This is a genomic window from Pseudomonas sp. 14A, from assembly GCF_018132745.1.
Classification (GTDB): domain Bacteria; phylum Pseudomonadota; class Gammaproteobacteria; order Pseudomonadales; family Pseudomonadaceae; genus Aquipseudomonas; species Aquipseudomonas mercuritolerans.
In genome coordinates, this window is record NZ_JAGRQJ010000018.1 from 1 (window position 1) to 57,159 (window position 57,159).

Annotated in this window: 53 protein-coding genes (1 of these 53 only partly in view); 27 read left to right on the forward strand and 26 right to left on the reverse strand. The window is 59.9% G+C overall.

Annotated elements, in window-relative coordinates:
- Positions 1–30: 30 nt before the first annotated feature.
- Both PS14A_RS22595 and tyrS read right to left on the reverse strand, forming a co-directional pair.
- Complete coding sequence (locus tag PS14A_RS22595; RefSeq protein ID WP_212617261.1) at positions 31–210, reverse strand: hypothetical protein; 180 nt, start codon at positions 208–210, stop codon at positions 31–33.
- A gap of 80 nt (positions 211–290) precedes the next feature.
- Complete coding sequence (gene tyrS, locus PS14A_RS22600) at positions 291–1,490, reverse strand: tyrosine--tRNA ligase (RefSeq protein WP_212617262.1); 1,200 nt, start codon at positions 1,488–1,490, stop codon at positions 291–293.
- A 212-nt stretch (positions 1,491–1,702) separates the two neighbouring features.
- On the opposite strand from tyrS, the gene PS14A_RS22605 reads away from it, so the two are divergent.
- Both PS14A_RS22605 and PS14A_RS22610 read left to right on the forward strand, forming a co-directional pair.
- On the forward strand, positions 1,703–3,127 hold the full coding sequence (locus PS14A_RS22605; protein ID WP_212617263.1) for a peptidoglycan DD-metalloendopeptidase family protein: 1,425 nt from the start codon (positions 1,703–1,705) through the stop codon (positions 3,125–3,127).
- Between the two features lie 3 nt (positions 3,128–3,130).
- The gene (locus PS14A_RS22610) at positions 3,131–4,222 is read left to right on the forward strand and encodes an anhydro-N-acetylmuramic acid kinase (protein ID WP_212617264.1); all 1,092 of its coding nucleotides are present in this window, start codon (positions 3,131–3,133) and stop codon (positions 4,220–4,222) included.
- Between the two features lie 69 nt (positions 4,223–4,291).
- On the opposite strand, the gene erpA is transcribed toward PS14A_RS22610, so the two are convergent.
- Both erpA and argC read right to left on the reverse strand, forming a co-directional pair.
- On the reverse strand, positions 4,292–4,642 hold the full coding sequence (gene erpA / locus PS14A_RS22615; protein WP_007918905.1) for an iron-sulfur cluster insertion protein ErpA: 351 nt from the start codon (positions 4,640–4,642) through the stop codon (positions 4,292–4,294).
- 168 nt (positions 4,643–4,810) lie between these two features.
- Positions 4,811–5,845: an N-acetyl-gamma-glutamyl-phosphate reductase gene (gene argC, locus PS14A_RS22620; RefSeq protein WP_130911503.1), complete on the reverse strand. Its 1,035-nt coding sequence runs from the start codon at positions 5,843–5,845 to the stop codon at positions 4,811–4,813.
- A gap of 134 nt (positions 5,846–5,979) precedes the next feature.
- Between argC and hemJ the strand changes: the two genes are divergently transcribed.
- From hemJ to coq7, 6 genes are all read left to right on the forward strand, one after another.
- Positions 5,980–6,408: a protoporphyrinogen oxidase HemJ gene (hemJ, locus tag PS14A_RS22625; RefSeq protein WP_039757756.1), complete on the forward strand. Its 429-nt coding sequence runs from the start codon at positions 5,980–5,982 to the stop codon at positions 6,406–6,408.
- A 32-nt stretch (positions 6,409–6,440) separates the two neighbouring features.
- Positions 6,441–7,409: a nitronate monooxygenase family protein gene (locus PS14A_RS22630; protein ID WP_212617265.1), complete on the forward strand. Its 969-nt coding sequence runs from the start codon at positions 6,441–6,443 to the stop codon at positions 7,407–7,409.
- Positions 7,410–7,475: 66 nt separating this feature from the next.
- Positions 7,476–8,423 carry a DUF805 domain-containing protein gene (locus PS14A_RS22635; protein ID WP_212617266.1) on the forward strand — a complete coding sequence of 316 codons (948 nt, stop codon included), beginning with the start codon at positions 7,476–7,478 and terminating at the stop codon, positions 8,421–8,423.
- 61 nt (positions 8,424–8,484) lie between these two features.
- Positions 8,485–9,273 (forward strand): SDR family oxidoreductase, encoded by a 789-nt coding sequence (locus tag PS14A_RS22640; protein WP_056786709.1) that lies wholly within the window; start codon positions 8,485–8,487, stop codon positions 9,271–9,273.
- Positions 9,274–9,329: 56 nt separating this feature from the next.
- Positions 9,330–9,668 carry a histidine triad nucleotide-binding protein gene (locus tag PS14A_RS22645; RefSeq protein ID WP_016772924.1) on the forward strand — a complete coding sequence of 113 codons (339 nt, stop codon included), beginning with the start codon at positions 9,330–9,332 and terminating at the stop codon, positions 9,666–9,668.
- A gap of 196 nt (positions 9,669–9,864) precedes the next feature.
- Positions 9,865–10,512 carry a 2-polyprenyl-3-methyl-6-methoxy-1,4-benzoquinone monooxygenase gene (gene coq7 / locus PS14A_RS22650; protein ID WP_041476678.1) on the forward strand — a complete coding sequence of 216 codons (648 nt, stop codon included), beginning with the start codon at positions 9,865–9,867 and terminating at the stop codon, positions 10,510–10,512.
- Positions 10,513–10,622: 110 nt separating this feature from the next.
- Here the strand turns inward: coq7 and speD are convergent, their stop codons facing one another.
- On the reverse strand, positions 10,623–11,417 hold the full coding sequence (gene speD, locus PS14A_RS22655) for an adenosylmethionine decarboxylase (RefSeq protein WP_024014530.1): 795 nt from the start codon (positions 11,415–11,417) through the stop codon (positions 10,623–10,625).
- A gap of 237 nt (positions 11,418–11,654) precedes the next feature.
- Positions 11,655–12,077, reverse strand: coding sequence for an OsmC family protein (locus PS14A_RS22660; RefSeq protein ID WP_016772921.1), 423 nt, complete (start codon positions 12,075–12,077; stop codon positions 11,655–11,657).
- Positions 12,078–12,312: 235 nt separating this feature from the next.
- On the opposite strand from PS14A_RS22660, the gene crp reads away from it, so the two are divergent.
- The gene (crp, locus tag PS14A_RS22665; RefSeq protein WP_016772920.1) at positions 12,313–12,957 is read left to right on the forward strand and encodes a cAMP-activated global transcriptional regulator CRP; all 645 of its coding nucleotides are present in this window, start codon (positions 12,313–12,315) and stop codon (positions 12,955–12,957) included.
- Positions 12,958–12,966: 9 nt separating this feature from the next.
- On the opposite strand, the gene PS14A_RS22670 is transcribed toward crp, so the two are convergent.
- The 4 genes from PS14A_RS22670 to PS14A_RS22685 all read right to left on the reverse strand — a co-directional run bounded on the left by PS14A_RS22670 (position 12,967) and on the right by PS14A_RS22685 (position 16,278).
- Positions 12,967–13,668 carry a lipoate--protein ligase family protein gene (locus PS14A_RS22670; RefSeq protein ID WP_212617267.1) on the reverse strand — a complete coding sequence of 234 codons (702 nt, stop codon included), beginning with the start codon at positions 13,666–13,668 and terminating at the stop codon, positions 12,967–12,969.
- 124 nt (positions 13,669–13,792) lie between these two features.
- Positions 13,793–14,629 (reverse strand): indole-3-glycerol phosphate synthase TrpC, encoded by an 837-nt coding sequence (gene trpC, locus PS14A_RS22675; protein ID WP_123443849.1) that lies wholly within the window; start codon positions 14,627–14,629, stop codon positions 13,793–13,795.
- Positions 14,626–15,675, reverse strand: a complete 1,050-nt coding sequence (gene trpD, locus PS14A_RS22680) for an anthranilate phosphoribosyltransferase (protein WP_016772917.1) — start codon at positions 15,673–15,675, stop codon at positions 14,626–14,628. The genes trpC and trpD overlap by 4 nt, the downstream gene beginning before the upstream one ends.
- 9 nt (positions 15,676–15,684) lie before the next feature.
- Positions 15,685–16,278: an aminodeoxychorismate/anthranilate synthase component II gene (locus PS14A_RS22685; RefSeq protein WP_041476683.1), complete on the reverse strand. Its 594-nt coding sequence runs from the start codon at positions 16,276–16,278 to the stop codon at positions 15,685–15,687.
- A gap of 407 nt (positions 16,279–16,685) precedes the next feature.
- Here PS14A_RS22685 and estP point away from each other — a divergent pair, with 407 nt between their 5' ends.
- Complete coding sequence (estP, locus tag PS14A_RS22690) at positions 16,686–18,593, forward strand: esterase EstP (protein WP_016772913.1); 1,908 nt, start codon at positions 16,686–16,688, stop codon at positions 18,591–18,593.
- A gap of 173 nt (positions 18,594–18,766) precedes the next feature.
- Here estP and trpE read toward each other — a convergent pair whose 3' ends face one another.
- The 10 genes from trpE to PS14A_RS22740 form a co-directional block, all read right to left on the reverse strand.
- Positions 18,767–20,248 carry an anthranilate synthase component I gene (gene trpE / locus PS14A_RS22695; RefSeq protein ID WP_122612453.1) on the reverse strand — a complete coding sequence of 494 codons (1,482 nt, stop codon included), beginning with the start codon at positions 20,246–20,248 and terminating at the stop codon, positions 18,767–18,769.
- A gap of 70 nt (positions 20,249–20,318) precedes the next feature.
- Positions 20,319–21,137 carry a phosphoglycolate phosphatase gene (locus PS14A_RS22700; RefSeq protein WP_122612452.1) on the reverse strand — a complete coding sequence of 273 codons (819 nt, stop codon included), beginning with the start codon at positions 21,135–21,137 and terminating at the stop codon, positions 20,319–20,321.
- Positions 21,134–21,808, reverse strand: a complete 675-nt coding sequence (rpe, locus tag PS14A_RS22705; RefSeq protein ID WP_212617268.1) for a ribulose-phosphate 3-epimerase — start codon at positions 21,806–21,808, stop codon at positions 21,134–21,136. The genes PS14A_RS22700 and rpe overlap by 4 nt, the downstream gene beginning before the upstream one ends.
- Before the next feature lie 114 nt (positions 21,809–21,922).
- Positions 21,923–23,071 carry an iron-containing alcohol dehydrogenase gene (locus PS14A_RS22710; protein WP_212617269.1) on the reverse strand — a complete coding sequence of 383 codons (1,149 nt, stop codon included), beginning with the start codon at positions 23,069–23,071 and terminating at the stop codon, positions 21,923–21,925.
- 278 nt (positions 23,072–23,349) lie between these two features.
- Positions 23,350–24,174 (reverse strand): ABC transporter permease, encoded by an 825-nt coding sequence (locus tag PS14A_RS22715; protein WP_093097808.1) that lies wholly within the window; start codon positions 24,172–24,174, stop codon positions 23,350–23,352.
- Between the two features lie 12 nt (positions 24,175–24,186).
- Positions 24,187–25,434, reverse strand: coding sequence for an ABC transporter permease (locus tag PS14A_RS22720; protein WP_016772908.1), 1,248 nt, complete (start codon positions 25,432–25,434; stop codon positions 24,187–24,189).
- 277 nt (positions 25,435–25,711) lie between these two features.
- The gene (locus tag PS14A_RS22725) at positions 25,712–26,755 is read right to left on the reverse strand and encodes an ABC transporter substrate-binding protein (protein WP_016772907.1); all 1,044 of its coding nucleotides are present in this window, start codon (positions 26,753–26,755) and stop codon (positions 25,712–25,714) included.
- 48 nt (positions 26,756–26,803) lie between these two features.
- Positions 26,804–27,928: an ABC transporter ATP-binding protein gene (locus PS14A_RS22730; protein ID WP_130911379.1), complete on the reverse strand. Its 1,125-nt coding sequence runs from the start codon at positions 27,926–27,928 to the stop codon at positions 26,804–26,806.
- Positions 27,929–28,265: 337 nt separating this feature from the next.
- A complete protein-coding gene (locus tag PS14A_RS22735) occupies positions 28,266–28,895 on the reverse strand; it encodes a response regulator transcription factor (protein WP_130911380.1) in 630 nt (209 codons plus the stop codon).
- Between the two features lie 114 nt (positions 28,896–29,009).
- Positions 29,010–31,406: a sensor histidine kinase gene (locus tag PS14A_RS22740; RefSeq protein WP_212617270.1), complete on the reverse strand. Its 2,397-nt coding sequence runs from the start codon at positions 31,404–31,406 to the stop codon at positions 29,010–29,012.
- Positions 31,407–31,480: 74 nt separating this feature from the next.
- Here PS14A_RS22740 and PS14A_RS22745 point away from each other — a divergent pair, with 74 nt between their 5' ends.
- Positions 31,481–32,467, forward strand: a complete 987-nt coding sequence (locus PS14A_RS22745; protein ID WP_130911382.1) for an alpha/beta hydrolase family protein — start codon at positions 31,481–31,483, stop codon at positions 32,465–32,467.
- Between the two features lie 122 nt (positions 32,468–32,589).
- Here the strand turns inward: PS14A_RS22745 and PS14A_RS22750 are convergent, their stop codons facing one another.
- The 3 genes from PS14A_RS22750 to PS14A_RS22760 are packed head-to-tail and all read right to left on the reverse strand — an operon-like array spanning position 32,590 to position 35,046.
- Positions 32,590–33,357: a TerB family tellurite resistance protein gene (locus tag PS14A_RS22750; RefSeq protein WP_130911383.1), complete on the reverse strand. Its 768-nt coding sequence runs from the start codon at positions 33,355–33,357 to the stop codon at positions 32,590–32,592.
- Position 33,358: 1 nt separating this feature from the next.
- Positions 33,359–34,030, reverse strand: coding sequence for an N-acetylmuramate alpha-1-phosphate uridylyltransferase MurU (gene murU, locus PS14A_RS22755; protein WP_130911384.1), 672 nt, complete (start codon positions 34,028–34,030; stop codon positions 33,359–33,361).
- Positions 34,027–35,046 (reverse strand): phosphotransferase, encoded by a 1,020-nt coding sequence (locus PS14A_RS22760; RefSeq protein ID WP_212617271.1) that lies wholly within the window; start codon positions 35,044–35,046, stop codon positions 34,027–34,029. The genes murU and PS14A_RS22760 overlap by 4 nt, the downstream gene beginning before the upstream one ends.
- 130 nt (positions 35,047–35,176) lie before the next feature.
- Between PS14A_RS22760 and PS14A_RS22765 the strand changes: the two genes are divergently transcribed.
- The 11 genes from PS14A_RS22765 to PS14A_RS22815 all read left to right on the forward strand — a co-directional run bounded on the left by PS14A_RS22765 (position 35,177) and on the right by PS14A_RS22815 (position 49,273).
- Entirely contained in the window at positions 35,177–37,975 is a 2,799-nt protein-coding gene (locus PS14A_RS22765) for an LPS-assembly protein LptD (RefSeq protein ID WP_212617272.1), read from the forward strand.
- Entirely contained in the window at positions 37,950–39,272 is a 1,323-nt protein-coding gene (gene surA / locus PS14A_RS22770; protein WP_178083694.1) for a peptidylprolyl isomerase SurA, read from the forward strand. Before PS14A_RS22765 ends, surA begins: the two co-directional genes overlap by 26 nt.
- Positions 39,269–40,258 (forward strand): 4-hydroxythreonine-4-phosphate dehydrogenase PdxA, encoded by a 990-nt coding sequence (gene pdxA, locus PS14A_RS22775; protein WP_137214206.1) that lies wholly within the window; start codon positions 39,269–39,271, stop codon positions 40,256–40,258. Before surA ends, pdxA begins: the two co-directional genes overlap by 4 nt.
- Entirely contained in the window at positions 40,255–41,073 is an 819-nt protein-coding gene (gene rsmA, locus PS14A_RS22780) for a 16S rRNA (adenine(1518)-N(6)/adenine(1519)-N(6))-dimethyltransferase RsmA (RefSeq protein ID WP_212617273.1), read from the forward strand. The genes pdxA and rsmA overlap by 4 nt, the downstream gene beginning before the upstream one ends.
- A 113-nt stretch (positions 41,074–41,186) precedes the next feature.
- Positions 41,187–41,567, forward strand: coding sequence for a Co2+/Mg2+ efflux protein ApaG (gene apaG / locus PS14A_RS22785; protein ID WP_016772895.1), 381 nt, complete (start codon positions 41,187–41,189; stop codon positions 41,565–41,567).
- The gene (locus tag PS14A_RS22790) at positions 41,567–42,448 is read left to right on the forward strand and encodes a symmetrical bis(5'-nucleosyl)-tetraphosphatase (RefSeq protein WP_212617274.1); all 882 of its coding nucleotides are present in this window, start codon (positions 41,567–41,569) and stop codon (positions 42,446–42,448) included. The genes apaG and PS14A_RS22790 overlap by 1 nt, the downstream gene beginning before the upstream one ends.
- Before the next feature lie 33 nt (positions 42,449–42,481).
- Positions 42,482–42,811 (forward strand): thiosulfate sulfurtransferase GlpE, encoded by a 330-nt coding sequence (gene glpE, locus PS14A_RS22795; RefSeq protein WP_016772893.1) that lies wholly within the window; start codon positions 42,482–42,484, stop codon positions 42,809–42,811.
- 296 nt (positions 42,812–43,107) lie between these two features.
- Positions 43,108–45,030, forward strand: coding sequence for a PrkA family serine protein kinase (locus PS14A_RS22800; RefSeq protein ID WP_016772892.1), 1,923 nt, complete (start codon positions 43,108–43,110; stop codon positions 45,028–45,030).
- 119 nt (positions 45,031–45,149) lie between these two features.
- Positions 45,150–46,421 (forward strand): YeaH/YhbH family protein, encoded by a 1,272-nt coding sequence (locus PS14A_RS22805; protein ID WP_056786661.1) that lies wholly within the window; start codon positions 45,150–45,152, stop codon positions 46,419–46,421.
- Complete coding sequence (locus PS14A_RS22810) at positions 46,418–47,980, forward strand: SpoVR family protein (RefSeq protein ID WP_024014545.1); 1,563 nt, start codon at positions 46,418–46,420, stop codon at positions 47,978–47,980. The genes PS14A_RS22805 and PS14A_RS22810 overlap by 4 nt, the downstream gene beginning before the upstream one ends.
- A 63-nt stretch (positions 47,981–48,043) precedes the next feature.
- Positions 48,044–49,273, forward strand: a complete 1,230-nt coding sequence (locus tag PS14A_RS22815) for a multifunctional CCA addition/repair protein (protein ID WP_130911390.1) — start codon at positions 48,044–48,046, stop codon at positions 49,271–49,273.
- 85 nt (positions 49,274–49,358) lie between these two features.
- Here PS14A_RS22815 and folK read toward each other — a convergent pair whose 3' ends face one another.
- Together folK and folB are read right to left on the reverse strand one after the other, a co-directional pair.
- Positions 49,359–49,877 carry a 2-amino-4-hydroxy-6-hydroxymethyldihydropteridine diphosphokinase gene (gene folK, locus PS14A_RS22820; protein ID WP_130911391.1) on the reverse strand — a complete coding sequence of 173 codons (519 nt, stop codon included), beginning with the start codon at positions 49,875–49,877 and terminating at the stop codon, positions 49,359–49,361.
- Positions 49,868–50,224: a dihydroneopterin aldolase gene (gene folB / locus PS14A_RS22825; protein ID WP_016772885.1), complete on the reverse strand. Its 357-nt coding sequence runs from the start codon at positions 50,222–50,224 to the stop codon at positions 49,868–49,870. Before folB ends, folK begins: the two co-directional genes overlap by 10 nt.
- A 74-nt stretch (positions 50,225–50,298) precedes the next feature.
- Here folB and plsY point away from each other — a divergent pair, with 74 nt between their 5' ends.
- Positions 50,299–50,868, forward strand: coding sequence for a glycerol-3-phosphate 1-O-acyltransferase PlsY (gene plsY, locus PS14A_RS22830; RefSeq protein ID WP_024014548.1), 570 nt, complete (start codon positions 50,299–50,301; stop codon positions 50,866–50,868).
- Positions 50,869–50,891: 23 nt separating this feature from the next.
- On the opposite strand, the gene tsaD is transcribed toward plsY, so the two are convergent.
- Positions 50,892–51,917, reverse strand: a complete 1,026-nt coding sequence (gene tsaD, locus PS14A_RS22835; protein WP_039757706.1) for a tRNA (adenosine(37)-N6)-threonylcarbamoyltransferase complex transferase subunit TsaD — start codon at positions 51,915–51,917, stop codon at positions 50,892–50,894.
- A gap of 199 nt (positions 51,918–52,116) precedes the next feature.
- Between tsaD and rpsU the strand changes: the two genes are divergently transcribed.
- The 4 genes from rpsU to PS14A_RS22855 form a co-directional block, all read left to right on the forward strand.
- Positions 52,117–52,332, forward strand: a complete 216-nt coding sequence (gene rpsU, locus PS14A_RS22840) for a 30S ribosomal protein S21 (RefSeq protein WP_002551877.1) — start codon at positions 52,117–52,119, stop codon at positions 52,330–52,332.
- A gap of 486 nt (positions 52,333–52,818) precedes the next feature.
- Positions 52,819–54,783, forward strand: coding sequence for a DNA primase (gene dnaG / locus PS14A_RS22845; RefSeq protein WP_024014549.1), 1,965 nt, complete (start codon positions 52,819–52,821; stop codon positions 54,781–54,783).
- Positions 54,784–54,850: 67 nt separating this feature from the next.
- Positions 54,851–56,698, forward strand: a complete 1,848-nt coding sequence (gene rpoD / locus PS14A_RS22850; RefSeq protein ID WP_039757703.1) for an RNA polymerase sigma factor RpoD — start codon at positions 54,851–54,853, stop codon at positions 56,696–56,698.
- A gap of 125 nt (positions 56,699–56,823) precedes the next feature.
- Positions 56,824–57,159: the 5' portion of a bifunctional diguanylate cyclase/phosphodiesterase gene (locus PS14A_RS22855; protein WP_212617275.1), read on the forward strand. Its footprint extends 3,411 nt past the window's final position; the window shows 336 of its 3,747 coding nt (coding positions 1–336); it begins with the start codon at positions 56,824–56,826; its stop codon lies off the right edge, out of view.

The following is a 57,159-nucleotide window of genomic DNA, read 5'->3' on the forward strand; positions in this document are numbered from 1 at the left end:
ACTTCAACCACTTGCGCTTCCGATCTCTCGTTAGCGGGAGGCGAATTCTACAGCGTTAATCGCTGCTGTCAACACCTCTTTTTCTCCGCTTTCGACCGAGAAGACCGAACCGTTAAAAGAGCCAAGCATCACCGCCCTTTCAACTCCTTCCAGGCTTCGATGATCTGAAGCAAGCCACTGTCGAAAACTGCGCAACTCTTTGAATCTCAAGGAGTTTTCCGTTTCGACTGCGCCGGAAGTGGGGCGAATTATAGACTTCTAAAATTCGCCGTCAACCCCTAATTCCAACTTTATTCAGGTTTCAGCGTAATACGTGCGAAAGCCTTCTTGCCGGCCTGGCAAACGTGAGTCGCGCCCAATGCATATATAAAGGAGCGATCTACCACTTCACCATCAACACGCACGCCGCCAGCTGCCAACAGATCGCGAGCTGCTGCCGAATTCTTCACCAAGCCTGCCTTATTAAGAACAGCAGCGATCGGCATATCTTCAGCCGAAGCCAGTTCGACCTCGGGCAAGTCATCCGGAAGCTCGCCATCCTTCATGCGATTACCCGCACCACGGTGAGCATTCGCCGCCGCTTCTTCGCCATGGAATCGTGCAACGATCTCTTCAGCCAGCTTGATCTTGATATCACGCGGGTTCGCGCCAGCCTCAACGTCAGCTCGGAAGGCGTTGATTTCATCCATCGAACGGAAGCTGAGCAACTCGAAGTAACGCCACATCAGCGCATCCGGGATGGAGACCAGCTTGCTGTACATGACGCCCGGCGCTTCCTGGATACCGACATAGTTGCCCAGCGACTTGGACATCTTCTTCACGCCATCCAGACCTTCCAGCAATGGCATGGTCAGAATGCACTGGGCTTCCTGGCCATAACCACGCTGCAACTCGCGCCCCATCAGCAGGTTGAATTTCTGATCGGTACCGCCCAGCTCGACATCCGCGCGCAGCGCGACCGAGTCATAACCCTGAACCAGCGGATAGAGGAACTCGTGAATAGCGATTGGCTGGTTGGTGGTGTAGCGCTTGTCGAAGTCATCGCGCTCAAGCATGCGAGCGACGGTGTATTGCGAAGTCAGGCGAATAAAATCCGCCGGCCCCATCTTGTCCATCCAGGTGGAGTTGAAGGCAACTTCGGTTTTCGCCGGATCAAGGATTTTGAAAACCTGAGTCTTGTAGGTCTCGGCATTCTCCAGAACCTGCTCACGCGTCAGTGGCGGACGCGTGGCGCTCTTGCCACTCGGATCACCGATCATCCCGGTGAAGTCACCTATAAGGAAGATCACCTGGTGCCCCAGTTCCTGGAACTGACGCAGCTTATTAATAAGCACGGTATGACCAAGATGCAGATCCGGAGCGGTCGGGTCGAAACCAGCCTTGATACGCAGCGGTTGGCCGCGCTTGAGCTTCTCGACCAGCTCGGACTCGACCAACAGTTCTTCCGCACCACGTTTAATCAGCGCTAGCTGCTCTTCAACCGACTTCATAACAGACCCGCAAGGCTCAGATTCAAAGGGAACCAACCATACAAGAACGCGCACCAATTACAAGTTTTGCCCGGCGCACGGACACCAATCCACAGACCCGAGGTCTGTAGACTTGCTTCAGCGATGATTTGGTTATATTTTATACAGTTATTTCATCTTCATCATGTCATTCATCTTTTCCAATTCATCTATTTCAAAGTCAAAAATTACCTATGACCACAGAACCGTCTAAAGCGCCCCCGCTTTACCCGAAGACCCACCTGCTTGCCGCAAGTGGAATTGCCGCCCTTCTCAGCCTGGCGCTGCTGGTATTCCCCTCCAGCGATGTTGAAGCCAAAAAGACGACTCTGAGTCTTGAACTGGAAAGTCCTGCTGAACAACTGACACAAGATCAAGACGCTGCCGACGCGGCTCAAGCCACAAACGAACCGGCAGCTTCGCCGTTCGCACAAATCGAAAACAGCGACGAAAACGCCGCGCAAACCGCTGAAACCGCGCCTGCACCTGTAGCGCCAGCGGAGAAACCAAAAGAGCCTGGCCACCGCGAAGTCGTGGTTTCCAAAGGCGACACGCTGTCCACCCTGTTTGAAAAAGTCGGTCTGCCAGCAGCCTCCGTGCATGAAGTGCTGGCTAGCGACAAGCAGGCCAAACAGTTCAGCCAGCTCAAGCGTGGTCAGAAACTCGAATTCGAACTGAATCCGGAAGGCCAGTTGACCAGCCTGCACAGCAAGGTCAGCGACGTTGAAACCATTACTCTGACCAAGAACGACAAGGGCTATTCATTCAACCGAGTTACCGCTAAACCAACGGTTCGCACAGCCTACGTTCACGGCGTGATAAATAGCTCGTTGTCGCAGTCCGCTGCCCGCGCCGGGCTTTCCCACAGCCTGACGATGGATATGGCCAGCGTGTTCGGCTACGACGTCGACTTCGCCCAGGATATTCGTCAGGGCGACGAATTCGATGTGATCTACGAGCAGAAAATCATCAACGGCAAGGCAGTCGGCACCGGCCCGATCCTGTCTGCGCGCTTCACCAACCGCGGCAAGACCTACACCGCTGTGCGCTACACCAACAAACAAGGCAACAGCAGCTATTACACTGCCGATGGCAACAGCATGCGCAAGGCTTTCATCCGGACGCCGGTTGACTTCGCCCGCATCAGCTCGAAGTTCTCCATGGGCCGCAAGCACCCGATCCTCAACAAGATCCGCGCCCACAAAGGCGTCGATTACGCAGCGCCGCGAGGCACGCCGATCAAGGCTGCCGGTGATGGCAAAGTCCTGCTGGCCGGCCGTCGCGGCGGTTACGGCAACACCGTGATCATTCAGCATGGCAACACCTACCGTACGCTTTACGGCCACATGCAGGGTTTCGCCAAAGGCGTGAAAACCGGCGGTACCGTCAAGCAAGGCCAAGTGATTGGCTACATCGGCACCACGGGCCTTTCCACCGGCCCGCATCTGCATTACGAGTTCCAGGTCAACGGCGTTCACGTCGATCCGCTGGGCCAGAAGCTGCCGATGGCCGATCCGATCGCCAAGTCCGAACGCGCGCGCTTCCTCGCGCAGAGCCAGCCGCTGATGGCGCGCATGGATCAAGAGAAGGCCACCATGCTGGCCTCGAGCAAGCGCTAAGCCATGGCCCTGTATATCGGTGTGATGTCCGGAACCAGTCTCGACGGGCTGGACATCGCCCTGATCGAGCAGACCTCAGCGATCAAACTGATCGCCACCCACTACCTGCCAATGCCTGAATCCCTGCGCGCCGAGCTGCTTGGCTTGTGCGCCAGCGGCCCCGACGAGATCGCCCGTTCGGCGATTGCCCAGCAACACTGGGTCGAACTTGCCGCGTCGGGCATTCACACCCTCCTCGCGAAACAACAATTGAAGCCCGATGCAATCCGCGCTATCGGCAGCCACGGTCAGACCATTCGCCATGAGCCGGCGCGCGGCTTCACCATGCAGATCGGTAATCCAGCCCTGCTGACCGAATTGACCGGCATTACCGTCGTCAGTGATTTCCGCAGCCGCGATGTTGCAGCGGGTGGCCAAGGTGCGCCTCTGGTGCCAGCCTTTCATGAAGCGTTGTTTGAAGCGCGTACCGATAACCAGGCAGTCTTGAATGTAGGCGGATTCAGCAATCTCAGCCTGATCGAGCCGAACAAACCTGTAGCCGGTTTCGACTGCGGGCCGGGAAATGTTCTGATGGACGCCTGGATTCACCGGCAACGTAGCCAAAACTATGACCGGGACGGCGAATGGGCCGCGACCGGCAAGGTTGAACCAACCCTGCTCAAGGCACTGCTCAGCGACCCGTTCTTCGTCACCAAAGGCCCGAAGAGTACCGGCCGGGAAGTCTTCAATCTGCCATGGCTGGAGCAGCATCTTTCACGCCTGCCAGCCTTCGCAGCCGAAGACGTTCAGGCCACGCTGCTCGAACTGACGGCGCTGACCATCGTCGAGTCGCTACAAAGCGCTCAATCGGATACTCAGGAGTTGCTGGTCTGTGGCGGCGGCGCTCATAACGCCACGCTGATGAAACGTCTGGCCGCTCTACTGCCAGACACCAAGGTCGCCAGCACCGCCACCCACGGCGTTGACCCTGACTGGGTGGAAGCCATGGCCTTCGCCTGGCTGGCTGATTGCTGCCTCGAAGGCATCGCCGCCAACCGACCAAGCGTCACTGGTGCTCGCGGCCTGCGCGTACTCGGCGCTATCTACCCGGCATAAGCTTCAGACACAAAAACGCCGCAGAACCGAAAGGCTCTGCGGCGTTTTGTTGCGTGCGGTGAACTGCGATCAGATCGAGAACGAAGAACCGCAACCACAAGTCGTTGTGGCATTCGGGTTCTTGATCACGAAGCGCGAACCTTCCAGACCTTCCTGATAATCCACCTCGGCACCGGCCAGGTACTGGAAGCTCATCGGATCGACCACCAGGCTCACGCCTTCGCGCTCGACGATGGTGTCGTCATCGGCCACGTCTTCATCGAAGGTGAAACCGTATTGAAACCCTGAACAACCGCCGCCCGTAACAAATACGCGCAGCTTCAAGCGATCATTCCCCTCTTCATCGACCAGGCTCTTCACCTTGTGCGCAGCACCTTGAGTGAATTGCAAAGCCGTGGGGGTGAAGGATTCGACGCTCATGCTGACTATCTCCCGGCGTTACGCCGCCATAATGCGTGATGACGCGCATTATCCGCTTGTCCTAGAAAATTGGTCAACTATTAGAGGAGCAGCGGCAAGCTTCAAGCGGTGAGCTTCAAGCTTGCCTCTGATCTCTTGCAGCTTGTGGCTTGAAGCTCGTAGCTGCTTTTAAGGCAGCATGCCGGCATGGGACAAACCGAAGCGCTCGTCCAGTCCGAAGAGGATGTTCATGTTCTGCACTGCCTGACCCGAGGCGCCCTTCACCAGATTGTCGATCACCGAGAGCACGACCACCAGATCGCCATCCTGCGGACGATGCACAGCAATGCGGCAGACGTTGGCGCCACGTACGCTACGGGTTTCCGGATGGCTGCCGGCTGGCATTACATCGACGAACGGTTCGCTGGCATAGCGCTTTTCGAACAGCGCCTGCAGATTCACCGAACGATCGACCACAGTCGCGTAGAGCGTGGAGTGAATACCGCGAATCATCGGCGTCAAATGCGGGACGAAGGTCAGGCCGACATCCTTGCCCGCCGCGCGACGCAGGCCCTGGCGAATTTCCGGCAAATGACGATGACCTTTTACCGCATAGGCCTTCATGCTTTCCGACGTCTCGGAGTACAAAGAACCTACAGCCGCACCACGCCCGGCACCACTGACGCCGGATTTGCAGTCGGCGATCAAACGCGATGCGTCGGCCAGACCTGCTTCAAGCAATGGCAGGAAACCCAGTTGCGTTGCGGTCGGATAGCAACCCGGCACCGCGATCAGGCGCGCTTTCTTGATCTGCTCGCGATTGACTTCCGGCAGACCATAGACCGCTTCGTCCAGCAGTTCCGGCGCGCCGTGTGGCTGGCCGTACCATTTGGCCCATTCATCAGCATCTTGCAAACGGAAGTCGGCGGACAAGTCGATGACCTTGGTACCCGCCGCCAGCAATTCGCCCGCCAGTGCGTGAGCCACACCGTGCGGCGTGGCGAAGAACACCACATCGCAAGCGCCGAGGGTTTTGATGTCCGGCACGCTGAACGCCAGCCCGTCATAGTGACCGCGCAGATTCGGGTACATGTCAGCCACGGCCAGACCGGCCTCGGATCGGGAAGTGATGACGACCACTTCTGCCTGCGGATGCTGTGCCAACAGACGCAGCAGTTCGACACCGGTGTAACCCGTGCCGCCGACGATACCGACCTTGACCATAAACCTGCCCTCAACGAACCCACTGGAAAGCCGTCGATAATAGGGGCCGCGCGCGCCTGCGACAACCGCCAAGGTGACGCGCGGACGCTCAAGCCTCTACTATCTGGCTACCGTGAATGAGGGAATAACCAAAAATGCTCTATCTATGGCTCAAAGCGTTTCACATTGTCAGCGTCGTCTGCTGGTTTGCCGGGCTGTTCTACTTGCCGCGCCTGTTCGTTTACCACGCGCAAAGCGCAGACACGATCAGCCAGGAACGCTTCAGCGTCATGGAGCGCAAGCTGTATCGCGGCATCATGGGCCCGGCGATGATCGCCACGCTGATCTTCGGTGGCTGGCTGATCTACCTCAACCCAAGCCTTTTCAGCCAGGGCGGCTGGATTCACGCAAAACTGACTCTGGTCGTGCTGCTGATCGGTTACCACCATATGTGCGGCGCGCAGGTCAAACGCTTCGCCCGTGGCGAAAACACCCGCAGCCATGTCTTTTATCGCTGGTTCAATGAAGTGCCGGTTCTGATATTGCTGGCTATCGTAATTCTGGTCGTGGTCAAGCCGTTCTAACTTCAATCGATAGAAATCTTCGGGGGTTCACAATGTCGCTGCCCGCTTTGCTCGAACAACGTCTGCGTCTGCCCGTGGTAGCGGCGCCGATGTTCCTGATCTCCAATCCGGAACTGGTGCTCGCCTGCTGCCGCAACGGCGTGGTCGGCAGTTTTCCGGCTCTGAACCAGCGTGAAAGCAGTGGGTTCAAGGCCTGGCTGGAACAGATCGAAGCGGGCCTGGCGACGCTGGTTAATCCGGCCCCTTATGCCGTGAACCTGATTGTTCATCACAGCAACCCGCGTCTGCAGGCGGATCTGGACATCTGCGTCGAGCACAAGGTGCCGATCGTTATCACCAGCCTCGGCGCGGTGAAGGAACTGGTCGACGCGGTGCACAGCTATGGCGGTCTGGTTTTTCATGACGTGACCACGCGGCGCCATGCCGAGAAAGCCGCTGAAGCCGGTGTCGACGGGCTGATTGCCGTCGCGGCCGGCGCAGGCGGGCATGCCGGCACCTGGAGTCCGTTTGCGCTGATTGCCGAGATCCGTGAGTTTTTCGACAAGACGCTGTTGCTTGCAGGATGTTTGAACCACGGCCATGAGATTCTCGCCGCGCAGCTGCTCGGCGCGGATTTGGCCTACTTCGGTACGCGATTTATCGGCACCAGCGAAAGTCACGCGCCTGACGCTTATAAAGAGATGCTGCTGACAGCCAAGGCTGCCGACATCATTCATACTCCAGCGGTGTCGGGAGTGCCGGCCAGTTTCATGCGCCAAAGCCTGGAGGCGGCCGGTTTCGACATGGCAGCCCTGCAAGGCAAGGGCGAGGTGAACTTCGGCGACAAGCTCAAGCCGATCAATGACGAAGCCAAAGCCTGGAAGACCGTGTGGTCGGCGGGCCAGGGTGTTGGCCAGATTGACGATCTGCCGAGTGTGGATCAATTGATTGCACGGCTCGACGCCGAATATCGTCAAGCCCAAACGCGCGCTGCACAGCTGCCGCAACGCTGGCCGCGCTGAAAAACATATCTGGCCAGCCCTGATCAGACTGGCTGCCAAATGAATCGCGACAAGGATGCCTCGGCCATGAGCGACACCCGTTACAAGATCGTCTTCGACGGCGCGCTGCAGCCAGGCGTCGACCTCACCACCGCCAAGCTGAATCTGGCGGATCTGTTCAAAAGCGATGTGGCCGCCATCGAGCGCCTGTTCAATGGCCGCACCGTCGCTCTCAAACGTGATTTGTCCCACAGCGATGCGCAGACGTATCTGCAGGCGTTGAACAAAACCGGGATCGATGCGCGGATCGAAGCGGAAACCGCCATCGAGCTGAATCTGGCGGATGTCCACGATAACCCTGCAGCGGTGGCCGAACCGGACTCGCCCTATGCCCCTCCGCGGGCGAACGTCGGCGAGAGCCTGCCAGCGTTTGCCACGCTCAAGCCATTCAGCGTCGAAGGCCGGATCGGCCGTCTGCGCTTTCTGGCGTGGACCATGGTCTTGAGTCTGGTGACCCTGCCCATCGTCGGCGTATTCGCCTTGATTGCGCTGGGCCTGGTCAGCGGCGACTCGACCACCGGGCTGATCCTCGGCGGGATCCTGGCGGTCTTCCTGTTCATTGGCTTCATGATCGTCAGCATTCTGTTCAGCGTTCAGCGCCTGCACGATATCGGCTGGTCGGGCTGGCTGTGGCTGTTGAATCTGGTGCCGTTCGTGGGCAGTTTCTTCCCGCTGGTGATCATGGTTGTGCCAGGCAATACCGGCGCCAACCGCTATGGGCCGCCGCCACCGCCCAACAGCACGGCGGTCAAAGTGCTGTGCTCATTGTGGATCGTATTCTTCGCGCTGATTTTTGCCGGCGGCCTGCTTGGCGGCTTCTCGGCTGTCCAGGAAGAATATGAAAGCAATCTGGAGAGCAGCTATGACAGCGGCTCGGTGACCACCGACGAAGTTGAAGTTGTCGAACCGCCAGCGATTTCCGCTGACGAGGCAGCCGAACCGGCGCAGGCCCCTGTAGACTCTGCGCAAGAATGAACAGCGCTCCCTGCCGCGACAACCGCGTCGCCGGCGCGGAGCTGTTGCGATGGAGAACTGCATGACCCGTTACGCTCTGATCACTGGTGCTTCCAGCGGCATCGGCCTGGCCATGGCCGAAGCGCTGGCCCGGCGCGGCCGCAGCCTGATTCTGGTGGCACGACAGCGTGATCAGCTGGAAAGTATCGCCATCGAGCTGACCCAGCGTTTCGATGTCGAAGTATTGTTTCGCGCCTGCGATCTCGGCGAACCGTTGCGACTTTCCGGTTTTTTGCTGGAGCTTGAAGAAGGTGACCGGCAGATCGATCTGCTGGTCAACTGCGCCGGCATCGGCACTTGCGGGCCATTTCTCGCGCAAGACTGGATGACCGAGCAGGACCTCATCGAGGTCAACATCCTCGCCCTCACCCGCCTCTGCCATGCGCTGGGCAACAGCATGGCGCTGCTGGGTGGCGGGCAGATCCTCAATGTCGCGTCGGTGGCTGCGTACAGCCCCGGCCCATGGATGAGCACCTACTACGCCAGCAAAGCCTATGTGCTGCATTTTTCCGAAGCCCTGCGCGTGGAGCTCAAACAAAGCGGCGTGAAAGTCTCCGTGCTTTGCCCCGGCCCGACGCGCACACCGTTCTTCCGAACCGCACAGATGAGTAGCGAAAAGATCGAAAGCAGCCACTCGCTGATGAGTCCGGAAGAAGTGGCACTGCATGCCGTACGCGCACTGGATAAAAACCGCGCCATCATCATTCCGGGACGGCGCAACCGCTGGCTGGCGTTCCTGCCGCGACTGGGTTCGCGCTGGCTTAACCGGACGATTGTCGGCATGGTCAATAAAGCTTACTGCCCCCGCTAGGAACACGACTTCGAAGCGGTACACTCGATTCAGCCCAACTCAACGGAGAAACAGCAGTGGATACTCTGTTCACCAAGATCATCAACCGGGAAATCCCGGCCAATATCATCTACGAGGACGACCAGGTTCTGGCCTTCCACGACATCGCCCCACAGGCTCCGGTGCACTTTCTGGTGATCCCGAAAAAACCGGTGCGCACGCTCAACGACCTGACCGAAGACGACAAGGCACTGGCCGGGCACATCCTGTTCACCGCGCAGCGTCTGGCGCTGGAACTGGGTTGCGAAGAAGGCTTCCGCGTGGTGATGAACTGCAATGAACTTGGCGGGCAGACTGTCTATCACATCCATATGCACGTGCTGGGGCAGCGTCAGATGAACTGGCCGCCGGGCTGATTGGCGACAACCAACCGTGGGAGCGAGCCTGCTCGCGAAGGCGCCGATACATCCAACACTTCAGTAGCCGATAATCCGCTTTCGCGAGCAGGCTCGCTCCCACAAAAAAGCCTGACCGCGCAGCAAGTGACCCAGCGCAAACCCTCGCCGGCCGATTCGGTTAAACTGGCCGCCGAGATTCTTCCCGGAGGTCAGCATGACTACCCAACGTCACTACTCGCCCATAGACCGTCTGCTACTGCAAGCCGATGCCGCGATGCGCACCCTGTTGCCCTTCAGTGGCCAGCCGTACCGCCCGTCGCCAGCGATTCTGCAGCCGGATACGCAAATGAGCGATGAAGACACCCGCCATGTCGCCGGTCTGATGCGCATCAACCATACCGGCGAAGTCTGCGCCCAGGCGCTGTATCAGGGACAGGCGCTGACCGCCAAGTTGCCGCAGGTACGCGCAGCCATGGAGCACGCGGCTGAAGAAGAGATCGATCATCTGGTCTGGTGTGAACAGCGCATCCATCAGCTGGGCAGCCACACCAGCGTGCTGAATCCACTGTTTTACGGCATGTCGTTCGGTATCGGCGCGGTCGCCGGACTGATCAGCGACAAGGTCAGTCTAGGGTTCGTAGCGGCGACCGAGCATCAGGTGTGCAAGCACTTGAACGAACATCTGGAGCAATTGCCGGCCGAGGACGAGAAGTCCCGGGCGATTCTCGAACAGATGCGCATCGATGAAGAACACCATGCGGAAAGTGCGTTGGATGCGGGCGGATTTCGTTTTCCGGCGCCAGTGAAGTTCGGCATGAGTTTGTTGGCGAAGGTTATGACCAAGAGTACTTATCGGATCTGAGATCCGTGTCGGTGCTGATGACATCTTCGCGAGCAGGCTCGCTCCACAGAGGTTTTGTGTGAGACATGAAAAAGGCGACCAGGAGGTCGCCTTTTTTGTTTCCGGGAATCTTAGGTCGGCATGTTGCGCGCGTAGAAGATTTCCAGCATTTCGTGTTTCACACGGTCGGTCACCTGGGCACGCTGCTCGGGCGAGAGGTTGCTGGTGGCATCGCCGAACAGGTAGTTGTCCAGTTCGAAGTTCTTCAGCAGCATTTTGGTGTGGAACAGGTTTTCCTGGTACACGTTCACGTCGGTCATCTGGTACGCGTCGCGGGTGTCTTCGGAGAGGTAGTTCTGGATCGAGTTGATCTCGTGGTCGATGAAGTGCTTGTTGCCTTCAACGTCACGGGTGAAGCCGCGCACACGGTAATCCACGGTCACGATGTCCGAATCGAACTGGTGAATGAGGAAGTTGAGCGCTTTGAGCGGTGAAATGACACCACAGGTCGACACGTCGATATCCACACGGAAGGTCGCAATACCGTCGTCCGGATGGATTTCCGGATAGGTGTGCACCGTGATGTGGCTCTTGTCGAGGTGGGCCAGAATGATTTCGGGCAACGGGCCCGGCGATTCTTCGATCTGGCTGTCAGTCGGGGTTACCGGCTCTTCCGAAATCAGAATCGTGACGCTGGCGCCCTGGGGTTCATAGTCCTGACTGGCGATGTTCAGGATGTTGGCACCAATGATCTCGACAACTTCTGTGAGAATCTGCGTCAGGCGTTTCGCGTTGTACTCTTGATTGATGTACTCAACGTAAGCCTGCTGGTCTTGCGGGGTCTCCGCGTAGCAGATGTCATAGATGTTGAAGCTCAAGGTCTTTGTCAGGTTATTGAACCCGTGGAGCTTGAGTTTGCTTTTCACCGTTAAAAACTCTCTATGTATGCGGCGCGGCCGCGTGATCAAGCATGCCCGTCAAGTGCGAACAACGCACCTGCGTAGGACGGTTAACACCTCTTCGCGATGGCGATTTTGGTTATCTGTTCAGGCGGATGACCTGTCGGCTGACCGATCACTGCCCTGAAAAAAGTGGCGCATTATGCAGACGTCAGCGGGGGATCGCCAGAGTCTGCACTGCTTTTATGATAGTTGAATGTCGGTTCAGCCGAGTTCGACGATTTCATAGTCGTGAGTAATTGCCACGCCAGCCGCGCCGAGCATGATCGACGCCGAGCAATACTTCTCGGCCGACAGCTCGATGGCGCGCTTGACCTGAGCTTCTTTCAGGCCCCGGCCCTTGACCACGAAGTGCATGTGGATCTTGGTAAAGACCTTGGGATCTTCAGTCGCACGCTCGGCATCGAGGAAGGCTTCGCAGCTTTCAACGGCCTGGCGCGACTTCTTCAGGATGCTGACCACGTCGAAGTTGCTGCAACCGCCGACACCCAGCAAGAGCATTTCCATCGGGCGAACCCCGAGGTTACGACCACCGGCGTCCGGCGGGCCGTCCATCACCACGACATGACCGCTACCGGATTCGCCGAGGAACATGGCTTCGCCAGCCCATTGGATGCGTGCCTTCATCGCCCAGACTCCACTGTAAAAAAAGGGTCGCCAGCTTAGCACAGCACTTTGTCCCGACAGGAACGACGTCCTAGGACGGATGCTTTCTGGCTGTAGGTAATTTCTCGAATTTACGACGAAGTGTCTGGTAAGCTGGCGCCAATTCGCTGGCGCCAATTCGTCAGCTCTGTAGCGACCGCCTTCAGCGCCTCATAAAAACTCAAACATCACCGTGCAGTCTTTTCGGGATACAACCATGGTTGCTATTACCCCCACACCCAAAATCAAGAACATCGACAAGCTGTTGATGCATTGCCAGCGCCGGCGTCATGCGGCCAAGAGCAACATCATCTGCGCCGGCGATCGCTCGGACACGCTGTACTTCATCATCAAGGGTTCGGTCACCATCCTCATTGAAGACGACGATGGTCGCGAGATGATCATCGCTTACCTCAACGCCGGGGATTTCTTCGGCGAACTGGGTCTGTTCGAGCAAGCAGGTCAGGAGCAGGAACGCAGCGCCTGGGTGCGGGCGAAGGTCGAATGCGAAACCGCGGAAATCAGTTACGCCAAGTTCCGCGAGTTATCGCAGCAGGATCCAGACATTCTCTACGCGCTCAGCGGACAAATCGCACAGCGCCTGCGCAACACCACCCGGAAAGTCGGCGACCTGGCGTTTTTCGACGTAACTGGCCGCGTCGCCCGCTGCCTGCTGGAGCTGTGCAAACAGCCGGACGCCATGACCCATCCGGACGGCATGCAGATCAAAGTCACCCGTCAGGAGATCGGCCGGATTGTCGGTTGTTCACGGGAGATGGTCGGCCGCGTGCTCAAGGATCTGGAAGAACGCAATCTGGTCGACGTGAAGGGCAAGACCATGGTGGTCTTCGGTACGCGCTAAGCTCGTAAATCAGGCACTGTAAATCTGCGCCAGCATCAAACGAAACAATTCATCGAGACGCGCCAACGCCTGTGGCGCGTTGAATTTCTCATGCAGGGCGATGTGGCTTTGCGCCCTCACCCGCTGCTCCAGGCCGCAGGCTTCGTTGAAGCGATTGACCGCAGCGACCATCGCTTCGCGCTCGTCATCCATAAGCATCGCACCGTGCACCAGCCCCACCGGACGCTGGCCGCCCTGACTCTGGCGCCAGCGCTGGGCGGTGCCGACCATTTTGCGACCGTCGAGATTGACGTTGAAACGACCATCACAGAATGCGCCGTCGATTTCGCCCACCGACGAGGTGCCGCCCAGTTCGTCCAACAACTGACAGATCGGATCGCACAGACGGCGGTAGGCGGTTTCGATGCGGTTCAGATCGCCTTCACTGCGAGGCGGGGCATACACCAAGGCAATGTTGATGGTTGCAGCGGATTGCGGGACGGGCTCACCGCCGGTCTCGCGCAACAGCACCGGCCAGCCAGCGGCAGCGGAGACTTCGCAGGCGTGGTCGAATTGCGCGAGACGGTTGAGGCGGCGCGGCATGACCAGCGCGCGGTCGGTGGGTTGCCAGAACAGCAGGCCGAATTCGGCGTCGCCAGCGCAGACCGAGGCCAGCAAGTCCTGCTCGGCTTGCAGGCCGGATTCGATGGTCAGCGGGGTTGGCAGCGACATAACAGGCTCCGGCAACATGGAAATCTTTAGCGGTTTCGATGGGTCCTTCGCGAGCAGGCTCGCTCCCACACTGGAATGCAATCCTCTGTGGGAGCGAGCCTGCTCGCGAATGAGGTCGACTCGGTCAGTCGAGGGTCGACCCGCTGATCGGCACACCACGTTCCGGGAAGAACAGGCGCTGCAATTCAATGCCCGGATTTTCCGCGCGCATGAACGCTTCGCCGACCAGGAACGAGTACACGTCGCTGATTTCCATCAGCTCAACGTCGGCCCGATTGAGGATGCCGCTCTCGGTGATCACCAGGCGATCGCGCGGGATACGCGGCAGCAGATCGAGAGTGGTTTCCAGGCTGACGTCAAAGGTGTGCAGGTTGCGGTTGTTGACCCCGACCAGCGGCGTGTCGAGCGTCTTCAGCGCGCGCTCCAGCTCGTCACCGTCGTGCACTTCCACCAACACGTCGAGACCGACGCCTCTGGCTACGGCGGCCAGCTCGGCCATTTTCACGTCGTCCAGTGCGGAGACGATCAACAGCACGCAATCGGCGCCCAGCGCGCGGGCTTCAACGATCTGGTACGGATCGATCATGAAATCCTTGCGGATCACCGGCAGCTTGCAGGCGGCGCGCGCCTGTTGCAGGTAGGCATCGGCGCCCTGGAAGTAATCGATGTCGGTCAGCACCGACAGACAGGTGGCGCCACCCTTTTCGTAGCTCTTGGCGATGTCGGCCGGCACAAAGTCTTCGCGGATCACGCCTTTGCTCGGCGAAGCCTTCTTGATTTCGGCAATCACCGCGGGTTGTTTCTTCTTCGCCTGCGCCAGCAACGCCTGGGCAAAACCACGGGGTGCATCGGCCGCCTTGGCCAGACTTTCCAGCTCGCTCAGGCTGACCCGGGCGCTGCGCTCGGCGACTTCCTCAACCTTGCGCGCCAGAATGTTTTCCAGAACCGTCGGTACACTCATCCTTCATTCTCCACTTTGAATACCGCGGTAAAGGCACCCAGCTCCTCGAGTTTTTCCCGAGCGAGGCCGGTGTGCAGCGCGTCGTGCGCCAGCTCCACACCTTGTTTCAGACTGCTTGCCAAGTCGGCGGCGTACAGCGCCGCACCGGCATTGAGCACAATCATCTCGGCAGCTTTCTGACCGTTTTCGGTCTTGCGCTTGCCGAGGGCATCACGGATCAGCGCCAGCGATGCTTCCGGGCCTTCGACGGACAGGCCGTGCAGGCTCTGACTCTTCATGCCGAGGTCTTCCGGTTCGACCCAATACTCAGTGATTTCGTTGTTCTTCAGCTCGGCAACAAAGGTCGGCGCGGCGAGGCTGAACTCATCCAGACCGTCCTTCGAATGCACGACCAGCACGTGTTTGCTGCCCAGTCTTTGCAAGACTTCGGCCAATGGCCGGCACAGCGTCTGGGTGAATACGCCGACGACCTGATGTTTCACACCGGCCGGATTCGTAAGCGGGCCGAGCATGTTGAACAGCGTGCGCAGGCCGAGTTCGCGGCGCGGGCCGGCGGCGTACTTCATGGCTTTGTGGTGGGTCTGGGCGAACATGAAACCGATGCCGACGTTGTCGATGCAGCGCGCGACCTGCACCGGGGTCAGGTTCAGATAAATGCCGGCAGCTTCCAGCAGATCGGCACTGCCGCTCTTGCCGGACACCGCGCGGTTGCCGTGCTTGGCCACGGTGCAACCGGCCGCTGCGACAACAAAGGAAGACGCGGTCGATACGTTGAAGATGTTCGCACCGTCACCGCCGGTGCCTACCACATCGACTACGCCGTCGAGGGTTTTCAGCTCGACCTGATCGGCCAGCTCGCGCATCACCGACACCGCGCCGACGATTTCGTCGATGCTCTCGCTCTTCATGCGCATGGCCATCATGAACGCGCCGATCTGCGCTTCGGTGCACTGGCCGGTCATGATCTCGCGCATCACATCGCGCATTTCATCGGTGCTGAGGTCGAGGTGTTCGACGATACGGCTGAGGGCTGTCTTGATATTCATGGGAAGTCCTTAGCGCGTGCCGCCGGTTTGTTTGAGGAAATTGGCAAACAGTTCATGACCCTGCTCGGTGAGGATCGACTCGGGGTGGAACTGTACGCCCTCGATGTTCAGGGTCTTGTGACGCAGCCCCATGATCTCGTCGACCGAGCCGTCGTCGTGCTGGGTCCACGCGGTCAGCTCGAGGCAATCGGGCAGGCTGTCGTGCTTGACGATCAGCGAGTGATAACGGGTAACGGTGAGCGGATGATTGAGGCCGGCGAACACGCCCTTGTCCTCGTGGAATACCGGGCTAGTCTTACCGTGCATGACCTGGCGGGCACGCACCACATCCCCGCCGAAGGCCTGGCCGATGGACTGGTGGCCGAGGCAAACGCCGAGGATCGGCAGCTTGCCGGCGAAGTGCTTGATCGCATCAATGGAAACGCCCGCCTCGGTGGGCGTGCACGGCCCCGGGGAAACCACGATGCGCTCGGGATTCAGCGCTTCGATTTCGGCGATGGTCAGTTCGTCGTTGCGCACCACTTTGACCTCGGCACCCAGCTCGCCGAGGTATTGCACAACGTTGTAGGTAAAGGAGTCGTAGTTGTCGATCATCAGCAACATGGCGTTTCGAACCTCTTGAATTCTGACTTGATGACAGCCTTCAGATGACTTGCCCGCAGGGCGCTGCGCGATGTCGGACGCGCACAGGGCGCCAGCACAGCGGCATTTCAAACAGACAAGGAAGGCAAAGCGATACAGATCCGGCGGAGCCGGCAGAGAAGATTCAGGCGCGCCAACGCCAGCGGGCGTGTGCCTTGATGACTTGATCCAGAAGTTTGCTGGTGATCAACACGGGGAAGGTCTCGTTCATACGTTCCGGCACAGTAACTTAGCTGGGCGGAGCGTGCAATATGGCGGGGCCTGCGCGTTATAAAACGGCAGAGGGATTCACGACCGATGGCAAAATGCCGAACGTTTTTGGTACTGTCGTTTCGTTCACCTACAACAATAAATAAACGGACTTGCTCATGATCAGACAGACGTTGTTTGTACCGCTGGCCAGCTGCTTGCTCGCACTCGCTTGCGCCCAGGCCAATGCAGCGCCCAATCCTTATTCCAGTTTCATTGTGTTCGGCGACAGCCTCAACGATGCCGGCACCTTCGCCGACACCGGCGGCCCGGCGGGCTCCACCGAGCGTTACACCAACCGTACCGGGCCGGTGTATCAGGATGGCAGCGGCGAAGTTTTTTCATTGAATTCCACCCAGTTGCTCGGCGGCCGCCTAGGCTTTTCGCCCGACCAGACAGCCTCTTCCAGCTCCGCAGTGCGCGCGGAAAACGGCCAGCCCGACGGCAACAACTGGGCGGTCGGTGGTTATCGCACCGACCAGATTCTCGACTCGATCACCACCCAATCGGCCACCGGCGAACGCACCCGCGCCGGATACCTGCCGTCGAACGGCTTCCGCGCCGACCCGAACGCGCTGTATTACATTTCCGGTGGCGGCAACGACTTCCTCCAGGGCCGCATTCTCAGCCTGCCCCAGGCCAACGCCGCAGCCGATCGGCTGGCCGATAGCGTGCAAACCCTGCAGACCGCCGGCGCCAAATACGTGATGGTCTGGCTGCTGCCCGACGTGGGCCTGACACCTGCTCTGAACGGCACGCCGCTGCAAGCGTTCAGCAGCACCCTCGCCAACCAGTTCAACAGTCAGTTGGTGACGCGCCTGCAAGGCATCAACGCCGAAGTCATTCCGCTGAACATTCCGGTGCTGCTCTCGGAAGTCTTCGCCGACCCGGGGCGCTTTGGCCTGGCTACCGACCAGAACCTCACCGCGACCTGCTTCAGTGGCAATAGCTGCACGGAAAACGCCCGCTACGGGATCAACAGCGCCACGCCGGATCCGACCAAACTGATCTACAACGATGGCGTACACCCGACCGAATCCGGGCAAAAACTGATCGCCGATTACGCCTATTCGTTGCTGGCAGCGCCATGGGAACTGAGCCTGCTACCTGAAATGGCCCACGGCACCGTGCGTGCGCATCAGGATGAATTGCGCAACCAATGGCAGGCGGACTGGGAGAACTGGCAAGCGGTCGGCCAATGGCGTGCGATTGTCTCGGCCGGCGGACAGCATCTGGATGTCGACAGCCAAAGCAGCGGCGCCAGCGCCGATGGCAGCGGTTACAACCTCAACGTCGGCGGCAGCTATCGCCTGAACGAAGCCTGGCGCGTGGGCGTGGCGGCCGGTTTGTATCGACAGAATCTCGAGGCCGGGCACAACGATTCCGACTACAAGCTCAACAGCTACATGGCCACCGCGTTTGCCCAGTTCCAGCAGAACCGCTGGTGGGCCGACGCGGCGCTGACCGGCGGCAAACTCGACTACGACAACCTCAAGCGCAAGTTCGACCTCGGCGCCAGCGAGGGCGCGGAGAAAGGCGATACCGACGGCAGCCTGTGGGCGTTCAGCACGCGCCTGGGCTATGACATTGCGCAACCGGGCAGCCAATGGCACCTGTCGCCGTTCGTCAGCGCCGATTACGCCAGTGTCGATGTCGACGGTTACTCGGAAAAGAGCAACCGCGCCACGGCGCTGACCTTCGATGACCAGAGCCGCGATTCGAAACGACTCGGCCTGGGCATCCAGGGCAAGTACAACTTCACCGCGCAAACCCAGGTGTACGGCGAATACGCCCACGAGCGTGAGTACGAAGATGACGTGCAGAAGGTCAACATCGCACTCAACACCCTGCCGGCCAATGACTTCACCCTTGAAGGCTACACACCGGCAAGTCACCTGAACCGCTTGAGCCTGGGTGTCAGTCACAAGCTGACGGCGGATCTGGCGCTGCGTGGGGGTTATACCTTCCGCAAGGATGATGACTTCAAGCAGCAGGGCCTGAATGTCGGGGTTGTGCTGGATTTCTGAGTCGTAGATGCAAAAAAGCGGCGCCTGTCAGGGCGCCGCTTTTTTTATGCCTCAACACAAAACCCAATGTGGGAGCGAGCCGGCTCGCGAAAGCGCTGGGTCAGTCAGCATCAACGGTGACTGACACACCCTGTTCGCGAGCAGGCTCGCTCCCACACGGGAAATTGCGTGGCTCAGGCGTCCGGGGTCTGCTCGGCCAGGGCCACGGCGCGGAACATCGCACGGCGTTTGTTCAGGGTTTCTTCCCATTCCAGCGCCGGCACCGAGTCGGCGACGATGCCGCCGCCGGCCTGCACGTGCAGCTCGCCGTTCTTGATCACCGCCGTGCGAATGGCAATGGCGGTGTCCATGTTGCCGTTCCAGGCGAAGTAACCGACCGCGCCGCCGTACACACCACGCTTGACCGGCTCGAGTTCGTCGATGATTTCCATCGCGCGAATCTTCGGTGCGCCCGACAAGGTACCCGCCGGCAGAATCGCCCGCAGTGCGTCCATCGCGGTCAGGCCAGACTTCAACTGGCCGGTGACGTTGGAAACGATGTGCATCACGTTGGAATAACGTTCGATGACCATTTTCTCGGTGAGCTTCACCGAACCGATTTCCGAAACGCGCCCGGTATCGTTGCGGCCCAGATCGATCAGCATCAAGTGCTCGGCGATCTCCTTGTCATCCGAAAGCAGATCCTGCTCCAGCGCCACATCGGCTTCTTCGGTGGCGCCGCGTGGGCGCGTGCCGGCAATCGGGCGCACGGTGATCAGGTTGTCTTCGACGCGCACCAGCACTTCCGGCGAACTGCCGACGACGTGGAAATCGCCGAAGTTGAAGAAGTACATGTACGGCGTCGGGTTGAAGCAACGCAGCGCGCGATACAGATCGATCGGCGCAGCCTTGAAGTCGATCGACATGCGCTGCGACGGCACCACCTGCATGCAGTCGCCGGCGAGGATGTATTCCTTGATGGTGTCGACGGCTTTTTCGTAATCGTCCTGGGTGAAACTGGAACGAAATACCGGATCGGCCGATTGCTGTTTGCTGAAATCCAGGCCACGACGCGGGGTGATCGGCTGACGCAGTTGCTCGAGCAGTTCCTGCAACCGCGCCTGGCCTTGCTCGAAGGCATCGGCCTGCGCAGGGTCGGCGAGGACGATCGCGTGCATCTTGCCGGCCAGGTTGTCGAACACCACAACGGCGTCGGAAACCATCAGCAGAATGTCCGGCACGCCCAGCGGATCCGGGTTCGGGCATTTGCCCAGACGCTTCTCGACATAGCGCACACAGTCGTAACCGAAGTAACCGACCAGTCCACCGTTGAAGCGCGGCAGGCCGGCGATGGTCGGCACGTTGTAGCGCGCTTTGAAGGTTTCCACGAAGGCCAGCGGGTCTTCGACGTCATGGCTTTCGGTCTCGACGCCATCGACGGTGATGCTGACGTGATGATCATGAACCCGCAGCACGGTGCGGCACGGCAAGCCGATGATTGAATAACGGCCCCATTTCTCGCCGCCCTGCACCGATTCGAGCAGGTAGGAGTTGGGCTGATCGGCCAGTTTCAGGTAGATCGACAGCGGCGTGTCGAAGTCGGCCAGGGTTTCGCAGGCCAGCGGGATGCGGTTATAGCCGTCAGCGGCCAGACGCAGGAATTCTTCGCGATTCATAAGGTGCCTCGTGGTGTGAGGTGCAATCAGTCAGGTATGCAAACGCGCCGGCACGGCCGGCCAGAATCAGTCAGGCGCGCCAACGCCAGCGGGCCAGGGCCTTGATGACTTTCATCCAGAGTTTGCGGGTGACCACCACGATGGCGTTTCCAGAAGGGGGTTGAACAGCGTCGGGCAACGTTATCCCACCGGCCAGATCCAGGCAACCGGGAATTAGTTTGCGCAAATCGTCGATCACCAGTGCCGGGGATTCCTCGGCAATCGGCCGGCCATGGTTGTAGCCATAACTCAGCGCGACACACTTGACCCCCGCTGCTTTCGCCGCCTGCACATCGCTGCGCGAGTCGCCGACGAACAACGATTGCGAGGCCGGAATGTTGGCCATTTTCATCACGAAAAACAGCGCCGCCGGGTCAGGCTTCTTCTGCGGCAGGGTATCGCCGCCGATGATCCACTTGAAGTAGCGGCCGATCTTCATCTGATCGAGCAGAGGCGCGACGAAGCGCTCGGGCTTGTTGGTGATCAGCGCCATGGCCACGCCTTGCTTGTGCAGCCACTTGAGCGTGTCGCGCACACCGGGATAGACCACGGTCAGCTCATGGCTGGCGCCGTAAGCCTCCATGAAAATCTCCAGTGCGCGCTCGGCTTCAGCGTCGTCCACTGCCGAGTCATCGATACCACCCGCCAAGGCCCGACGCACCAGCACCGGCGCGCCATTGCCGACCCATTCGCGCACCGCTTCGATACCTGCCGGCGGACGGCCGAGGGAGAGCAGCATGGTGTCCACCGCCGCTGCCAGGTCGGGAACCGAATCGATCAGCGTGCCATCCAGATCGAACATCACCAACCGTGGCAGCTGCCCCGGGAACAACTGCTCAAAACCGCTCATGGGCGTGCCAGTGCCAGTTCGGAACGCATCTTGTCGATGACTTCCTGATAGTTCGGCGCGTTGAAAATGGCCGAGCCGGCGACGAAGGTGTCAGCACCAGCAGCGGCAATTTCGCGGATATTGTTGACGTTGACGCCGCCGTCGATTTCCAGGCGGATGTCGCGGCCCGAGGCGTCGATGATCGCCCGCGCTTCACGCAGTTTGTCGAGGGTGCCGGGAATGAACTTCTGCCCGCCGAAGCCCGGGTTGACGCTCATCAGCAGGACCATGTCGACCTTGTCGATCACGTACTTGAGCACGTCCAGCGGAGTCGCCGGATTGAACACCAGACCGGACTTGCACCCGCCTTCGCGGATCAGTTGCAGCGAGCGATCGACGTGCAGCGTGGCTTCCGGGTGGAAGGTAATGTAGGTCGCGCCGGCTTCGATGAAGTCGCCGACGATGCGGTCCACCGGGCTGACCATCAGGTGCGCGTCGATCGGCGCGGTGACGCCATACTTGCGCAGTGCCGCGCAGACCATCGGGCCGATCGTCAGGTTCGGTACGTAGTGGTTGTCCATGACATCGAAGTGGACGAAGTCGGCGCCGGCGGCGATAACGTTGTCCACTTCCTCGCCGAGGCGGGCGAAGTCGGCGGAGAGGATCGACGGAGCAATTACGAAGGGCTGCATGACGCACCTGTGCTGAGCTAAATCACGATGGCGCGCATTGTATACCTCAAGTTTCCACGCGCGCACCGGGACCGCGATGATTGGGTTGTGCCATGAGCCCTCAGCGACCGCGCCTCAGTAAGCCGCGCGGTAGATCTTCTCGATGTCGCCGGGGCTGAGTTTGCGCGGGTTGTTGCGCATCAAGCGCTCGATGCCGGCGGCCTCCACCGCCATCGCCGGGATCGCTTCCTCCGGCACGCCGAAACTGCGCAGCCCGGCAGGGATTTCCACGGCCGCGCATAACTCGGTCATGGCCTGCACGGCTTTGTCCGCAGCTTCGCTGGCGCTCAGATGCGCGGTCTTCACGCCCATGGCTTCGGCAATATCCTGCATGCGTTCGACGCAGGCCATTTTGTTCCAGGTCATCACATAGGGCAGCAGCAAAGCGTTGCTGACGCCGTGGGCAATGTTGAAGCGCCCACCCAGCGGGTACGCCAGCGCATGCACCGCACCGACCCCGGCATTGCCGAACGCCATGCCGGCCATCAGGCTGGCGGTGGCCATGTCTTCGCGCGCTTGCAGGTTGGCGCCGTTGGCGTAGGCCTTGGGCAGGGCGCTGGCGATCAGCTTGATCGCGCCAATGGCGAGGGAGTCGGTGATCGGCGAGGCGTTCACCGACAGATAGGATTCGATGGCGTGCACCAGTGCATCGACACCACTGGCGGCGGTGACGCTGCGCGGGCAGGTCAGGGTCATTTGCGGACTGACCAGCGCCACATCGGGCAACAGATAGTCGCTGACGATGCCTTTCTTCAACTGCGCGACCTTGTCCGAGAGGATCGCCACATTGGTGACTTCAGAGCCAGTGCCGGCGGTGGTCGGAATGGCGATCAGCGGCGGGCCTTTGCGCGGCACCTGATCGACACCGAACAGATCTTCCAGCGCGCCGTGGTAACCGGCGTAGGCGGCGACACTTTTGGCAATATCGATGGCGCTGCCGCCCCCGAGGCCGATCAAACCGTCATGCCCGCCTTCGCGATAGGCGCGCATGCAGTCCTCGACGATGGCGATTTCCGGGTCGGGCAGCACACGGTCGAAAATCTCGTATTCGCGCCCGCCGAGTTGCACCAGCGCCAGCTCGACAGTACCGGACTTGACCAGCGCGGCGTCGGTGACGATCAGCGGATTATCGATGTCCAGACGGGTGAGTTCAGCGGCCAGTTGCTCGATGGCTGCGGCGCCGGTGATCAGTTTGTGAGCGATTTTGAACTGGGACAGACTCATGGTGCGCAGCCTCTTATAGATGTGGGAGCTGGGCACAAGATTAGCTGGGGATTTGGGGTTGTCTGCTATTCAGGTCATGAATGACCAAAAGCAAAAGCCCCTCACCCTAGCCCTCTCCCAAAGGGAGAGGGGACTGACCGAGTTGTTTGGGAGAAGTACACCGACTTGCGATACCAAGTCGAACTCAGGCTTTGAAAAGCCCAACGTTCTGCTCCCTTTCCCCCTCGCCCCCCTGGGGGAGAGGGCTGGGGTGAGGGGGTAAGCTTTTGATCTGGCCCTTAAACCTGAGCAGTCCGCAGTTTTTCGCTGCGGCCACGTAGCCATTCCAGGGTCAGCAGCAGGATCACCGAGAAAGCAATCAGCAAAGTAGCCGCAGCCGCGATCGTCGGGCTCAGGTTCTCGCGAATCCCGCTGAACATCTGCCGAGGCAATGTCGCCTGCTCGGGCCCGGCAAGAAACAGCGTCACCACCACTTCATCGAAAGAAGTGGCAAAGGCAAACAGCGCCCCGGAAATCACTCCCGGCGCAATCAGCGGCAAGGTCACCCGGCGGAATGCAGTCAGCGGCGATGCACCGAGACTCGCAGCAGCACGCACCAGGTTGTGATTAAACCCCTGCAACGTCGCCGACACGGTGATGATCACAAACGGCACACCCAATACCGCATGCACGACGATCAGCGAGAAGAAGCTGTTACCCAGCCCCAGCGGCGCGAAGAACAGATAACTCGCCACGCCGATAATCACCACCGGCACCACCATCGGCGAGATCACCAGCGCCATCACCAGCGACTTGCCGGGGAAGTCGCCGCGGGTCAGGCCGATCGCCGCCAGCGTGCCGAAGATCATCGCCAGCACGGTCGCGGCCGGGGCGACGATGATGCTGTTCTTCAGCGCGCGCATCCATTCCGCCGAGGCGAAGAAGTCGTGGTACCACTGCAGTGAGAAACCTTGCAGCGGATAAACCAGAAAACTTCCCGAGTTGAACGACAGCGGCACGATCACCAGTACCGGCAGGATCAGGAACAACAGGATCAGGCCGCAGAGGATCCGCAGGCTGTAGAACCACACCCGTTCGATGGGCGACATGTAAGGACTCAGCATCGCAAATTCCCCTTAGCTCAGGCGCAGGCGACTGGCGCCGACCAGCCAGCTGTAGATCAGATAAAGCACCACGGTCGCCAGCAACAGCAGCCCGCCGAGTGCAGTGGCCATGCCCCAGTTGATGCTGGTGTTGGTGTAGAAGGCGACGAAGTAACTGACCATTTGGTCGTTCGGGCTGCCGAGCAGCGCCGGGGTGATGTAGTAGCCAATCGCAAGGATGAACACCAACAGGCAGCCGGCGCCGACACCAGCGTAGGTCTGCGGGAAGTACACCCGCCAGAAGCTGGCGAACGGATGACAGCCGAGGGAAATTGCCGCGCGCATGTAGGTGGGCGAGATGCCTTTCATCACGCTGTAGATCGGCAGAATCATGAACGGCAGCAGAATGTGCACCATCGAGATGTATACGCCGGTGCGGTTGAACACCAGTTCCAGCGGTTTATCGATGATGCCCATGGCCAGCAGCGCACTGTTGATCAGACCGCCGGACTGCAGCAGCACGATCCACGCTGCGACCCGCACCAGAATCGAGGTCCAGAATGGCAACAGCACCAGAATCATAAGCAGGTTGCTCTGCCGCGAAGGCAGGTTCGCCAGCAGATAAGCCAATGGATAAGCGAGCAACAGGCAGATCACGGTGATTACCAGGCCCATCCAGAACGTGCGGGCGAAGATGTCGAGGTAGATCGCTTGATCCGGGGTGGCCGGGGCCAGTTCGCCGAGATCATCGATACGGTGATCGACCGCCGCCAGCAGGTAATACGGAGTGATGCTGCTGGTGTTGCGTTTCACCGCTTGCCAATAAGCCGGGTCGCCCCAGCGTTCGTCTAGCGCTTCCAGCGCTTCTTTATAAGAAGCCGGTTCGCTGGCGAACGGCAGCGCCCGGGCGGTTTTGGTCAGCAGGCTGCGGTAGCCGGCCAACTCCATGTTCAAGCGCTTGGACAGATCGCCCAGCGTCTGGTTTTTGCGGGCTTCGGCGAGGTCTTCGCTGGCAGCCTTGTACACCGGCTCGGCGGGCAGACCACGGCCGTCCCAACTGGCGATGGCAGTGACAGTGCGCGGCATGCCGCCAACCACTTCCGGGTTGCCGACGCTTTTATAGAGCAGCGCCACGATGGGCACCAGAAACACCAGCAGCAGAAACAGCACCAGCGGCGCAATCAGCGCCTGGGCCTTCCAGCGGTTGACCCGCTCGGCGTGCTTGAGCTTCTGCTTCAAGGTGGGGCTGGCGCCCTCGTTCAGGGGAACGGCGATGGCCATGACGTACTCCGCAAATCTTTGATCGTTACAGAGGTGGCGAACCACCTCTGTTGCGTTGAAACACTGCTACCTGTGGGAGCGAGCCTTCCTGTGGCAGCGAACCTTTGTGGCGAGGGGATTTATCCCCGTTCGGCTGCGCAGCAGTCGTAAAACCTGAGAATGCGGTTTATCTGAACCACCGAGGGGGTATGGCTTCGGGGCTGCTTCGCAACCCAACGGGGATAAATCCCCTCGCCACAAAAGCGCCCTTGCCATCTCCATACAGGTAAAACAGTGGTTATTTCGCCGCCCAGGAATTGAAGCGCTGTTCCAGTTGCTCGCCGTTATCAGCCCAGAAGCTGACGTCGATCTGCACCTGGTTGGCGATGTTTTCCGGGGTGGTCGGCATGTCTTTCAGGACATCCTTGGCCAGCAACGGTACGGCTTGGGTGTTGGCCGGGCCGTAGGCGATGTTTTCCGAGTAGGTCTTCTGCTGCTGTGGCTGCACCGAGAAGGCAATGAATTTCTTCGCCGCTTCGGCGCGCTTGGCGTCCAGGCCTTTCGGGATGGCCCACGCGTCGAAGTCGTAGATGCCGCCGTTCCACACCACTTTCAGATTGGATTCTTTCTGCACCGCCGCGATGCGACCGTTGTAGGCCGAACTCATCACCACGTCGCCGGAAGCGAGGTATTGCGGCGGTTGTGCACCGGCTTCCCACCACTGAATGCTTGGCTTGAGCTCATCGAGTTTCTTGAACGCGCGATCCTGGCCGCCCTTGCTCGCCAGCTCTTTGTAGACGTCTTTCGGCGCAACACCGTCGGCCATCAAAGCGAATTCGAGGGTGTACTTGGCGCCTTTGCGCAGGCCGCGCTTGCCCGGGAATTTCTTCGTGTCCCAGAAATCCGCCCAACTGGTCGGTGCGGTTTTCAGCTTGTCAGCGTTGTAAGCCAGTACGGTCGACCAGACGAAGAAACCTACGCCGCACGGCTGAATGGCGCCTTTGACGTAGTCTTCGGTTTTGCCGAACAGCGCCGGGTCGAGTTGCTCGAACATGTCTTCGTCGCAACCACGGGACAGCTCCGGCGATTCAACTTCGACCAGATCCCACGACACACTCTTGGTGTCGACCATGGCTTTGACCTTGGCCATCTCGCCGTTGTATTCCCCGGCAACGATCTTGCCGTTACCCGCCGCTTCCCACGGTGCATAGAAGGCTTTGACTTGCGCCGCCTTGTTCGCCCCGCCAAACGACACCACGGTCAAGTCCGGGCCGGCGGCCATTGCGCCGGTCGCACCCATCAGGCCCAGAGTCAGGGCGGTGAACTTCAGGGATCTCAACATTTATTGTTCTCTCCACGTGCAGGGTTGGTGTTGGTATTGCCGGGGCGCTTAGTGCGCCTCTAAAAGCGGATCGAGCGCACGAACGTGCTCGACCTGCCAGCCAAGCGGAACCACGTCGCCGACAGCGAGCGCGGGATCGAGCTCGGCAATCGGTTGTTTCACGAAGAAGTCGGTCTTGCCGCAGACTTCCAGGCGCACCCGGACGTGGTCGCCCAGATAGATGAATTCCGCCACCCTCCCTGAGAAGCGGTTGACGCATTGATCGCTCGAACCGTTGAGGCTGACGCGCTCCGGACGGATCGACAGGGTTACCGGTTCGCCGGTCTGGCCAACGTTGACGGCCAGCGCCTCGACCTTTTCGCCACGCCCCAACTCGACCACGCAGCGCTCGCCACTCTGGCTGAGCAGGCGGCCGTTGAGACGGTTGTTCTCGCCAATGAAGTTGGCTACGAAGGTGTTTTTCGGTTCTTCGTAGAGCGTGCGCGGTGGCGCGATCTGCTGGATCTCACCTTGATGGAACACCGCCACGCGATCGGACATGGTCAGTGCTTCGCCCTGGTCGTGGGTCACGTAGACCACGGTCACGCCGAGGCGCTGGTGCAGGTGCTTGATCTCCATCTGCATGTGTTCACGCAGTTGTTTGTCGAGGGCGCCCAGCGGTTCGTCCATCAGCACCAGTTGCGGCTCGAACACCAGCGCGCGGGCCAGTGCCACACGTTGCTGCTGACCACCGGACAACTGCGCCGGATAGCGCGAAGCGAAGGCGTCGAGCTGAACCATGCTGAGGACTTTCTTCACCCGCTCGCTGACGTCGCTTTTGTTCAAGCCGCGCACGGTCAACGGAAAGGCGAGGTTTTCGGCGACGGTCATGTGCGGGAACAGCGCGTAGTTCTGGAACACCATGCCTATGTCACGCTTGTGCGGCGGCACGTTGTTGATCGAACGCCCGGCCAGCAGAATCTCGCCGGCGGTCGGCGTTTCGAAACCGGCGAGCATCATCAGGCTGGTGGTCTTGCCGGAACCGGACGGCCCGAGCAATGTGAGGAATTCGCCTTTGCGAATGTCCAGGTTGAGGTCTTTGACGATCAGGTTCTCGCCGTCGTAGCTCTTCTGCACACCACGAAAGCTGACCAGCACATCACCGGCCCCTGCGTTTGAATCGACCTGGCTCATACCCACACCTTTGTTGTTGATGACTGCTTGTTCATCAAGCCTAGTGGCTGGCGGCGGCCACGCAAATCGGGGCGCAGGAGAGAATCGCTTAAGCGCAATGGAAGGTTGGGTGTAGGGATTGCCCTACAAGGATGGCGCTAATGGATAAAGCAGTGGTGAGCGGTGGGCTGCAAGCCGCGAGCAAGGGCAAAAGCGTTTGTCGCTAACAGATATGCCAACGCGGTCTCATGTAGGAGCTGCCGAAGGCTCGGGCCGCGATCGGACGATCTTTTGACCTTGCTGTTTATAAGATCAAAAGATCGCAGCCTTCGGCAGCTCCTACAGGTGCGGGGCGGGTTCAGAGGAGTTTGTGCTCCATCGCGTATTTGACCAGCTCCGCCAGCGAGGTGATGTTGAGCTTCTGCATCAGCCGCGCCTTGTGGGTGCTGATGGTCTTGCTGCTCAGGGCCAGTTGCAGGGCGATGTCGTTGACGTTCGCGCCTTGGGCCAGGCGTTCGAACACCGAGAATTCGCGTTCTGACAAAAGTGAATGCAGCGGCCGGGTATCGGTCAGGCCAACTTCGAATACCATTCGGTCAGCCAGTTCCGGGTCAATGTAGCGCCCGCCCGCGGCGACTTTGCGGATTGCTGTGAGCAGCAGCGCCGGATCGCTGTCCTTGGTCGCATACCCGGCCGCGCCGACCTTCAACGCGCGCGCGGCCATTTGCGCTTCGTCGTGCATCGACAGCACCAGAATCGCCGGCGGATTGTTCAGCGCCCGAATGCGCGGGATCGCTTCCAGGCCATTGACGCCGGGCATGGAGATGTCCAGCAACACCACTTCGCACGGCACGCTGCGCAGGGTTTCGAGCAGTTGCTCGCCATTGCTCGCCTCCCCCACGACTTGCAGATCCTTGGCCAGGCCGATCAATTGCTTGATGCCCTCGCGGACGATGGTGTGGTCTTCGGCTACCAGTACACGGATCAAGTTTTTCTCCTCAGCCAAAATATTTCGCGAGCAGGCTCGCTCCCACCCTGGAATGCATTCTCCCTGTGGGAGCGAGCCTGCTCGCGAAGGCGTCCGCACTCACAACACAGAACTTCAGACCTCACTCACCGGCACCCACACCTCAAGACTGGTGCCCTCCCCCGGCTCACTCACCAGCTCCAGCCGCCCGCCCATGATCAGCACCCGCTCACGCATGCCGACCAGGCCAAACGACGTCGGCCGACCTTCAGCGGCGACAAATCCTACGCCATCATCGCTGACGGTCAGACACAATTCATCGCCCGCAAGCTCCAGCGTCAACTCCACCGTATGCGCCTGAGCATGGCGCATCACGTTGGTCAGCGCCTCCTGCAAAATCCGGAACAGCCCCACCGCCTTGGCGTCACTGAGTGCCGGCAGGTTGTCCGGCACCTGCACCAGACACGGTATCTGTGTGCGCGCCTCGAAACGCCGAGCCTGCCACTCGATCGCCGAGGCAATCCCGGCATCGAGAATCGGCGGGCGCAATGCCGTCGCCACATCGCGCACCAGTTGGAACAACTGCGCGATCAGGCGTTTCATGCTGTTGAGCCGCTCGTTGAGTCCCGGATCGAGTTGCGCGTAGGCCAATTCGCACATCGATGTCTCCAGTTTCAGTACGGTGAGCATCTGTCCCAACTCATCATGGACTTCCCGGGCGATGCGCGCCTTCTCTTCTTCGCGCACGCTCTCCAGGTGCGCCGACAGTTCACGCAGTTGCTCGCGCGAGGCTGCCAGTTCCAGCTCGATGCGCTTGCTTTCACTGATGTCCCAAACGATGCCGTCCCACACGTAGGCGCCATCCTCCAGTTTGCGGGTGATCGCCTTGATCTCGGCCCAACGCTGCTCCCCCTGGCGCGTGACGATGCGGCCCTGCCACGACCAGTCGCTGTCGGTATCCAGCGCCTGATCCTGGGTGCGGTGATAACTGGCCTTGTCGTCGGGATGCACCAGACTGCGCAGGCCCATGTCGCGATGGGCGATGGCTGCCGGCGCATAACCGACCAGACTTTCGCTGCCCTCGCTGATGTAGGCAAAGTCGATCTGCCCGGTAACCGGCGCCCGCTCCAGCCTGAACACCAGACCCGGGACGTTGGCGGCGATGCCTTGCAGGCGCGCCTCGCTTTCCTGCAAAGCGGCGAGCGCGCGGCGGCGGTCGGTGACATCGGTGAGGTAGACAACCAGATATTCACTGTCGCGAAAACGCAGGAAGCTCAGGGAAACGTCGGCCGGCAATACGCTGCCATCGGCGCGCAGGCAGCTGGTTTCGAAGCTCAGCGGCCCTTCTTCACTGGCCCGTGCACGCTTCCACAGATTGAGCCAGCGATCCATGTGCAGGCCGGGCTCGAAATCGATCAGCGGCCGCTCGATCAGCCCGCCCGAGGGATAGCCGAGCATGTTTTCCGCCGCGCGGTTGGCGTAGCGCACATGGCTGTCCCAATTGACCCAGAGAATGCCGACGGTGCTTTGGTCGATGGAAAACTGCGTCAGGCGCAGTGCTTCTTCACTGGCCGCGCGCAACGCAATGTCCTCGCGGGCGCTGAGCAAGCGTTGTTCGAGACTGTGCTGTTGGCGCCGCTGCCAGACCACGATTGCCGCGCAACTGAGCAGCATCACCGCGAACAACAGGCTGAGGTTCTGCCAGAACCCCGGCGACTCGGTCAGCCGTGGGTATTTCGGCTGCAGCCATTGGTTGTGCAATTGTTCCAGATCCTTGGCCGGGATCGCGCGCAAGGCGCTCTGGACGATGCCGGCCAGTTCCGGCCAATCGCGCCGCGAGGCCACGCGCAGCAGTTGCGGCAGGCCGATATCGCCGACCACCACCAGTTCGGCAAACTCCGGCTCCACCGACAGGCGCCCCAACTGCGCTTCGTCGACCACCGCGTAGGAGGCTTGCTGACTCAACAGCAGTTGCAATGCCTGACGCTCCAGCGGTACGCCTTGCAGATTCAAGTGCGGATAGTTGCTGCGCAGGTAATCGGCGGTGCTGCTCGGCATGCGCACGGCGACGCGGGTCTGGCTGTCGAGTTTTTCCAGATCGACCGCGCCACTGCTTTTCTGGTCGCTGACCACCAGTTGCGGCACGCGCATGTACGGGTCGGAAAACTGCCAGAGGCGCAGCGCGCTGGGAGTCTGACTCAGGCCCGGGGCGATGTCGATCTCGCCCTCGCGCAAAGCGGTTTCCAATGCCCCCAGATCCTGAAAGTTGCGCCAGCTCAGTTCCACGCCGAGGGTTTTGGCCAGCAGTTTCATCAACTCGACATTGGCCCCGGACAATCGCTGCAGGCGCCGATCGTAGGTCGCGTAGGGCGCCTGCAACACCAGGCCAACACGCAATTCAGTGTGCTGCGCCAACCATTGCTGCTGCTCTGGCGACAATTGCGCGGCATGTGCCAGGGGCGCAGGCGCCGCCCAGCCCATCAAGGGAAACCACAAACAGCCGATAACCCACAGGCAGCAAAATCGCTTCATTGAAGTCTCATACACTGACAAATTCTGACCAACCCATTAGGCTGCCGGGATACTTTTCTGGCCTGGAATAACCGATGCCCTTTGTCTACCGCCTGGCACTGCCAGCATTGTGCCTGTCGCTGATCCTGCCTTGTGCGTTTTCCGTCGAAGCCGCCGACCCTGCGCCTGCCGCCACGGATAAACCCGCCGAAGAAAAACCGGCCGAGCGCCAGCCACTGCTTGAGCGTAGTCAGGAAGAGGCCGCCGCACTGCAACGTAAACTGCCGGCGCAAGAGCAGCAACAACTGCAGGCTGGCAGCGACACTTTCCTCGCCCTGTGGAAACCGGCCAACAGCGCCGAACCCAAAGGTGCGGTGATCATCGTTCCCGGTGCCGGCGAAACCGCTGACTGGCCGCAGGCAGTCGGCCCGTTGCGACGCAAATTGCCGGACGTCGAGTGGAGCAGCCTGAGTATCACCCTGCCGGATCTGCAAGGCGACGCCATTGCTCCGCGCGTAATCGAACCGGCCGCCGCGCCGAAAGCCCCGGAAACCGCAAGCAAGGATGCCGCCACCGCGCAACCGATCGAGCAAGCCGCAGGCGGTGAAGCGGAAGTTGCCGAACAGGTGGTCGCCGAGACCAGCGAAGAACAAGCCAAAGCCGATGCCGATCGCATCTTCGGGCGCATCGACGCAGCGATTGCCTACGCCGAACAGCAGAGCGCGCGCAGCATCGTCGTGCTCGGGCATGGCACCGGCGCCTATTGGGCGGCGCGCTTTCTCAGCGAGCGGCAGACACCGCAGGTGGAAAAACTGGTGATGGTCGATGCGCAAGCACCGGCCAAAGCCCTGCCGCCACTCGCCGAACTGACACCGACGCTGAAGCTGCCGACGGTGGATATTTTCTACATGGACAAAGCGCTGGATCGCAACGCAGCGCTGGAGCGCATGCAGGCGAGCAAGCGCCTGAAGACCTCGGCATTCAGCCAGGTGGCGCTGAAGGTGTTGCCGGACAAAAAGGCTGAGCAGGAGCAATTGTTTCGGCGGGTGCGGGGCTGGTTGAATCCTCAAGCTGTTGACTGACTGTTACACCGAGTCGCCCCTATTCGCGAGCAGGCTCGCTCCCACATTGAATTGTGCATAGATCCAATGTGGGAGCGAGCCTGCTCGCGAAGAGGGCCGCACAAACAACAACACTCTAACGCCTAGCGAAAATCCCGCCGCTCGCGAATCAGCGTATAAGCGCTATGCAATTCCCGCGTCCGCTCGGTCGCCTCACGCACCTGTGCCGGGGTCGCGCCACTGCCGGCAATCTTGTCCGGGTGATGGCGACTGAGCAATCGCCGGTAAGCGCGCTTGATCTGCGCCGGCTCGCTGCTCGCCGACACCCCAAGCAATTTCATCGCCTCCTGGTAGCTCACCGCCGCACTGACGATCGGCCGCTTGCCCGGCTCGTAATCGCTGGCCAATGCCTGCACCTGCTGCGGCGTCCAGCCCAGCCACTTGCCCCACTGCGCCAGCAACTCGCGCTCACTCACCCCAGCGCGACCGTCGGCCCAGACCATCCGCCAACAGGCGCGCAACACACCTTCAGCCGCATGCGGTTGCGCACTCAGACGGCGCAGATAGCCGCGCAGATTGTCGCTGCCGGACTTGCCGCGATTGAACGCAGCGATGGCCCGGCGCGTCGCCGGCTCGCTCATTTCCAGTGCGCGCATTTCATTGCGCGCCTGCTGGATATGCCCGTCAGTGACGCGCCCGTCGCTCTTGGCCAGACGCCCGAGCAAGACGAACAGCAATTCATCGTTGCGCAGCATCGGCCGGCCGCCGAGCTTTTCGCGTAAATGTCCCCAGCTCTGCAAGTGCAGGCGCCGATCCAGCGCCTGCCCCAACAACGCCCCAAGCATGGCCCCCGGAATGCTGGCAATCGCGTACCCCACTCCGGCTCCAATCAGAGTCCCTGGCCACAGCATCTCAGCGACTCGCTTCTATCAAGGCTTCGGCTTCGGCCAGACGCTCGTGGGTCCCGACATCCACCCAATGCCCCTTCAGACGCTCGCCCGTCACTTCGCCATTGGCCATGGCATTGCGCAGCAGCGGCGCGAGCTTGAAAGCACCGTCGCTGCAACCGTCGAACAGCTGCGGATGAAGCACGGCGATACCGCTGTAGGTCAGGGTCGCCGCATCAGGCTCACCGTCCTGCACTTTGCCGTCGATCAGGCTGAAGTCGCCGTTCGGGTGATGCGCCGGATTGTCCGCCAGCACCAGGTGCGCCAGGCCATTGATCGGCTGGTGCAGCACGCTGAAGTCGTAATCGGTCCAGATGTCGCCGTTGACCACCAGAAACGCATCATCACCGAGCAACGGCAGTGCACGGAAAATCCCGCCACCGGTTTCCAGCGGTTCGCCTTCCGGCGAGTACCGAATACTCAGGCCGAAGCGCGAGCCGTCGCCCAGATGATCCTCGATCTGCTGGCCGAGCCATGCGTGGTTGATGACGATTTCGTTGAAACCTGCGGCCGCGAGGGCGCGCAGGTGATACTCGATCAGCGGTACACCGCCGGCACGCACCAGCGGTTTCGGCGTGGTCAGGGTCAGCGGGCGCATGCGCTCGCCTTTGCCCGCTGCCAGGATCATTGCCTTCATGCCGTCGCTCCAGCACGCAAGCTGCTGAACAGCGCTTGCAGCTCCGCCAGTTCAGGACGGCGGGCGGTCACTGCTTCTATATAGGAGAAGAAGCGCGGCACGTCCGCCAGATAACGTGGCTTGCCATCGCGGTGGCAGATACGCGCGAAGATGCCGATGACTTTCAGGTGACGCTGCACACCCATCAGGTCGCTGGCGCGCAGGAAGTCTTCGAAATCCGCCTGCACCGGGATGTCCAGCGCCGAAGCTTGCTGCCAATAACTTTCCAGCCAGCCGCGCACGCGTTCTTCCGGCCAGCTGAGGAAGGCATCCTTGAACAGGCAAGTCACGTCGTAAGTCACCGGGCCGTACACCGCGTCCTGGAAATCCAGCACGCCAGGGTTGGGCTCGCTGAGCATCAGGTTGCGCGGCATGTAGTCGCGGTGCACCAGCACTTTCGACTGCGCCAGCGCGCTGTCGATCAGCAACTCGCTGACGTGCTGCCACTGTTGCTGCTGGGCCGCATCGAACTCGACGCCCAGCTCGCGCTTGACGTACCACTCGGGGAACAATTCCAGCTCACGGCGCAACAAGGCGACGTCGTAACTGGGCAACGGCGCAACCATCGGCAACTGTTGAAAAGCCAACAGCGCTTGCAGGGCATCGTGGAATAACGCGTCGGCATTTTCGCCATCGATCACGTCGAGATAGGTCTTGTTGCCCAGGTCATTGAGCAAAAGAAAACCGCGCTCGAGGTCTTCGGCGTAAATTTTCGGCACATTAATTCCGGATTTCGCCAGCAAAAAGGCGATATCCACGAACGGTTTGCAGTTTTCCTGGGGTGGCGGCGCGTCCATGACGACGAAGCTGCGACCATCACCCTCCCAGCGGAAGTAGCGGCGGAAACTCGCGTCGCTGCTGGCCGCAGTCAACGTGGCCGGGGGCACGGTGCCCCAGCCCTGCTCGGCAAACAGCTTTGCCAACTGCTCATCGAGCCAAACTTTCAGGTGTTGCAAGCGTACATCTTGGTCAGGCATTGCAAGGGTCTCCGACGGCGCTAGCCGTCAAGCGGGTCATGCTTTATTATCCAGCATCTTTTTCAGACCATCGAGAGGCGTGCGGCCCACACCGCGGGCAGATGGCACGCAGGAAGCCCGGACTAATAAGATGGCATTGAAATCCCCCGCGTTTCGTAAAAAATTTCCGTTGTTGGTAACCGGCAGTCTGCTGGCTATGCAACCTCTGGCCAGTCAATTCGTTGTTGCCGCCGAGCAGTATGACTGCTCCGTCTCGGCTACGGGTGGCTGGGACTGTGCGCCCAAGTCGCCCGCCGCGGCATTGCCGCCGCGTCCGGTGCATGACGGCAGTGCCGTCAGCTCTGCTGGCGAGGCCCCGGCCGACAACGGTTCCGGCGCAGAGACCGGTGCAAAAACCGCATTGGTCACTGAGTCCAAGGGCCGTGGCCTGAAATCCCGTAGCGAAGACTACAGTCACCTCGACTGGGTTCCGCGCGAGAAGCTCACTGCCGCGCAACTGGCCGAGACCGGTCCTTACTGCTCTGGTTCCTATATCGAACCGATTCGTCCTGGCATGAATGACAAGACGAATAAAAGTGACGCGCCGACCTTCATCGGTGCCAAAGCGTCGCGTTACGAGCAGGACACCCAGGTCGCCAGCCTCGCCGGTGACGTGGTCATGCGTCAGGGCAGCATGCAGGTCGAGGCCGACGAGGCCAACCTGTATCAGGCCGAAAGCCGTGGCGAACTGGCCGGCAACGTGCGCATCCGCGACAACGGCGCGCTGATCGTCGGCGACCACGCCGATGTGCAGCTCGACACCGGTGAAGCCAAGGTCGACAACGCTGAATACGTTATGCACAAATCGCGCATCCGCGGTAACGCGCTGTACGCCAAGCGTGCCGAAAACGCGATCATCCGCCTGAAGGACGGCACGTACACCACGTGCGAACCGAACAGCAACGCGTGGCAGCTCAAGGGCAACAACATCACCTTGAACCCGGCGACCGGTTTCGGCACCGCGACCAACGTGACCTTGCGCGTCAAAGACATCCCGATTCTGTACACGCCGTACATCTACTTCCCGATCGACGACCGTCGCCAGTCCGGTTTCCTGCCGCCAACCATCGGTTCGGGCAGCGACACCGGCTTCACGCTGCTCACCCCGTACTACTTCAACCTGGCTCCGAACTATGACGCCACGTTGTACCCGCGCTACATGAGCAAGCGCGGCATGCTGATGGAAGGTGAGTTCCGCTACCTGACCAAATCGAGCGAAGGTCAGTTCGGTGCGGCGTATCTCAACGATGAGAACGACGATCGCAAGCTTCAGTCCGACTACAAAGACACTCGCTATATGTACAACTGGCAGCACAAGGGCGGTCTCGACTCCCGCGTGATGACCCAGGTCGACTACACCAAGATCAGCGATCCGTATTACTTCCAGGATCTGCAGACCGATCAGATCGGTGTGAAGAGTGCAGATTACGTCAACCAGCAAGGCGCAATCACCTATCGCGGCGACAGCTACACCGCACAGTTGAACGCCCAGGCCTATCAACTGGCCACCGTTTCGAGCATCACGCCGTATGACCGCCTGCCGCAGATCACCTTCAATGGTCAGCTGCCATATCATCCGGAAGGCCTGAATTTCGATTACGAGACAGAGCTGGTACGTTTTGATCGCGACCTGCGCGATGGAGATTTCGTCGACGAAGATGGCATTGCATCACCTCGCCTGGACAGGAACATCACCGGGCTGGCTCGTGCCACCGGCGACCGTTTGAATCTGAAGCCGGGCGTTAGCCTGCCGATGAACTGGAGTTACGGTTTCCTCAAGCCTTCCCTGAAGTATCAATACACTCAGTATCAGCTTGATCTGGACGGCACCGGCAAATCTCAGATCGATGCGCTGTCGCCAGAAAACCAGAAGCTCTACGGCAAATTCAGCAGCAATCAGAATCGTGGTGTTCCGATCGCCAGTGTCGATAGCGGCCTGTACTTCGACCGCGATACATCCTACTTTGGCAAGAATTATCGCCAGACGCTGGAACCACGCCTGTTCTATCTCTATGTTCCTGAGGAAGACCAGTCCGATATCCCGATCTTCGACACCAGCGAGTACACCTTCAACTACTCGTCGCTGTTCCGTGACAACCGTTTCTCCGGTGCCGACCGCGTCGGTGACGAGAACAAACTGTCGCTGGGCGTGACCAGTCGCTGGATCGAAGAAGATGGTTTCGAGCGCCAGCGCATCAGCGTAGGTCAGGCCTACTACTTCAAGAATCGTGAAGTGCAGTTGCCGGGTATCGATGCAAAAACCCGCGCCGACTCCAAATCAAATGTTTCTCCGTACGCGCTGGAATACGAATACCGCTGGAACCGCGACTGGCGCGCCACTGCCGATTACAACTGGGATCCGGACAGCCGTAGCCCGCGCTCCGGCAGTGCGATGTTCCATTATCAGCCTGCGGACAACCCGAACAAGGTCATCAACGCCGGTTATCGCTATCGCAACGACCAGATTCGCTACGACCAGAATACCGGTCAATGGTCGGTGGGCGGTGGTGACTACGGCACCCCGGGCCAGCCTGGCTACGTGAAGGACTACTACAAGATCCAGCAGCATGACTTTTCGGTCATCTGGCCGATCGTTCCGCAGTGGAGCGCCATCAGCCGCTGGCAGTACGACTACAACCGCAATCGCACGCTGGAAGCCTTCGGTGGTTTCGAATATGACAACTGCTGCTGGAAACTGCGCCTGATCAACCGTTACTGGGTTGCCTATGACGAGTTCAGCCAGGAAGCTCCGCAAAACGAAAAAGGCGACCATGGCGTCTTCCTCCAAATTGTTCTGAAGGGGCTCGGCGGCCTGACTGGCGCCAAGGTAGAGAGTTTCCTCGATCAAGGCATTCAAGGTTATCGTGAACGTGAAGACCAAGCTTTCTGATTGTCTGCGCCCGCTGATGCTGGGCGCGCTGTTCCTGGGTACGGCGGCCAACGCCGCCGTACAGTCCATCGATAAAGTGGTGGCGATCGTCGACAACGACGTGGTCATGCAGAGCCAACTGGACCAGCGGGTTCACGAAGTTCAGCAGACCATCGCCAAGCGCGGTGGCGGTCTTCCGCCTCCGGGCGTGCTCGATCAGCAAGTGCTCGAGCGTCTGATCGTCGAAAACCTGCAACTGCAGATCGGCGAGCGCTCGGGCATCCGCATCACTGACGAAGAGCTCAACCAGGCTGTTGGCACCATTGCCCAGCGCAACAACATGACGGTCGATCAGTTCCGCTCAGCGCTGGCTCGTGATGGCCTGAACTATGACGACGCCCGTGATCAGATCAAGCGCGAGATGATCATCAGCCGCGTGCGTCAGCGTCGCGTGGCCGAGCGCATCCAGGTGTCCGAGCAGGAAGTGAAGAATTTCCTCGCCTCCGACCTCGGCAAGATGCAACTGTCCGAAGAACTGCACCTGGCCAACATCCTGATTCCGACCCCGGAAAGCGCCAACTCTGAAGCCATTCAGAGCGCCGCGCGTCAGGCCATGGAGGTTTACCAGCAGCTCAAGCAAGGCGCCGACTTCGGTCAGATGGCCGTGGCCAAATCCGGCAGCGACAACGCGCTGGAAGGCGGCGACATGGGCTGGCGTAAAGCCGCGCAACTGCCACCGCCGTTCGACCGCGAACTGAGCAGCATGGCCGTCGGCGACATCACTCAACCTGCGCGCACACCGGGCGGCTTCATCATTCTGAAGCTGCTGGGCAAACGTGGCGGCGAAGCGCAGATGCGCGACGAAGTGCATGTGCGTCACATCCTGGTCAAGCCGAGCCCGATCCGCGACGAAGCCAAGACCAAGGCCCTGGTGCAATCGTTGTATGACCGCATCAGCGCCGGTGAAGACTTTGCCGAGCTGGCGAAAAACTACTCGGAAGACCCGGGTTCCGCCCTCAACGGCGGCGACCTGAACTGGATCGACCCGAACGCGCTGGTGCCGGAATTCCGCGAAGTGATGGCCTCGACCCCGCAAGGTCAGCTGTCCAAGCCGTTCCAGACCCAATATGGCTGGCACGTGCTGGAAGTCCTTGGCCGTCGCGCCACTGACAGCACCGAACAGGCCCGTGAGCAGCAAGCCATGACCGTACTGCGCAACCGCAAATACGACGAAGAGCTGCAAACCTGGTTGCGTCAGATCCGTGACGAAGCATACGTAGAGATCAAACTCCCTGGTGCAGACCAGGCAGCGCAGTGAAACCCAAGCGTTTCGCGCTGACACCCGGCGAACCGGCCGGCATCGGTCCCGACCTGTGCCTGCTGCTCGCCTCGCAAGCCCAGCCACATCCCCTGATAGCCATTACCAGCCGCGACCTGCTCATTGAGCGGGCCGCGCAGCTGGGGCTGGCCGTCAATCTGCTGGATGTCGCGCCCGGGCAGTGGCCAAATGTTCCAGCGCCGGCCAACAGCCTGTACGTCTGGGATACGCCACTCAGCGCACCGGTAGTCGCCGGACAACTGGACACGGCCAACGCGGCATTCGTCCTCGAAACCCTGACCCGCGCCGGCAACGGCTGCCTGAACGGCGACTTCGCCGGGATGATCACCGCACCCGTGCACAAAGGCGTGATCAACGAATCGGGTATCGCGTTCTCCGGACACACCGAATTTCTCGCCGACCTGACGCACACCGCGCAAGTAGTGATGATGCTTGCCACTCGCGGTTTGCGCGTGGCGCTGGTCACCACGCATCTGCCACTGCGCGAGATTGCCGATGCGATCACCGCAGAGCGGCTGGAGCGGGTCACGCGAATCCTGCACACCGATCTGCAAGACAAATTCGGCATCGCCCGGCCACGCATTCTGGTCTGCGGTCTTAATCCGCACGCCGGTGAAGGCGGCCACCTGGGCCATGAAGAAATCGACATCATCGAACCGACATTAGAGCGCCTGCGCAGCGAGGGCATGGACCTTCGTGGCCCGCTGCCTGCCGACACTCTGTTTACCCCCAAATATCTGGAGCACTGCGACGCAGTGCTGGCGATGTACCACGACCAGGGCTTGCCCGTGCTCAAGTACAAAGGCTTCGGCGCTGCCGTCAACGTGACGCTGGGCCTGCCGATCATCCGCACCTCGGTCGACCATGGCACCGCCCTGGATCTGGCCGGCAGCGGCAGGATCGACACCGGCAGCCTGCAAGTCGCCCTGGAAACCGCCTACCAGATGGCCGAGACCCGTTTATGAACGAGCAATACCAACACAAGGCGCGCAAACGCTTTGGCCAGAACTTCCTGCACGATGCCGGCGTTATTGACCGCATCCTGCGCTCCATCCATGCCAAGGCTGACGACCGCCTGCTGGAAATCGGCCCTGGTCAGGGTGCCCTGACCCAAGGTTTGCTCGGTTCCGGCGCACAACTCGACGTGGTGGAGCTGGACAAGGATCTGATCCCGATCCTCAACCAGCAGTTTGCCGGCATGAGCAATTTCAACCTGCATCAGGGCGATGCGCTGAAGTTCGACTTCAATACGCTGAATGCCGCGCCGAACAGCCTGCGGGTGGTTGGCAACCTGCCGTACAACATTTCCACTCCGCTGATTTTTCACCTGCTGAACAACGCCGGCATCATTCGTGACATGCACTTCATGTTGCAGAAAGAAGTGGTCGAGCGTCTGGCTGCAGGCCCGGGTGGCGGTGACTGGGGTCGTTTGTCGATCATGGTTCAGTACCATTGCCGCGTGGAACATCTGTTCAATGTCGGCCCGGGCGCGTTCAATCCGCCGCCGAAAGTCGACTCGGCAATCGTGCGTCTGGTGCCCCACGCGGTACTGCCGCACCCGGCCAAGGATCACAAGTTGCTGGAGCGCGTGGTACGCGAAGCCTTCAATCAGCGCCGCAAAACCTTGCGCAATACCCTCAAGCAATTGCTCAGCAACGCCGAGATCGAAGCCGCGGGCGTTGATGGCAGCCTGCGTCCCGAGCAACTGGATCTGGCCGCATTCGTGCGCCTGGCCAACCAGCTCGCGATACAGGTCCCGGCAGCTCCCGCCGCCGACTGACCCGCGATGAACGCTATCGGGCAGCACACCACTCTGGTTTACTGCCCGATACTTGCCTAGACTGATTCCCCATCAGCTACGCCCCGCGTTCCGCTTCGTTAAGGCCCTCTTGCATGTCCGATTCCCGTTATCAGGTCGATGTCAGCGTCGTCACCCATTATCTGGCAGACCAATCGCAACCCGAACACGACCGTTTCGCCTTCGCCTACACCATCACCGTGCAGAACAACGGCGAGATTGCCGCCAAGCTTCTGTCCCGGCACTGGGTGATTACCGATGGTGACGGCCATGTCGAACACGTGCGCGGTGAAGGCGTCGTCGGCCAGCAACCGTTGATCGATGCAGGCAAGAGCCACACGTATACCAGCGGCACGGTGATGACCACCAAGGTCGGCACCATGCAAGGCTCCTATCAGATGCTCGCCGACGACGGCAAACGTTTCGATGCGACCATCAAACCGTTTCGCCTCGCCGTACCCGGAGCCCTGCACTGATGACGACTTACGCCGTCGGTGACCTGCAAGGCTGCCTGGAGCCGCTCAAGTGTCTGCTCAGGCAAGTCGCGTTCGACCCGACGCTTGATCGGCTGTGGCTTGTCGGCGATCTGGTCAACCGTGGCCCGCAGTCGCTGGAAACCCTGCGCTTTCTCTACGAGATGCGCGAGTCGCTGGTTTGCGTACTCGGCAATCACGACCTGCATCTGCTGGCCGCCGCGAAGAAGATCGAACGCTTGAAGAAAAGCGACACACTGCGCGAGATCATCGATGCCCCCGACGGCCCGCAACTGATGGAATGGCTGCGCCAGCAGAAGCTGATGCATTACGACGAAACACGCGATGTTGCGATGGTCCACGCCGGCATCCCGCCGCAATGGTCGCTGCGCCGTGCGTTGAAGTGCGCCGCCGAAGTCGAGACCGCCCTGCGTGACGACAACGTATTCCCCGCCTACCTTGACGGTATGTACGGCAACGAGCCGGCAAAATGGGACAACGATCTCAAAGGCATTGATCGTCTGCGGGTGATCACCAATTACTTCACGCGCATGCGCTTTTGCACCGCCGAGGGCAAGCTCGACCTCAAAAGCAAGGAAGGCCTGGACAGCGCCCCGCCCGGCTACAAGCCGTGGTTCCAGCACAAGGAGCGCAAGACCAAAGGCCTGCGCATCATCTTCGGTCACTGGGCTGCGCTCGAGGGCAATATCCACGAGCCGGGCATTTCCGCGCTGGACAACGGATGCGTATGGGGCGGCAGCCTGACGCTGATGAACGTCGACAGCGGCGAACGCCTGTCATGCAAATGCGACGAGCACGGCGGGCTTGCACACACGGTTGCGCCACTTATCCCCGAATCTTCGCCAGTCGACGCGCCGCGTTAGACTGCACTTTCAGTTGAGCTACAGGAACCCGCCATGAGCGAATTCAAACGAATCCCCCCGGAACAGGCGCAGGCCCTGCGTGAACAAGGCGCCGTTGTGGTCGACGTGCGCGACCCGGCGACCTTTGCCGCGCTGCATATCAGCGGTTCGAAGCATCTCGACAACCATTCGCTGCACGCTTTCATTCAAGGCGCCGATCTTGATGCACCGACCGTCGTGGTCTGCTATCACGGCAACTCCAGTCAGGGCGCAGCCGCCTATCTGGTCAGCCAAGGTTTCTCCGATGTTTACAGCATGGACGGCGGCTTTGAGCTGTGGCGTACGACTTATCCGTCGGAAACCGCGCAAGGCACCGCCGAATAATTTTTTTGCGCAGCGCAGGCCCCGGCTGCCGTGGTCCTGCGCGCGGCAGACGAACGGTCTGCCACAACTAATTACGTATCTCGCCTTTACCTCTCGAATTCCCAACTATCCTTAAGCGCAGGCCATCCAAATCAGGGGAGAGCCGGTACACCGGCGCGCGGATCATCGGGAGTAGCTTTCGCGGTTTGTCGACCGTGGGAGAATTCTGGGGGGTAAACAGCAGCTGCCACAGCGACTGCTGCCAGCATCGACTGAGTGATCCGGCGTCGGCTCCACGTATCGAGCGAGGTGACGTCATGAGTATCTTTAGCCACTTCCAACAACGCTTCGAATCCACACGCCAGGAAGAACTCTCTCTGCAGGAGTACCTGGAGCTGTGCAAAAACGATCGCAGCGCTTACGTTTCCGCCGCCGAGCGTCTATTGATGGCGATCGGCGAACCGGAACTGCTCGACACTTCGACCAATTCGAGGCTGTCGCGCATCTTCTCCAACAAGGTGATCCGCCGCTATCCGGCCTTTGAAGACTTCCACGGGATGGAAGAATGCATCGACCAGATCGTCTCGTATTTCCGCCACGCCGCCCAAGGCCTGGAAGAGAAGAAACAGATTCTTTATCTGCTCGGCCCCGTCGGTGGCGGTAAATCGTCCCTGGCCGAGAAGCTGAAACAGCTGATGGAGAAGGTACCTTTCTACGCCATCAAAGGCTCGCCGGTCTTCGAATCACCTCTGGGTCTGTTCAACGCCACTGAAGATGGCGCGATCCTTGAGGAAGATTTCGGCATTCCACGACGCTACCTGAACACCATCATGTCGCCTTGGGCGACCAAACGCCTGGCCGAATTCGGCGGCGACATCAGTCAGTTCCGCGTGGTCAAGCTGTACCCGTCCATCCTCAATCAGATTGCGGTGGCCAAGACCGAACCCGGTGACGAGAACAACCAGGACATCTCGGCGCTGGTCGGCAAGGTCGATATCCGCAAACTCGAAGAATTCCCGCAGAACGACGCTGACGCCTACAGCTACTCCGGTGCGCTGTGCCGAGCCAACCAGGGCTTGATGGAATTCGTCGAAATGTTCAAGGCGCCGATCAAGGTGCTGCACCCATTGCTGACCGCTACTCAGGAGGGCAACTACAACAGTACCGAAGGCCTCGGCGCGATTCCCTTCACCGGCATCCTGCTGGCTCACTCCAACGAGTCGGAGTGGCACACCTTCCGCAACAACAAGAACAACGAGGCGTTCATCGACCGGATCTACATCGTCAAAGTGCCGTACTGCCTGCGCGTCAGCGATGAAGTGAAGATCTACGACAAACTCCTGTTCAACAGTTCCTTGTCCAAGGCGCACTGCGCACCGGACACCTTGAAAATGCTTGCGCAATTCACCGTGCTGTCACGCCTCAAGGAGCCGGAAAACTCCAACATCTACTCGAAGATGCGCGTCTACGACGGTGAAAACCTCAAGGACACCGATCCGAAGGCCAAGTCGATTCAGGAGTATCGCGATTCGGCCGGTGTCGACGAAGGCATGAACGGCCTGTCGACCCGCTTCGCCTTCAAGATCCTCTCCAAGGTATTCAACTTCGATCCACATGAAATTGCCGCCAACCCGGTGCACCTGCTCTATGTGCTGGAGCAGCAGATCGAACAGGAACAGTTCCAGGCCGAAACCCGCGAACGCTACCTGCGCTATCTGAAGGAATACCTGGCGCCGCGCTACATCGAGTTTATCGGCAAGGAAATCCAGACCGCTTATCTGGAGTCCTACAGCGAATACGGTCAGAACATCTTCGACCGCTACGTGTTGTATGCGGATTTCTGGATTCAGGATCAGGAGTATCGCGACCCGGAAACCGGCGAGATTCTCAACCGCGTAGCCCTGAACGAAGAACTGGAGAAAATCGAGAAACCGGCCGGGATCAGCAATCCGAAGGATTTCCGCAACGAAATCGTCAACTTCGTCCTGCGCGCCCGGGCCAACAACAACGGCAAGAACCCGACGTGGCTCAGCTACGAAAAACTGCGGGTGGTCATCGAGAAGAAAATGTTCTCCAACACCGAAGACCTGCTGCCCGTCATCAGTTTCAACGCCAAGGCCAGCAAGGAGGATCAGCAGAAACACAACGACTTCGTTACGCGAATGGTTGAACGTGGCTACACCGATAAACAGGTACGCCTGCTGTCCGAATGGTACCTGCGGGTCCGCAAGTCGCAGTGAGGCAGCTGCAAGCTATAAGCCACAAGCTGCAAGAACTAAGCGCGTGAACCCGAAAACACGGGCATTCGCTTTTACTTGCAGCTTGCAGCTCAAAACTTGAAGCTCCCCGGAGGGGCCTTATGAGCTATGTGATCGACCGACGCCTCAATGGCAAGAACAAGAGCACGGTGAACCGCCAGCGTTTTCTGCGGCGCTACCGTGACCACATCAAGAAGGCTGTCGAAGAGGCAGTCAGTCGCCGCTCCATCACGGATATGGAGCACGGCGAGCAGATCAGCATTCCCGGCCGCGATATCGACGAGCCGGTGCTTCATCATGGACGCGGCGGCAAGCAGACCGTGGTGCATCCCGGTAACAAAGAGTTCACGGCCGGTGAACATATCGCTCGTCCACCGGGAGGCGGCGGTGGGCGCGGCCCGGGCAAGGCAGGCAACTCCGGTGAAGGCATGGACGAGTTCGTCTTCCAGATCACTCAGGAAGAATTCCTCGAGTTCATGTTCGAAGACCTGGAACTGCCGAACCTGGTCAAACGCAATCTGACCGGTACCGACACGTTCAAAACCGTACGCGCCGGGATCAGCAACGAAGGTAACCCTTCACGCATCAATATCATCCGCACCCTGCGCTCAGCACATGCACGTCGTATTGCCCTGTCCGGCAGCAGCCGGGCAAAGCTTCGTGAAGCCAAGGAAGAGCTGGCACGGCTCAAGCGCGAAGAACCGGACAACTTCGGCGATATCCAGGATCTCGAGGCTGAAATTGAAAAACTCAGCGCACGCATTCACCGCGTGCCGTTCCTCGATACCTTCGACTTGAAATACAACCTGCTGGTCAAGCAACCCAACCCCAGCTCCAAAGCAGTGATGTTCTGCCTGATGGACGTTTCCGGGTCGATGACGCAGGCGACCAAGGACATCGCCAAGCGCTTTTTCATCTTGCTGTACCTGTTTCTCAAGCGTAACTACGACAAGATCGACGTGGTGTTCATCCGTCACCACACCAGCGCCCGAGAGGTGGATGAGGAGGAGTTTTTCTATTCTCGTGAAACCGGCGGCACCATTGTTTCCAGCGCGCTGAAGCTGATGCAGGAAATCATGGCCGAGCGCTATCCGAGCAACGAGTGGAACATTTATGCCGCTCAAGCCTCCGACGGCGACAACTGGAACGACGACTCGCCGATCTGCCGCGACATCCTGATCAATCAGATCATGCCGTTTGTGCAGTACTACACTTACGTGGAGATCACCCCGCGCGAACATCAGGCCCTGTGGTACGAATACGAACGCATCGCCGAAGCCTTCTCTGACACCTTTGCCCAGCAGCAACTGGTCTCGGCCGGAGATATCTATCCGGTCTTCCGTGAACTCTTCCAGCGCAGGTTAGTGACATGACCGCCAAAGAGCAGAAGCGCCAACCCATATCCACCGGCTCCGAATGGACATTCGAGCTGATCCAGACCTACGACCGCGAAATCGCCCGGATCGCGGCCCGCTATGCGCTGGATACTTATCCCAACCAGATCGAAGTGATCACCGCCGAGCAGATGATGGACGCCTATGCCTCGGTGGGCATGCCGCTGGGCTATCACCACTGGTCCTACGGCAAACACTTCCTCAGCACCGAGAAATCCTACAGTCGCGGGCAAATGGGCCTGGCCTACGAGATCGTGATCAACTCCGATCCGTGCATCGCCTATCTGATGGAAGAAAACACCATCTGCATGCAGGCCCTGGTGGTGGCCCACGCCTGCTATGGCCACAACAGCTTCTTCAAGGGCAACTACCTGTTCCGCACCTGGACCGATGCCAGTTCGATCATCGATTACCTGGTGTTCGCCAAGCAGTACATCATGCAGTGCGAGGAACGCCACGGCATCGACGCCGTAGAAGATCTGCTCGATTCCTGCCATGCCTTGATGAATTACGGCGTCGACCGCTACAAGCGGCCGTATCCGATTTCCGCCGAAGAGGAACGCCGGCGGCAAAAGGATCGTGAAGAGCACATGCAGAAGCAGATCAATGATCTGTGGCGCACCATTCCCAAGGGCGCGGATAAATACAGCGACAAGGACAACGCCCGCTTCCCGGCCGAGCCGCAGGAAAACATCCTCTATTTCATCGAAAAACACGCACCGCTGCTGGAGCCGTGGCAGCGCGAAATCGTGCGCATCGTGCGCAAGATCGCCCAGTATTTCTATCCGCAGCGCCAGACTCAGGTGATGAACGAAGGCTGGGCGACGTTCTGGCATTACACGCTGATGAATGATCTGTATGACGAAGGCCTGGTCACTGACGGCTTCATGATGGAATTTCTCACCTCGCACACCAGCGTGGTGTTCCAGCCGGGTTTCGACAGCCCGTACTACAGCGGCATCAATCCTTACGCACTGGGTTTCGCCATGTACCGCGACATTCGGCGCATGTGCGAAGAACCTACCGAAGAAGATCGCCGCTGGTTCCCGGACATCGCCGGTTCCGACTGGCTGTCGACCATCAAGTTCGCCATGAGCAGTTTCAAGGACGAGAGCTTCATCCTGCAGTACTTGTCGCCCAAAGTGATCCGCGACCTGAAGCTGTTCAGCATTCTCGATGACGACCAGAAAGACGATCTGCTGGTGCCGGCCATCCATGACGAGGGCGGCTACCGCATCATCCGTGAAACCCTGGCTGCGCAGTACAACCTCGGTAATCGTGAGCCGAACGTGCAGATCTACAGCATCGATCGGCGCGGCGATCGCTCGCTGACCCTGCGCCATCAGCAGCACGACCGCAAACCTTTGGGCGATTCCACCGAAGAAGTGCTCAAGCACCTGCACCGGCTCTGGGGCTTCGACATTCATCTGGAAACCCTGCAAGGCGACCAGATCATGAAAACCCATCACGTGCCGCCACGCAGTGAACACAGCGAGGGCGATTACGGCCGGCTCGATCTGGCCGTGATTCATCTTTGATCCGGTTCCGGCCTCCGAAAGTCTGACGCAAGGGTTATCCTGTCGGACTGACGGAGGTTTTTTATGCAGGTTTACAAGGTTGGCGGCGCGGTACGTGATCGCCTGTTAGGGTTGCCGGTCACTGATGTCGACCGGGTCGTGGTCGGTGCAACCACTGAAGAAATGCTCGCCAAGGGATTCCGCCCGGTCGGCGCAGATTTCCCGGTGTTTCTGCACCCGAAAACCGGTGAGGAATACGCCCTCGCCCGCACCGAGCGCAAAAGCGGACGCGGTTACGGAGGTTTCACCTTCTATGCAAGTCCTGAAGTCACGCTTGAAGAAGATCTGATTCGCCGCGACCTGACGATCAATGCCATGGCCGAGGACGATCAACTCAACCTGACCGATCCGTACCACGGCCAGCGCGATCTTGAAGCGCGAATCCTGCGCCATGTTTCCCCGGCATTCGCCGAAGATCCGCTCCGTGTCCTGCGTGTTGCCCGTTTTGCTGCGCGCTACGCCGGGCTGGGCTTCACGGTTGCCGACGAGACCATGGACCTGATGCGTCAGCTCAGCGAGTCCGGCGAATTACAGGCGCTGACTGCCGAACGTAGCTGGAAGGAGATTTCCCGGGCACTGCTGGAAGACCATCCACAGGTGTTCATCCAAGTCTTGCGCGACTGTGGCGCACTCAAAGAGCTAATGCCGGAAGTCGACGCCTTGTTCGGCGTACCGCAGCCGGAGACCCATCACCCGGAAATCGACACGGGCCTGCACACCTTGAGCGTGCTGGAGCAGTCAGCTTTGCACAAACAACCGCTGACGGTGCGCTGGGCCTGCCTGCTGCATGACCTGGGCAAAGGCCTCACGCCGGAAGAAGAATGGCCCAGGCATATCGCCCATGAGCACACCGGGCTGAAGCTGATCAAAGCGGTCAACGAGCGCTTCAAGGTCCCCAAAGACTGTCAGGAACTGGCGCTGCTGGTCGGGCAATACCACACCCATGGGCACCGGGCGCTGGAGCTGAAAGCCTCGACGCTGCTGGAATTGCTGCAGAGTTTCGATATATATCGCCGGCCGCAGCGATTCGAAGAGTTTATCGCCGCGTGCGAGATGGACGCCCGTGGCCGCAAGGGCCTGGAGCAGCGCAGTTATCCACAGGCGGATTATTTGCGCGGAGCCGCGAAGGCTGCGCGAGCGGTGGCCGTGCAGCCATTGCTGGAGCAAGGATTCAAGGGGCCGGAACTGGGCGAAGCGCTGAAGCGGGAACGACTGAAGGCGTTGAAAGCCTACAAAGAGGCGGCGACGGCCTGATAAAAAACTTCGCGAGCAGGCTCGCTCCCACAGGAGACCTCGATCCAATGTGGGAGCGAGCCTGCTCGCGAAAGCGCATTTGATATCACCGCAACTCCGAAGGCGTGAGCTGCTCCCCCCGCCATTCGAACGCAACCGGCGCCAACACCTGATCAATTTGCGCCTCAGCCCACAACGTCGCAAAGCTTTGGCCCACCCCCGGATGCACCCGCTGCGGCGCAATCAACGACAGCGGCCACAGCACAAAGGCATTTTTCAGAATTTCCGCACGCGGCAGTACCAATCCGTCGAAGTTACCCACCAGATCGCCATACAGCAGCACGTCGATATCCAGCGGCAAGCCCTTGCGATCCGGTGCATAGCGACCGTTATCCGCCTCGATGAATTTCAAGCGACGATCAAGCTCCATCAACGGCAGATCGGTGTAGGCCGAGACCACGAAATTGAAGAACGGCCCGCTTTTGATGCCCACCGGCTGGCTCTCGAACACCGCCGAACAACGGATATCCACCAGAAATTTGGCCAGCGCATCGAGACCGGCGCGCAAATGGGTTTCGCGCTCGATATTGCTACCGAGCCCGAGGTAGACCTGAGTCAGCGACATCCGCGCTCGATCTCCACACCCACACCACCCTTGGCCGCTGGAACTGCGCCCGGCTTGGTCAGTTTCAGTCGCACCCAGGTGATCTTGAATTCGGCCATGAGCACTTCAACCAGACGCTCGGCAAAGGTTTCGACCAACTGGAACTGCGCCTGCTCGGCAAAAGCCTGAATGCGCGTGGAAACGCTGGCGTAATCGAGCGCCAGGGTCAGGTCGTCACCGGCGGCGGCCGGGCGATTGTCCCAGGCGAAGCTCAGATCAAGACGCAGACACTGACGGATGCCGCGCTCCCAGTCATAGGCACCGATCACGGTGTCGACTTCCAGGCCCTCGATAAACACTCTGTCCAAGCACTTCTCTCCGCTGCACGACAAGGGCGCGATGCGCCGTTAGAATCAGGGCGTCCTCGCCCGGAATAGTTAGCATGTTTTGGTTACTGGCGATTCTCGCCTACCTGCTCGGCTCGCTGTCCTTCGCCATTTTGCTCAGCCGCCTGACCGGAAATCCGGATCCACGAATGAGTGGCTCGGGTAATGCCGGCGCCACCAACATGCTGCGCCTGGCCGGTCGCAAACTGGCGATCCTGACCCTGCTCGGTGATCTGTGCAAAGGCCTGCTGCCGGTGCTGATCGCCTCAAGCGCGGGCCTCTCACTGCAGGATCAGGCCTGGATTGGCGTGTGCGCCGTGATCGGTCACCTGTTCCCTTTGTACTTTCGCTTTCGCGGCGGCAAAGGCGTTGCCACTGCCGCCGGCATGCTGCTTGGCCTGTATCCACCCGCCGCGCTGCTGGCGGTCTGCGCCTGGCTGCTGACGTTCTACCTGACCCGCACCAGCTCGCTGGCGGCGCTGATTGCCACACCGCTGACCCTGCCGTTGCTGGCCTGGCAAGAGCCGGAAGCCTTGCTGCCAATGAGCGCGCTGACCTTGCTGATTGTCTGGCGTCATCGCGGCAATCTACGCGACCTGTTTGCCGGGCGCGAACGGCATTTCTAGCTGCCGTCCCTGAGCGTCGCTCATTACAGCGCCGACAATTGTTCCATCGGCCAGCGTGCCTGCACGGTGATTGCCAGACTTTCCTGCTGACCGGCCTTCAGGCGCTGGCAACCGGCGAACGCGATCATTGCGCCATTGTCGGTGCAGAACTCGGGACGTGCGTAAAACACATCGCCCTTCATATCACCGAGCATCTTTTCCAGCGAAACCCGCAACGCCTTGTTGGCGCTGACGCCGCCGGCGATCACCAGTCGCTTCATGCCCGCCTGTTTGAGGGCGCGCTTGCACTTGATGGTCAAAGTCTCCACCACGGCCTGCTGGAACGCCAGCGCGATGTCGCAACGGGCTTGCTCGCCGTCGTCCCCGGCGCTGACGCATTGCTGCCAGGTGTTGAGGGCGAAGGTTTTCAAGCCGCTGAAGCTGAAGTCCAGACCCGGGCGGTCACACATCGGACGCGGAAAAGTGAAACGTCCTGCGACGCCCTTCTCGGCCAGCTTGGCGATTTCCGGCCCGCCGGGGTAATTAAGGCCCATCATCTTTGCGGTTTTGTCGAAGGCTTCGCCGGCCGCATCGTCGAGCGTCTCGCCGAGCAGGCTGTATTGGCCAATGCCGTCGACCTGAACCAACTGCGTATGACCACCGGAAACCAACAAAGCGACGAACGGAAACTCAGGCGGTTTCGGCTCCAGCATCGGTGCCAGCAAGTGGCCTTCCATGTGGTGCACGCCGAGCGCCGGAATGCCCCAGGCAAACGCCAGTGCCTGCGCGCAGGACGCACCGACCAGCAGCGCGCCGACCAGGCCAGGACCTGCGGTGTAGGCGATTGCGTCGATCTCGGTCGGCACGCAGTCGGCCTCGGCCAACACCTGACGGATCAAGGGCAGCATGCGTTTGACGTGGTCACGCGAGGCCAGCTCCGGCACCACACCGCCATAGACGCGGTGCAGGTCGATCTGACTGAACAGCGCATCGGCCAGCAGACCGCGTTCACTGTCATACAATGCGACGCCGGTTTCGTCGCAGGAGGTTTCTAATCCCAGTACTAGCATGGGTTTGCGCCTTGTTTAGGCTGAATTCGAAGGCGCGCATAATAGTCGCCACGTGATGCCCCGACCAGCGGTTTTCGATCAGAGGCTTTGCATTCCGAGCGATGAGGGGTTAACATCCGCAACCCTTAAAAACCGACGTCTTCAAGTGCTCTTTTGCCGCGAGGATGTTGACCCCGGTAATGAATGAAGGTAGCTCTGGATGCCAGCCGTCAAAGTAAAAGAGAACGAACCCTTCGACGTAGCTCTGCGTCGTTTCAAGCGCTCCTGCGAAAAAGCCGGTGTACTGGCTGAAGTTCGTAGCCGCGAATTTTACGAGAAGCCAACTTCTGAGCGTAAGCGCAAGGCAGCAGCCGCTGTTAAGCGTCACGCCAAGAAAGTTCAGCGCGAACAGCGCCGCGCCGTTCGTCTGTACTAATCCACAGACGTTCGTAGCAAGCTTCTTGCCTAAGCCCGGCCCTCAGCCGGGCTAATGGCATTTGCGTAAAACGCTAGATGCTTCACCGTCGACGCCGCCGATGCGACCGAGACAAATCTGCTTCACCGCGTCAGGCCTGGCTCTTTTGCCAGCGGTGCACGTCTTTTCTGACGAGCCTTTCAAGGCTACTGACGAGCACACCCACTGATTCCTCTTACGACGATCAGCCCAAGGCACCTGCATGCGTGCCCGCTTTATTGAGCTATCCGAGGCCGACAACCGGCCGTCAGCGGATTCAGCGCAACACTTTCACATAGTCGAAGACTGATAGGTACTAACGTCAGTGGATTTTCGGCAGATACACTTCCCGACAGCGATCACGCAGACGACACCGGTCGAGCCGCACTTTTTGTGCGTTTCCAGCAATGGCCCGCGTCCGACAGCCTGTCGCAACGGATTTATTGCAGCGCAGACGACGAGAACGCCATGGCCGGGCTGATACCCCAGAGCTTCATTGACGACCTGCTGAACCGCACCGACATCGTCGACGTGGTCAGCTCGCGCGTGCAATTGAAGAAGGCCGGCAAGAACTACACCGCCTGTTGCCCGTTCCACAAAGAGAAAACCCCGTCGTTCAGCGTCAGCCCCGACAAGCAGTTCTATTACTGTTTCGGCTGCGGCGCAGGCGGCAACGCCCTCGGCTTTCTCATGGATCACGACAACCTGGACTTCCCCCAGGCCGTCGAAGATCTGGCCAAAGCCGCCGGCATGGAAATCCCCCGCGAAGAAAGCGGCCGCGAGCGCAAGCCACGCCAACCGACCGACTCGCCATTGTACCCGCTGCTCACTGCCGCCGCCGATTTCTACCGGCAGGCACTCAAGAGTCATCCGTCGCGCAAGGCTGCAGTGGATTACCTCAAGGGTCGCGGCCTGACCGGCGAGATCGCTCGGGATTTCGGCCTAGGCTTTGCACCGCCGGGCTGGGACAACCTGCTCAAGCACCTGAGCAGCGACACGCTGCAACAGAAGGCCATGATCGAAGCCGGCCTGCTGATCGAGAACGCCGAAACCGGCAAACGCTATGACCGCTTCCGCGATCGCGTGATGTTCCCGATTCGCGATACCCGTGGACGGATCATCGCCTTCGGCGGCCGCGTACTGGGCGACGACAAGCCCAAGTACCTGAACTCACCGGAAACCCCGGTATTCCATAAAGGCCAGGAACTCTACGGCCTCTATGAAGCGCGCAAGAACAACCGCAACCTCGACGAAATCATCGTCGTCGAGGGTTACATGGACGTCATCGCCCTCGCCCAGCAAGGCTTGCGCAATGCCGTCGCCACGCTGGGTACCGCGACCAGCGAAGAACACCTCAAGCGCCTGTTCCGCGTCGTGCCGAACGTATTGTTCTGCTTCGACGGCGACCAGGCCGGTCGCAACGCCGCGTGGCGCGCCCTGGAAGCGACATTGCCGTGCCTGCAGGACGGTCGCCGCGCACGATTTCTGTTTTTGCCCGAAGGCGAAGACCCGGACACCCTGGTTCGCGCCGAAGGCACCGACGCATTCAAGGCGCGCATCAATCAGCACGCGCAGCCGCTGGCCGATTATTTTTTCCAGCAACTGACCGAGGAATCCGACCCGCGCTCACTTGAGGGCAAGGCACACATGGCCACCCTCGCCGCACCGCTGATCGACAAGGTTCCAGGCGCGAACCTGCGCATCCTGATGCGTCAGCGCCTGACCGAAATCACCGGCCTGAGCAGCGAGACCGTCAGCCAACTGGTTCAGAGTGCGCCGCAGGAAGCACCGCCCGCCTACGATCCGGGCTTCGATTACGATGCCATGCCGGACTACAGCGACTACCATCAGCCGCAGGCACAGGACATGTACGCGCCGCAGCAGGAATGGACGCCGAAGAAACCCGGCGCCGGCGGCAAGAAGTGGGACAAGAAACCGTGGGACAAGAACGGCAAGCGTGGTGGCGATCGCGAACAGCAGCGCCCGCGCACGCCGATTGGCGTCGAATCGCCGACCCTGACGGCATTGAGAACATTGCTCCATCATCCGCAACTGGCCAAGCGCGTTGAAGACGCCGGGCATATTGCCGATGAAAATCAGACCAACGCCCAGCTGCTTGTGGCGCTGCTCGAAGCCGTACAGAAGAATCCCAAGCTAAACTCATTTCAGTTGATTGCGCGATGGCACGGTACTGAACAGGGTCGCTTGCTCAAGGCACTGGCAGAAAAGGAATGGCTGATTGACGGAGATAACCTTGAACAACAGTTTTTCGACACCATTACTAGCTTGTCCGCCCGCCAACGCGAGCGAAATCTCGAACAGTTACTCAGGAAAGCGCGGCAAAGCGAACTGAGCGTCGAAGAGAAAAATCAACTGCGCGACCTTTTAAGTCGCAATGTTTCCGCATCAAACCCGACCTCAACTGGCGCGTGAGGTCATAGCTCAGGTATAATCCTCGGCTTGTTTTTTGCCCGCCAAGACCTTCAGTGGATAGGGTGTTATGTCCGGAAAAGCGCAACAGCAGTCTCGTATTATTGAGTTGATCAAACTGGGTCGTGAGCAGAAGTATCTGACTTACGCCGAGGTCAACGACCACCTGCCCGAGGATATTTCAGATCCGGAGCAGGTGGAAGACATCATCCGCATGATTAACGACATGGGGATCCCCGTACACGAGAGTGCTCCGGATGCGGACGCCCTTATGTTGGCCGACGCCGATACCGACGAGGCCGCTGCGGAAGAAGCAGCCGCTGCGTTGGCGGCGGTGGAGACCGATATCGGTCGCACCACTGACCCGGTGCGCATGTACATGCGTGAAATGGGTACGGTCGAGCTTCTGACCCGTGAAGGCGAAATCGAAATCGCCAAGCGGATCGAAGAGGGCATTCGTGAAGTGATGAGCGCAATTGCGCACTTCCCTGGCACGGTTGACCACATTCTCTCCGAGTACACCCGCGTCACCACCGAAGGTGGTCGCCTGTCCGACGTCCTGAGCGGTTATATCGACCCGGACGACGGCATCGCGCCGCCTGCGGCAGAAGTGCCGCCGCCGGTCGATCCGAAAGCCGTCAAGGCTGACGACGACACCGACGACGATGAAGCCGAATCTTCCGATGACGAAGAAGAAGCCGAAAGCGGTCCGGATCCGGTCATTGCTGCGCAGCGCTTCGGCGCCGTGGCCGACCAAATGGAAATCACCCGCAAGGCCCTGAAAAAGCATGGTCGTCACAACAAGGCAGCGGTTGCCGAGTTGCTGGCCCTGGCCGAGCTGTTCATGCCGATCAAACTGGTGCCGAAGCAATTCGAAGCCCTGGTCGAGCGTGTGCGCAGTGCCCTGGATCGCCTGCGTCAGCAAGAGCGCGCGATCATGCAGTTGTGCGTACGTGATGCGCGTATGCCGCGCGCCGATTTCCTGCGTCAGTTCCCGGGCAACGAAGTCGACGAAAGCTGGTCCGACGCCCTGGCCAAAGGCAAGAGCAAGTACGCCGAAGCCATCGGTCGCGTGCAGCCGGACATCATCCGTTGCCAGCAGAAACTGATTGCGCTGGAAACCGAGACCGGTCTGACCATTGCCGAAATCAAGGATATCAACCGTCGCATGTCGATCGGTGAGGCCAAGGCCCGCCGCGCGAAGAAAGAGATGGTTGAAGCCAACTTGCGTCTGGTGATTTCGATCGCCAAGAAGTACACCAACCGCGGCCTGCAATTCCTCGATCTGATCCAGGAAGGCAACATCGGTCTGATGAAAGCGGTGGACAAGTTCGAATACCGTCGTGGTTACAAGTTCTCGACTTATGCCACCTGGTGGATCCGTCAGGCGATCACTCGCTCGATCGCCGACCAGGCCCGCACCATCCGTATTCCGGTGCACATGATCGAGACGATCAACAAGCTCAACCGTATTTCCCGGCAGATGTTGCAGGAAATGGGTCGCGAACCGACCCCGGAAGAGCTGGGCGAACGCATGGAAATGCCTGAGGACAAGATCCGCAAGGTACTGAAGATCGCCAAAGAGCCGATCTCCATGGAAACCCCGATCGGTGATGACGAAGACTCCCATCTGGGCGACTTCATCGAAGACTCGACCATGCAGTCGCCAATCGATGTAGCCACGGTGGAAAGCCTGAAGGAAGCGACTCGCGAAGTACTGTCCGGCCTCACTGCCCGTGAAGCCAAGGTACTGCGCATGCGTTTCGGTATCGACATGAACACCGACCATACGCTTGAAGAAGTGGGCAAACAGTTTGACGTAACGCGTGAGCGGATTCGTCAGATCGAAGCCAAGGCGCTGCGCAAGCTGCGCCACCCGACGCGAAGCGAGCATCTGCGCTCCTTCCTCGACGAGTGATACCAGAACCCCCGGCCCAGGCCGGGGGTTTTGTTTTATGGCAGATTAAATTCCCCGCCCCACCCTCCCCGCCGCGTACCCCGTCTACACTCGAAACAATCACTCCAAGCCCTGACGAGAGCGTTATGCCCAGACTGGCGCCCGTGCTGTTTCTGCTGTCATTGATGATCTGCACCGCCACGGCTGACGCGCTGACTCTCACCGATGAAGAACGCAGCTGGCTGGCGGCTCACCCTGACTTGCGCCTGGGTGTCGACGCGTCGTGGCCGCCTTTCGAATTTCGGGACGATCAGAACCGTTATCAGGGCCTGGCTGCCGACTATATCGACGTAATCCGTCAACGCCTGGCGATCAAACTTACACCTATCGAACCAGTGAGCTGGACGGTGGTGCTGGAGCAGGTCAAGAAGGGCAAGATCGATTTGCTGCCGGGGATCATGTCTACACCGGAACGCCAGAAC

What these genes read in the sequence shown, in the direction of transcription:
- tyrS (WP_212617262.1), bottom strand. Translation starts at nt 1,490, where the DNA reads ATGAAGTCGGTTGAAGAGCAGCTAGCGCTGATTAAACGTGGTGCGGAA.
- PS14A_RS22605 (WP_212617263.1), top strand. Translation starts at nt 1,703, where the DNA reads ATGACCACAGAACCGTCTAAAGCGCCCCCGCTTTACCCGAAGACCCAC.
- PS14A_RS22610 (WP_212617264.1), top strand. Translation starts at nt 3,131, where the DNA reads ATGGCCCTGTATATCGGTGTGATGTCCGGAACCAGTCTCGACGGGCTG.
- erpA (WP_007918905.1), bottom strand. Translation starts at nt 4,642, where the DNA reads ATGAGCGTCGAATCCTTCACCCCCACGGCTTTGCAATTCACTCAAGGT.
- argC (WP_130911503.1), bottom strand. Translation starts at nt 5,845, where the DNA reads ATGGTCAAGGTCGGTATCGTCGGCGGCACGGGTTACACCGGTGTCGAA.
- hemJ (WP_039757756.1), top strand. Translation starts at nt 5,980, where the DNA reads ATGCTCTATCTATGGCTCAAAGCGTTTCACATTGTCAGCGTCGTCTGC.
- PS14A_RS22630 (WP_212617265.1), top strand. Translation starts at nt 6,441, where the DNA reads ATGTCGCTGCCCGCTTTGCTCGAACAACGTCTGCGTCTGCCCGTGGTA.
- PS14A_RS22635 (WP_212617266.1), top strand. Translation starts at nt 7,476, where the DNA reads ATGAGCGACACCCGTTACAAGATCGTCTTCGACGGCGCGCTGCAGCCA.
- PS14A_RS22640 (WP_056786709.1), top strand. Translation starts at nt 8,485, where the DNA reads ATGACCCGTTACGCTCTGATCACTGGTGCTTCCAGCGGCATCGGCCTG.
- coq7 (WP_041476678.1), top strand. Translation starts at nt 9,865, where the DNA reads ATGACTACCCAACGTCACTACTCGCCCATAGACCGTCTGCTACTGCAA.
- PS14A_RS22660 (WP_016772921.1), bottom strand. Translation starts at nt 12,077, where the DNA reads ATGAAGGCACGCATCCAATGGGCTGGCGAAGCCATGTTCCTCGGCGAA.
- crp (WP_016772920.1), top strand. Translation starts at nt 12,313, where the DNA reads ATGGTTGCTATTACCCCCACACCCAAAATCAAGAACATCGACAAGCTG.
- PS14A_RS22670 (WP_212617267.1), bottom strand. Translation starts at nt 13,668, where the DNA reads ATGTCGCTGCCAACCCCGCTGACCATCGAATCCGGCCTGCAAGCCGAG.
- trpC (WP_123443849.1), bottom strand. Translation starts at nt 14,629, where the DNA reads ATGAGTGTACCGACGGTTCTGGAAAACATTCTGGCGCGCAAGGTTGAG.
- trpD (WP_016772917.1), bottom strand. Translation starts at nt 15,675, where the DNA reads ATGAATATCAAGACAGCCCTCAGCCGTATCGTCGAACACCTCGACCTC.
- PS14A_RS22685 (WP_041476683.1), bottom strand. Translation starts at nt 16,278, where the DNA reads ATGTTGCTGATGATCGACAACTACGACTCCTTTACCTACAACGTTGTG.
- estP (WP_016772913.1), top strand. Translation starts at nt 16,686, where the DNA reads ATGATCAGACAGACGTTGTTTGTACCGCTGGCCAGCTGCTTGCTCGCA.
- trpE (WP_122612453.1), bottom strand. Translation starts at nt 20,248, where the DNA reads ATGAATCGCGAAGAATTCCTGCGTCTGGCCGCTGACGGCTATAACCGC.
- PS14A_RS22700 (WP_122612452.1), bottom strand. Translation starts at nt 21,137, where the DNA reads ATGAGCGGTTTTGAGCAGTTGTTCCCGGGGCAGCTGCCACGGTTGGTG.
- rpe (WP_212617268.1), bottom strand. Translation starts at nt 21,808, where the DNA reads ATGCAGCCCTTCGTAATTGCTCCGTCGATCCTCTCCGCCGACTTCGCC.
- PS14A_RS22710 (WP_212617269.1), bottom strand. Translation starts at nt 23,071, where the DNA reads ATGAGTCTGTCCCAGTTCAAAATCGCTCACAAACTGATCACCGGCGCC.
- PS14A_RS22715 (WP_093097808.1), bottom strand. Translation starts at nt 24,174, where the DNA reads ATGCTGAGTCCTTACATGTCGCCCATCGAACGGGTGTGGTTCTACAGC.
- PS14A_RS22720 (WP_016772908.1), bottom strand. Translation starts at nt 25,434, where the DNA reads ATGGCCATCGCCGTTCCCCTGAACGAGGGCGCCAGCCCCACCTTGAAG.
- PS14A_RS22725 (WP_016772907.1), bottom strand. Translation starts at nt 26,755, where the DNA reads ATGTTGAGATCCCTGAAGTTCACCGCCCTGACTCTGGGCCTGATGGGT.
- PS14A_RS22730 (WP_130911379.1), bottom strand. Translation starts at nt 27,928, where the DNA reads ATGAGCCAGGTCGATTCAAACGCAGGGGCCGGTGATGTGCTGGTCAGC.
- PS14A_RS22740 (WP_212617270.1), bottom strand. Translation starts at nt 31,406, where the DNA reads ATGAAGCGATTTTGCTGCCTGTGGGTTATCGGCTGTTTGTGGTTTCCC.
- PS14A_RS22745 (WP_130911382.1), top strand. Translation starts at nt 31,481, where the DNA reads ATGCCCTTTGTCTACCGCCTGGCACTGCCAGCATTGTGCCTGTCGCTG.
- PS14A_RS22750 (WP_130911383.1), bottom strand. Translation starts at nt 33,357, where the DNA reads ATGCTGTGGCCAGGGACTCTGATTGGAGCCGGAGTGGGGTACGCGATT.
- murU (WP_130911384.1), bottom strand. Translation starts at nt 34,030, where the DNA reads ATGAAGGCAATGATCCTGGCAGCGGGCAAAGGCGAGCGCATGCGCCCG.
- PS14A_RS22760 (WP_212617271.1), bottom strand. Translation starts at nt 35,046, where the DNA reads ATGCCTGACCAAGATGTACGCTTGCAACACCTGAAAGTTTGGCTCGAT.
- PS14A_RS22765 (WP_212617272.1), top strand. Translation starts at nt 35,177, where the DNA reads ATGGCATTGAAATCCCCCGCGTTTCGTAAAAAATTTCCGTTGTTGGTA.
- rsmA (WP_212617273.1), top strand. Translation starts at nt 40,255, where the DNA reads ATGAACGAGCAATACCAACACAAGGCGCGCAAACGCTTTGGCCAGAAC.
- apaG (WP_016772895.1), top strand. Translation starts at nt 41,187, where the DNA reads ATGTCCGATTCCCGTTATCAGGTCGATGTCAGCGTCGTCACCCATTAT.
- PS14A_RS22790 (WP_212617274.1), top strand. Translation starts at nt 41,567, where the DNA reads ATGACGACTTACGCCGTCGGTGACCTGCAAGGCTGCCTGGAGCCGCTC.
- glpE (WP_016772893.1), top strand. Translation starts at nt 42,482, where the DNA reads ATGAGCGAATTCAAACGAATCCCCCCGGAACAGGCGCAGGCCCTGCGT.
- PS14A_RS22800 (WP_016772892.1), top strand. Translation starts at nt 43,108, where the DNA reads ATGAGTATCTTTAGCCACTTCCAACAACGCTTCGAATCCACACGCCAG.
- PS14A_RS22805 (WP_056786661.1), top strand. Translation starts at nt 45,150, where the DNA reads ATGAGCTATGTGATCGACCGACGCCTCAATGGCAAGAACAAGAGCACG.
- PS14A_RS22810 (WP_024014545.1), top strand. Translation starts at nt 46,418, where the DNA reads ATGACCGCCAAAGAGCAGAAGCGCCAACCCATATCCACCGGCTCCGAA.
- PS14A_RS22815 (WP_130911390.1), top strand. Translation starts at nt 48,044, where the DNA reads ATGCAGGTTTACAAGGTTGGCGGCGCGGTACGTGATCGCCTGTTAGGG.
- folK (WP_130911391.1), bottom strand. Translation starts at nt 49,877, where the DNA reads ATGTCGCTGACTCAGGTCTACCTCGGGCTCGGTAGCAATATCGAGCGC.
- plsY (WP_024014548.1), top strand. Translation starts at nt 50,299, where the DNA reads ATGTTTTGGTTACTGGCGATTCTCGCCTACCTGCTCGGCTCGCTGTCC.
- tsaD (WP_039757706.1), bottom strand. Translation starts at nt 51,917, where the DNA reads ATGCTAGTACTGGGATTAGAAACCTCCTGCGACGAAACCGGCGTCGCA.
- rpsU (WP_002551877.1), top strand. Translation starts at nt 52,117, where the DNA reads ATGCCAGCCGTCAAAGTAAAAGAGAACGAACCCTTCGACGTAGCTCTG.
- dnaG (WP_024014549.1), top strand. Translation starts at nt 52,819, where the DNA reads ATGGCCGGGCTGATACCCCAGAGCTTCATTGACGACCTGCTGAACCGC.
- rpoD (WP_039757703.1), top strand. Translation starts at nt 54,851, where the DNA reads ATGTCCGGAAAAGCGCAACAGCAGTCTCGTATTATTGAGTTGATCAAA.